This window comes from Helicobacter pylori, from assembly GCF_011140715.1.
GTDB lineage: Bacteria > Campylobacterota > Campylobacteria > Campylobacterales > Helicobacteraceae > Helicobacter > Helicobacter pylori_DA.
This window is the reverse complement of sequence record NZ_SFZZ01000036.1, coordinates 1-54,744: the sequence shown is the minus strand read 5'-3', so window position 1 is coordinate 54,744 and position 54,744 is coordinate 1. Positions and strand designations below refer to the sequence as shown.

General features: G+C 40.2%; 47 protein-coding genes, 7 tRNA genes and 1 pseudogene. 38 read left to right on the top strand and 17 right to left on the bottom strand.

Translation table 11 applies throughout. The features are described from left to right. Window positions 1-587: 587 nt before the first annotated feature. Entirely contained in the window at window positions 588-818 is a 231-nt protein-coding gene (locus EWZ81_RS03685) for an HP1242/YdcH family protein (protein ID WP_000468328.1), read from the bottom strand. A gap of 118 nt (window positions 819-936) precedes the next feature. Here EWZ81_RS03685 and alaS point away from each other — a divergent pair, with 118 nt between their 5' ends. From alaS to EWZ81_RS03665, 4 genes and pseudogenes are all read left to right on the top strand, one after another. Then, window positions 937-3,480, top strand: a complete 2,544-nt coding sequence (gene alaS, locus EWZ81_RS03680) for an alanine--tRNA ligase (RefSeq protein ID WP_165549049.1) — start codon at window positions 937-939, stop codon at window positions 3,478-3,480. 1 nt (window position 3,481) lies between these two features. Then, window positions 3,482-4,054 (top strand): septum formation inhibitor Maf, encoded by a 573-nt coding sequence (gene maf, locus EWZ81_RS03675; protein ID WP_165549048.1) that lies wholly within the window; start codon window positions 3,482-3,484, stop codon window positions 4,052-4,054. A 112-nt stretch (window positions 4,055-4,166) separates the two neighbouring features. After that, window positions 4,167-4,642, top strand: a pseudogene (locus EWZ81_RS03670) (hypothetical protein). A 144-nt stretch (window positions 4,643-4,786) separates the two neighbouring features. Further along, window positions 4,787-5,044, top strand: coding sequence for a hypothetical protein (locus EWZ81_RS03665; RefSeq protein ID WP_001875154.1), 258 nt, complete (start codon window positions 4,787-4,789; stop codon window positions 5,042-5,044). A gap of 78 nt (window positions 5,045-5,122) precedes the next feature. Here the strand turns inward: EWZ81_RS03665 and EWZ81_RS03660 are convergent, their stop codons facing one another. From EWZ81_RS03660 to EWZ81_RS03640, 5 genes are all read right to left on the bottom strand, one after another. Next, window positions 5,123-6,127: a formamidase gene (locus EWZ81_RS03660; RefSeq protein ID WP_000534794.1), complete on the bottom strand. Its 1,005-nt coding sequence runs from the start codon at window positions 6,125-6,127 to the stop codon at window positions 5,123-5,125. Between the two features lie 166 nt (window positions 6,128-6,293). Then, window positions 6,294-7,421 carry a glutamine-hydrolyzing carbamoyl-phosphate synthase small subunit gene (gene carA / locus EWZ81_RS03655; protein ID WP_165549047.1) on the bottom strand — a complete coding sequence of 376 codons (1,128 nt, stop codon included), beginning with the start codon at window positions 7,419-7,421 and terminating at the stop codon, window positions 6,294-6,296. Then, window positions 7,421-7,972 carry a DUF507 family protein gene (locus tag EWZ81_RS03650; RefSeq protein WP_165549046.1) on the bottom strand — a complete coding sequence of 184 codons (552 nt, stop codon included), beginning with the start codon at window positions 7,970-7,972 and terminating at the stop codon, window positions 7,421-7,423. The genes carA and EWZ81_RS03650 overlap by 1 nt, the downstream gene beginning before the upstream one ends. Window positions 7,973-8,050: 78 nt before the next feature. Beyond that, window positions 8,051-9,298 (bottom strand): glycosyltransferase family 39 protein, encoded by a 1,248-nt coding sequence (locus EWZ81_RS03645; protein ID WP_165549045.1) that lies wholly within the window; start codon window positions 9,296-9,298, stop codon window positions 8,051-8,053. Window positions 9,299-9,301: 3 nt separating this feature from the next. Then, on the bottom strand, window positions 9,302-10,198 hold the full coding sequence (locus tag EWZ81_RS03640; RefSeq protein ID WP_165549044.1) for a DMT family transporter: 897 nt from the start codon (window positions 10,196-10,198) through the stop codon (window positions 9,302-9,304). A 345-nt stretch (window positions 10,199-10,543) separates the two neighbouring features. Here EWZ81_RS03640 and EWZ81_RS03635 point away from each other — a divergent pair, with 345 nt between their 5' ends. Then, window positions 10,544-11,005 carry an HP1233 family protein gene (locus tag EWZ81_RS03635; protein WP_165549043.1) on the top strand — a complete coding sequence of 154 codons (462 nt, stop codon included), beginning with the start codon at window positions 10,544-10,546 and terminating at the stop codon, window positions 11,003-11,005. A gap of 87 nt (window positions 11,006-11,092) precedes the next feature. On the opposite strand, the gene folP is transcribed toward EWZ81_RS03635, so the two are convergent. The 6 genes from folP to EWZ81_RS03605 form a co-directional block, all read right to left on the bottom strand. Beyond that, the gene (gene folP, locus EWZ81_RS03630) at window positions 11,093-12,235 is read right to left on the bottom strand and encodes a dihydropteroate synthase (RefSeq protein WP_165549042.1); all 1,143 of its coding nucleotides are present in this window, start codon (window positions 12,233-12,235) and stop codon (window positions 11,093-11,095) included. Beyond that, entirely contained in the window at window positions 12,232-12,888 is a 657-nt protein-coding gene (locus EWZ81_RS03625; RefSeq protein WP_165549041.1) for a DNA polymerase III subunit delta', read from the bottom strand. Before EWZ81_RS03625 ends, folP begins: the two co-directional genes overlap by 4 nt. Beyond that, complete coding sequence (gene hobA, locus EWZ81_RS03620; protein WP_165549040.1) at window positions 12,885-13,427, bottom strand: DNA replication regulator HobA; 543 nt, start codon at window positions 13,425-13,427, stop codon at window positions 12,885-12,887. The genes EWZ81_RS03625 and hobA overlap by 4 nt, the downstream gene beginning before the upstream one ends. Further along, window positions 13,424-14,641, bottom strand: a complete 1,218-nt coding sequence (locus EWZ81_RS03615; protein ID WP_165549039.1) for an aspartate kinase — start codon at window positions 14,639-14,641, stop codon at window positions 13,424-13,426. The genes hobA and EWZ81_RS03615 overlap by 4 nt, the downstream gene beginning before the upstream one ends. A gap of 1 nt (window position 14,642) precedes the next feature. Then, complete coding sequence (locus tag EWZ81_RS03610; protein ID WP_079340445.1) at window positions 14,643-15,110, bottom strand: RNA pyrophosphohydrolase; 468 nt, start codon at window positions 15,108-15,110, stop codon at window positions 14,643-14,645. A 160-nt stretch (window positions 15,111-15,270) separates the two neighbouring features. Further along, complete coding sequence (locus EWZ81_RS03605; RefSeq protein ID WP_033599402.1) at window positions 15,271-15,561, bottom strand: c-type cytochrome; 291 nt, start codon at window positions 15,559-15,561, stop codon at window positions 15,271-15,273. Window positions 15,562-15,654: 93 nt separating this feature from the next. Here EWZ81_RS03605 and hemW point away from each other — a divergent pair, with 93 nt between their 5' ends. Continuing rightward, window positions 15,655-16,692: a radical SAM family heme chaperone HemW gene (hemW, locus tag EWZ81_RS03600; protein WP_165549050.1), complete on the top strand. Its 1,038-nt coding sequence runs from the start codon at window positions 15,655-15,657 to the stop codon at window positions 16,690-16,692. A 50-nt stretch (window positions 16,693-16,742) separates the two neighbouring features. Here the strand turns inward: hemW and crcB are convergent, their stop codons facing one another. Genes crcB through EWZ81_RS03585 form a run of 3 tightly spaced genes read right to left on the bottom strand, consistent with a single transcriptional unit; the run spans window position 16,743 to window position 18,197 of the window. Beyond that, entirely contained in the window at window positions 16,743-17,135 is a 393-nt protein-coding gene (crcB, locus tag EWZ81_RS03595; RefSeq protein ID WP_165549038.1) for a fluoride efflux transporter CrcB, read from the bottom strand. A gap of 46 nt (window positions 17,136-17,181) precedes the next feature. Next, window positions 17,182-17,862: a uroporphyrinogen-III synthase gene (locus tag EWZ81_RS03590; RefSeq protein WP_165549037.1), complete on the bottom strand. Its 681-nt coding sequence runs from the start codon at window positions 17,860-17,862 to the stop codon at window positions 17,182-17,184. Window positions 17,863-17,864: 2 nt separating this feature from the next. After that, window positions 17,865-18,197, bottom strand: coding sequence for a rhodanese-like domain-containing protein (locus EWZ81_RS03585; RefSeq protein WP_165549036.1), 333 nt, complete (start codon window positions 18,195-18,197; stop codon window positions 17,865-17,867). Window positions 18,198-18,268: 71 nt separating this feature from the next. Between EWZ81_RS03585 and EWZ81_RS03580 the strand changes: the two genes are divergently transcribed. The 15 genes from EWZ81_RS03580 to EWZ81_RS03510 all read left to right on the top strand — a co-directional run bounded on the left by EWZ81_RS03580 (window position 18,269) and on the right by EWZ81_RS03510 (window position 33,882). Then, on the top strand, window positions 18,269-21,109 hold the full coding sequence (locus tag EWZ81_RS03580; RefSeq protein WP_165549035.1) for an FAD-linked oxidase C-terminal domain-containing protein: 2,841 nt from the start codon (window positions 18,269-18,271) through the stop codon (window positions 21,107-21,109). A gap of 39 nt (window positions 21,110-21,148) precedes the next feature. Further along, entirely contained in the window at window positions 21,149-21,853 is a 705-nt protein-coding gene (locus tag EWZ81_RS03575; protein ID WP_165549034.1) for a di-trans,poly-cis-decaprenylcistransferase, read from the top strand. After that, the gene (locus tag EWZ81_RS03570) at window positions 21,847-22,533 is read left to right on the top strand and encodes an ABC transporter ATP-binding protein (RefSeq protein WP_165521316.1); all 687 of its coding nucleotides are present in this window, start codon (window positions 21,847-21,849) and stop codon (window positions 22,531-22,533) included. The genes EWZ81_RS03575 and EWZ81_RS03570 overlap by 7 nt, the downstream gene beginning before the upstream one ends. A gap of 313 nt (window positions 22,534-22,846) precedes the next feature. Continuing rightward, window positions 22,847-24,121: a phosphoribosylamine--glycine ligase gene (purD, locus tag EWZ81_RS03565; protein ID WP_165549033.1), complete on the top strand. Its 1,275-nt coding sequence runs from the start codon at window positions 22,847-22,849 to the stop codon at window positions 24,119-24,121. A gap of 48 nt (window positions 24,122-24,169) precedes the next feature. After that, window positions 24,170-24,649 carry an RDD family protein gene (locus EWZ81_RS03560; RefSeq protein WP_108392261.1) on the top strand — a complete coding sequence of 160 codons (480 nt, stop codon included), beginning with the start codon at window positions 24,170-24,172 and terminating at the stop codon, window positions 24,647-24,649. 2 nt (window positions 24,650-24,651) lie between these two features. Continuing rightward, complete coding sequence (gene lptD / locus EWZ81_RS03555) at window positions 24,652-26,913, top strand: LPS-assembly protein LptD (RefSeq protein ID WP_165549032.1); 2,262 nt, start codon at window positions 24,652-24,654, stop codon at window positions 26,911-26,913. A gap of 14 nt (window positions 26,914-26,927) precedes the next feature. Beyond that, entirely contained in the window at window positions 26,928-27,632 is a 705-nt protein-coding gene (locus tag EWZ81_RS03550) for a phosphoribosyltransferase (protein ID WP_001090657.1), read from the top strand. A gap of 2 nt (window positions 27,633-27,634) precedes the next feature. Then, window positions 27,635-29,701: a polyribonucleotide nucleotidyltransferase gene (locus EWZ81_RS03545; RefSeq protein WP_165549031.1), complete on the top strand. Its 2,067-nt coding sequence runs from the start codon at window positions 27,635-27,637 to the stop codon at window positions 29,699-29,701. Between the two features lie 132 nt (window positions 29,702-29,833). Further along, the gene (locus tag EWZ81_RS03540; protein ID WP_000669961.1) at window positions 29,834-30,151 is read left to right on the top strand and encodes a F0F1 ATP synthase subunit C; all 318 of its coding nucleotides are present in this window, start codon (window positions 29,834-29,836) and stop codon (window positions 30,149-30,151) included. A 69-nt stretch (window positions 30,152-30,220) separates the two neighbouring features. After that, window positions 30,221-30,307, top strand: a tRNA-Leu gene (locus EWZ81_RS03535). A gap of 54 nt (window positions 30,308-30,361) precedes the next feature. Continuing rightward, window positions 30,362-30,448: transfer RNA gene (locus tag EWZ81_RS03530), tRNA-Leu, on the top strand. 281 nt (window positions 30,449-30,729) lie between these two features. Next, window positions 30,730-31,245, top strand: coding sequence for a serine O-acetyltransferase (gene cysE / locus EWZ81_RS03525; RefSeq protein ID WP_000886349.1), 516 nt, complete (start codon window positions 30,730-30,732; stop codon window positions 31,243-31,245). Between the two features lie 87 nt (window positions 31,246-31,332). Continuing rightward, on the top strand, window positions 31,333-32,016 hold the full coding sequence (locus EWZ81_RS03520; RefSeq protein ID WP_165549030.1) for an NlaIII/IceA1 family type II restriction endonuclease: 684 nt from the start codon (window positions 31,333-31,335) through the stop codon (window positions 32,014-32,016). An 8-nt stretch (window positions 32,017-32,024) separates the two neighbouring features. Beyond that, window positions 32,025-33,014 carry a DNA adenine methylase gene (locus EWZ81_RS03515; protein ID WP_165549029.1) on the top strand — a complete coding sequence of 330 codons (990 nt, stop codon included), beginning with the start codon at window positions 32,025-32,027 and terminating at the stop codon, window positions 33,012-33,014. A 199-nt stretch (window positions 33,015-33,213) separates the two neighbouring features. Beyond that, complete coding sequence (locus tag EWZ81_RS03510; protein WP_165549028.1) at window positions 33,214-33,882, top strand: HAD family hydrolase; 669 nt, start codon at window positions 33,214-33,216, stop codon at window positions 33,880-33,882. A gap of 8 nt (window positions 33,883-33,890) precedes the next feature. Here the strand turns inward: EWZ81_RS03510 and EWZ81_RS03505 are convergent, their stop codons facing one another. Next, window positions 33,891-35,627, bottom strand: a complete 1,737-nt coding sequence (locus EWZ81_RS03505; RefSeq protein WP_165549027.1) for an ABC transporter ATP-binding protein/permease — start codon at window positions 35,625-35,627, stop codon at window positions 33,891-33,893. 192 nt (window positions 35,628-35,819) lie between these two features. On the opposite strand from EWZ81_RS03505, the gene EWZ81_RS03500 reads away from it, so the two are divergent. From EWZ81_RS03500 to fusA, 17 genes are all read left to right on the top strand, one after another. Continuing rightward, window positions 35,820-35,895: transfer RNA gene (locus EWZ81_RS03500), tRNA-Thr, on the top strand. Between the two features lie 27 nt (window positions 35,896-35,922). After that, window positions 35,923-36,007, top strand: a tRNA-Tyr gene (locus EWZ81_RS03495). A 15-nt stretch (window positions 36,008-36,022) separates the two neighbouring features. Beyond that, a tRNA-Gly gene (locus EWZ81_RS03490) sits at window positions 36,023-36,099 on the top strand. Window positions 36,100-36,129: 30 nt separating this feature from the next. Continuing rightward, window positions 36,130-36,204, top strand: a tRNA-Thr gene (locus tag EWZ81_RS03485). Window positions 36,205-36,330: 126 nt separating this feature from the next. Next, the gene (tuf, locus tag EWZ81_RS03480; RefSeq protein WP_001040578.1) at window positions 36,331-37,530 is read left to right on the top strand and encodes an elongation factor Tu; all 1,200 of its coding nucleotides are present in this window, start codon (window positions 36,331-36,333) and stop codon (window positions 37,528-37,530) included. Window positions 37,531-37,563: 33 nt separating this feature from the next. Further along, on the top strand, window positions 37,564-37,722 hold the full coding sequence (gene rpmG, locus EWZ81_RS03475) for a 50S ribosomal protein L33 (RefSeq protein WP_000865159.1): 159 nt from the start codon (window positions 37,564-37,566) through the stop codon (window positions 37,720-37,722). Window positions 37,723-37,761: 39 nt separating this feature from the next. Continuing rightward, window positions 37,762-37,837: transfer RNA gene (locus EWZ81_RS03470), tRNA-Trp, on the top strand. 141 nt (window positions 37,838-37,978) lie between these two features. Continuing rightward, a complete protein-coding gene (secE, locus tag EWZ81_RS03465) occupies window positions 37,979-38,158 on the top strand; it encodes a preprotein translocase subunit SecE (RefSeq protein ID WP_000362122.1) in 180 nt (59 codons plus the stop codon). Between the two features lie 30 nt (window positions 38,159-38,188). After that, the gene (nusG, locus tag EWZ81_RS03460) at window positions 38,189-38,716 is read left to right on the top strand and encodes a transcription termination/antitermination protein NusG (protein WP_162969268.1); all 528 of its coding nucleotides are present in this window, start codon (window positions 38,189-38,191) and stop codon (window positions 38,714-38,716) included. 17 nt (window positions 38,717-38,733) lie between these two features. Then, window positions 38,734-39,159 (top strand): 50S ribosomal protein L11, encoded by a 426-nt coding sequence (gene rplK / locus EWZ81_RS03455; protein ID WP_001085997.1) that lies wholly within the window; start codon window positions 38,734-38,736, stop codon window positions 39,157-39,159. A 44-nt stretch (window positions 39,160-39,203) separates the two neighbouring features. Further along, on the top strand, window positions 39,204-39,908 hold the full coding sequence (gene rplA / locus EWZ81_RS03450; RefSeq protein ID WP_001085846.1) for a 50S ribosomal protein L1: 705 nt from the start codon (window positions 39,204-39,206) through the stop codon (window positions 39,906-39,908). A 108-nt stretch (window positions 39,909-40,016) separates the two neighbouring features. Further along, the gene (gene rplJ, locus EWZ81_RS03445; protein WP_001171718.1) at window positions 40,017-40,511 is read left to right on the top strand and encodes a 50S ribosomal protein L10; all 495 of its coding nucleotides are present in this window, start codon (window positions 40,017-40,019) and stop codon (window positions 40,509-40,511) included. A 45-nt stretch (window positions 40,512-40,556) separates the two neighbouring features. After that, window positions 40,557-40,934: a 50S ribosomal protein L7/L12 gene (gene rplL, locus EWZ81_RS03440; RefSeq protein WP_001018228.1), complete on the top strand. Its 378-nt coding sequence runs from the start codon at window positions 40,557-40,559 to the stop codon at window positions 40,932-40,934. Between the two features lie 223 nt (window positions 40,935-41,157). Beyond that, window positions 41,158-49,830: a DNA-directed RNA polymerase subunit beta/beta' gene (locus EWZ81_RS03435; protein ID WP_165549026.1), complete on the top strand. Its 8,673-nt coding sequence runs from the start codon at window positions 41,158-41,160 to the stop codon at window positions 49,828-49,830. Between the two features lie 88 nt (window positions 49,831-49,918). Then, on the top strand, window positions 49,919-50,326 hold the full coding sequence (gene rpsL, locus EWZ81_RS03430) for a 30S ribosomal protein S12 (protein ID WP_001142321.1): 408 nt from the start codon (window positions 49,919-49,921) through the stop codon (window positions 50,324-50,326). Window positions 50,327-50,341: 15 nt separating this feature from the next. Then, a complete protein-coding gene (gene rpsG, locus EWZ81_RS03425) occupies window positions 50,342-50,809 on the top strand; it encodes a 30S ribosomal protein S7 (protein ID WP_001254365.1) in 468 nt (155 codons plus the stop codon). A gap of 11 nt (window positions 50,810-50,820) precedes the next feature. Further along, window positions 50,821-52,899: an elongation factor G gene (fusA, locus tag EWZ81_RS03420; protein ID WP_015643837.1), complete on the top strand. Its 2,079-nt coding sequence runs from the start codon at window positions 50,821-50,823 to the stop codon at window positions 52,897-52,899. A 516-nt stretch (window positions 52,900-53,415) separates the two neighbouring features. On the opposite strand, the gene EWZ81_RS03415 is transcribed toward fusA, so the two are convergent. Beyond that, a complete protein-coding gene (locus EWZ81_RS03415) occupies window positions 53,416-54,405 on the bottom strand; it encodes an aldo/keto reductase (protein WP_165549025.1) in 990 nt (329 codons plus the stop codon). Between the last annotated feature and the right edge of the window lie 339 nt (window positions 54,406-54,744).

Here is a 54,744-nt window from a genome sequence, read left to right as displayed (position 1 = left end):
CTTTCTTTTTTAAACCCTTTCTTTTTTAAACCCTTTCTTTTTTAAACCCTTTCTTTTTTAAACTCCCTTTTTGGGGGGGTTTTTTTAAACCCTTTGTTTGAACTTTCTTTTTTTTTTGAAACCTTTGTTTTGAAACCTTTGTTTTGAAACCTTTGTTTTGAAACCTTTGTTTTGGGGGGGGTTTGATGAAAAAATCCTTTTTAGCGTTTTTGATGGTTAGTTAGTGGGAAACTTGGCGTTAATTCAAGCGATAATCTCTTAAAAAAGCGCTTCTTTAGGGGGTTTAGTGGGGTTAAAAGGGGATAGTTATTCTAAAATACCCCTATATTCTCAAGAAAATAAAACAAACTCAATAAAATGATTTTTACAACAAAATGAGAGTTAGAACGATAAAACTAAAGTTTTAAAAACCCATTTTTTAAAAATGTTAAATTTAATAAAGCTTATGGTGGGAATAAAGCTAAAAGCAACCTAACGCTTTAACCTAAAATCAAGGTGTTAAGTCTAACTAATAAATCTAACCAAGCGATAAGCCAAAACGCCTTTTAAAAAGCGTTTTAGCGTGTTTTGATAAAGATGACTAAATCTTAAACATGATCGGATTTTTGCTTTTCTCTATACTCTATGATCATGCTGTGGATTTCATCTTTTAATTTTAATTTTTGTTTTTTCATGTGGCTGACTTCAGCATCGCTAGCGTTTTGTTGCTCGGCGGTTTTGATGTCGTCATCAAGCTGGTTGTGTTTCTCAAAAATCTTATCAAAATGCGGATTATTCGCTTTTAACACGCTGATTTCGTCTCTAAATTCATGGAACATGGTTTTCTCCTTTATTTTGGATGTTTAAAGTATAATAAACTATCTTTTTAAAAAAACAACTTAAAAGAGCTATAAAATAGCTTTAAAGCGCGCGATAAAACGACAAAAAGGAATACCCATGGACATTCGCAACGAATTTTTACAATTTTTTAAAAATAAAGGGCATGAGATTTATCCCAGCATGCCTTTAGTGCCTAATGATGCCACCTTGCTTTTTACCAATGCCGGCATGGTGCAATTTAAAGATATTTTTACTGGGATTGTGCCACGCCCTAGCATCCCTAGAGCGACAAGTTCGCAATTGTGCATGCGTGCAGGCGGCAAGCATAACGATTTAGAAAATGTCGGTTATACCGCAAGACACCACACGCTTTTTGAAATGCTAGGGAATTTCTCTTTTGGGGATTATTTCAAAGAAGAAGCGATCTTGTTTGCGTGGGAATTTGTAACCAAAAATTTAGGGTTTAAGCCTAAAGATTTATACATCAGCGTGCATGAGAAAGACGATGAAGCCGTTAAATTATGGGAAAAGTTTGTGCCTGTTGATAGGATTAAAAAAATGGGCGATAAAGATAATTTCTGGCAAATGGGCGATAGCGGGCCTTGCGGGCCTTGCAGCGAAATCTACATTGATCAAGGCGAAAAACACTTCAAGGGGAGTGAGGATTATTTTGGGGGCGAGGGCGATAGGTTTTTAGAAATTTGGAATCTGGTGTTCATGCAATACGAACGCTCTAGTAATGGCGTTTTATCCCCCTTGCCAAAGCCTAGCATTGATACGGGCATGGGCTTAGAAAGGGTGCAAGCGCTATTAGAACATAAGCTCAATAATTTTGATTCTTCATTATTTGCGCCCTTAATGGCAGAAATCAGCGAGCTTACAAGCTTAGATTATGCGAGCGAATTTAAACCAAGCTTTAGGGTAGTGGCCGATCACGCCAGGGCGGTGGCGTTCTTGCTCGCTCAAGGGGTGCATTTCAATAAAGAAGGCCGTGGCTATGTTTTAAGGCGTATTTTAAGGCGAGCCTTAAGGCATGGGTATTTAATGGGCTTGAAAGAAGCGTTTTTATACAAAGTCGTGGGCGTGGTGTGCGAGCAATTTGCTAACACGCATGCGTATTTGAAAGAATCTAAAGAAATAGTGATGAAAGAGTGCTTTGAAGAAGAAGAGCGCTTTTTAGAGACTTTGGAATCTGGCATGGAATTGTTTAACTTGTCTTTAAAGCATTTGAATGAAAATAAGATTTTTGATGGCAAGATCGCTTTCAAGCTTTATGACACTTTTGGTTTCCCTTTAGATTTAACGAACGACATGCTAAGAAGTCATGGGGCATGCGTGGATATGCAAGGCTTTGAAAATTGCATGCAAGAGCAAGTGAAACGCTCTAAAGCCTCATGGAAAGGCAAGCAAAACAACGCCGATTTTAGCGCTATTTTAAACGCTTATGCGCCCAATGAGTTTGTAGGGTATGAAACGACAGAATGTCCTGCCAAAGTTTTAGGGTTTTTTGATAGCGATTTTAAAGAAGTAACAGAAGTAAGCCCTAACCAAGAAGTCTGGGTCTTATTAGAAAAAACCCCTTTTTACGCAGAAGGTGGGGGGGCTATAGGCGATAAGGGCGCACTTTTAAAAGGTGATGAAGAAGCGGCTCTAGTGCTAGATACAAAAAACTTTTTTGGGCTTAATTTTTCGCTCCTTGAAATCAAAAAAGCGTTAAAAAAAGGCGATCAAGTGATCGCGCAAGTGAGCGATGAACGCTTTGAAATCGCCAAACACCATAGCGCGACGCATTTATTACAGAGCGCTTTAAGAGAAGTTTTAGGCTCGCATGTGAGTCAAGCAGGGAGTTTAGTGGAATCCAAACGATTGCGTTTTGATTTCTCGCATGCTAAAGCACTCAATGATGAAGAGTTAGAAAAAGTAGAAGATCTAGTCAACGCTCAAATTTTCAAGCACCTAAAAAGCCAGGTGGAGCATATGCCCTTAAATCAAGCCAAAGATAAGGGAGCGTTAGCGTTATTTAGCGAGAAATACGCTGAAAATGTGCGGGTGGTGAGCTTTAAGGAAGCGTCCATTGAATTGTGTGGGGGCATTCATGTGGAAAACACCGGGCTTATTGGGGGGTTTAGGATCCTTAAAGAAAGTGGGGTGAGTAGTGGGGTCAGACGCATTGAAGCGGTGTGCGGGAAGGCCTTTTACCAACTGGCTAAAGAAGAAAGTAAAGAGCTTAAAAACGCTAAGATTTTATTGAAAAATAACGATGTGATAGCCGGTATCAACAAGCTTAAAGAAAGCGTGAAAAACAGCCAAAAAGCTCCCGTTCCTATGGATTTACCGGTTGAAAAAATCCATGGCGTGAGTTTGGTGGTGGGCGTAGTGGAAAATGGCGATATTAAAGAAATGATTGACCGATTGAAAAATAAGCATGAAAAATTGCTCGCTATGGTGTTTAAAAAAGAAAATGAGCGCATAAATCTCGCATGCGGGGTGAAAAACGCTCCCATAAAAGCGAACGCATGGGCTAATGAAGTGGCGCAAATTTTAGGGGGCAAAGGGGGCGGGAGAGACGATTTTGCGAGCGCTGGGGGTAAGGATACAGAAAAATTGCAAGCCGCGCTCAATTTAGCGAAAAATACCGCCCTTAAAGCTTTAGAGGGATAGCATGGAGCTTATTTTAGGTTCTCAATCTAGCGCTAGGGCGAATCTTTTAAAAGAGCATGGGATTGAGTTTAAACAAAAAGCGTTGGATTTTGATGAAGAAAGCCTAAAAACCACAGACCCTAGGGAGTTTGTTTATTTGGCGTGCAAGGGGAAATTAGAAAAAGCTAAAGAATTGCTCACAAACCATTGCGCTATCGTGGTTGCTGATAGCGTGGTGAGCGTGGGTTGTCAAATGCAACGAAAAGCTCAAAACAAGCGAGAAGCCCTTGAATTTTTAAAACGCCAAAATGGTAATGAAATAGAGGTTTTAACCTGCTCGGCATTGATTTCTCCTAAATTAGAATGGCTGGATCTATCGGTTTTTAGAGCGCGTTTAAAGGCGTTTGATTGTAGCGAAATAGAAAAATACTTAGAGAGCGGTTTATGGCAAGAAAGCGCGGGCTGTGTGCGTTTAGAGGACTTTCATAGGCCTTATATTAAAAGCTCAAGCAAGAATTTAAGCGTGGGGTTGGGGCTGAATGTGGAAGGCTTGTTAGGGGCGCTACAATTAGGGGCTGAAATTGCATCGTTATAAACGCTATTATTTTATAAACATTAAAAACACTATTCACTGACTGATAAACCCCCTTGACAAACAAAAAAACGATACACTCCAGCATTTGATGTTTAAAGGGTTTCTCGCAACAATGGCGCATTTTATTTTTTCTGTTGTGGTGGTGCTTTTATGGTTGGTTGCGTGGGGCATATATCTCGTGTTTGGGAAGAACTTAAAAAGAGAGATGGAAGAGATAGAAAATTCTGATCCCAATCAAAACAATCCTTTCATTACTGCTGCTATGGGTATTGGAGGAGCGGCTATTAGTATTTTTTTCCCAGGTACTAAACCAATCGTTGATGGCATCAAGCCGTTGGCTGAGAAAGGTTTGCAAGAGGCGTTTAGAAAAGACAAGCTCACAGAAGGGCAAAAATTTCAATTTCTAGCTTAAGATTTTTGTCGTTATTTTGCATCGTTGTTGCAGCAATGATAGGCTTGTGTCTCATTTGGAGTTTCAATGGGTGGTCTTTTTGGAAAGTAACGGGTTATTTTCTCCTTTATGTGTTTCTTTGCTCCGCTTCAACATTTCCAAGTATATTTATTATTGATATATTAGATGACCGATAATTGGTTCATGATAAAAAGCAATGTTTCTAGGTTTATCCCTAAAAGATAAGCGTTAAAAATACTCTATCTAACTGATAAACCCCCTTGACAAACAAAAAAAACGATATACTCTAGCATTTGATGTTTAGGAGTTGTCATGGGGTCTTGGTCTCGTATTCTTTTATCAATCTTGGTGGTGGTTTTGGGATTAGCGCTTACTACCATGCTCATAAATTGGCATGTTTAGCGGGAATGATCTATTATGGCTATGGCATTATTACAGATTTTAGCACTCTATCATCTACAATGTGGTGGTGGTCTTTATCAAAAATAACATGGTTTTGCATAGGTTATATCGCTTTATGGGGGCTTACGCTTATTATAGGTCGTCTTACATGCTCTACAATAGAAGACTATTCGTAAAAATTGATTGAAAAAAATTAAAATAGGGGGGACGCTAGAACCTTTAAACAGATTCTAGCAAAGACATAAAGTTAGGGATTATTTCCCAAAACGCCCACCGGTGGTAGGGTAGCCATAAATAGAGCCATCTTTGATTTTCATGTGATCTTCCCAAGGCAATTTGTATTTACCGGCCGCTAAGTCTTTGATGTAGGTTAAGCCTGCGTCATGTTCTCCGCCCGGTTTAGCCACATACCCTCTATGGCCTAGGTTGTAAATGTTGTTTTCTAAGCCCCAACTTAAGCGAGCGTTGTCTGCCATTTTAGGATAGATTTCCCCAGTTACAATCTCCCAAGGGTTGCGGTGCCCTTGAACGAGAGTCGTGCCATCAAAGTTACAGATTTGCCCTTCGCCAAAGTAGTAAAAGACATTGTCATAGCCGGCTAAATTCACGCTCACGGTATACATCAAATTGTGCCATGCGTTGGAGCGGTTGGTCAAAATCCATTGATCATTGACTTGAGTGCTATAGCCTGAAATGCGGATATACACATTGCACCCTTTATAAGCCGCTTCTCTAGCGAGCTCTGGAATCATGCCGTCATGGCAAATGCACACAGCTAATTTTGATCCACCCGGCCCCTCGCACACAGGCATTCCTAAATCCCCAGGATACCATGGTTCAATGGGATTCCATGGGAATAGCTTGCGGTATTTTAAAATGATTTCACCTTGCGGATTAATGATAATGGCGGTGTTGTAGGGGTTTTTGTTAGAATCAGGATTGCGTTCCATGATTGAAAAAACACCATAAACTTTCGCCTCTTTACACGCTTGAGCGTATAACTCTGTCTCTTTACCCGGGACATCTAATAAAAACTCTTCACTAAGCCACTTAGCGGTATTCAAACCTTGCGTGCTGTATTCAGGGAAAATGATAAGCTCCACTCCCGGATACCCCGCTTTAGTCGCATGCAAGGTTCTAATAATGCTTTCAATGTTGTGATCAATATCCTTACGGCTATTGACAATTGGCACAGGAAACTGAATGGCTGCCACTAAAAACCCTTCAATAGGTTTGCCCATACTACCGATACTTCCCATAATAACTCCTTCTAAAAAGTTTTGTCGCAATAACAATAACAATTATTGCGAGAGAATGCTATTGCAAGAGAACTAATTTAGAGTAAATGCGAGATTTTTTGATAAAAAGATTTAAATCTATTTTTAAAGCGCTTTTCAGCCTCTACAGGTGCTGTTTTAAAACCCCCTAAAAGCCCTTTAACAATCCCACAAATTCTTTAAAAATATAATGGCTCTCTTTGGGGCCGGGGCTGCTTTCTGGGTGGTGCTGGACAGAGATGATGGGAGCGTTTTTATAGCGCACGCCCTCAATGGTGTTGTCAAAAAGATTGCGGTGCGTGATAACAGCGATTTCTTCAATTTCTTCAGGGACGCAATAGTTGTGGTTTTGCGCGGTGATTTCAACGGCGTTTGTTTTTAGGTTTTTAACGGGGTGGTTGCTCCCATGATGGCCAAATTTGAGCTTGTAGGTAGGATAACCTTGTGCGATAGAGAGCAATTGATGCCCTAAGCAAATGCCAAACATGGGGATTTTAGCGTCAATGAGTCGCTTGATTTCTCCAATTTCTTGCTGCAAGCTCAAAGGATCGCCTGGGCCGTTAGAGAGGAAAATCCCGCTAATTTCTTTTTTTTCATAGGCTTTAATCAGATCGCTAGCTTTAGTATGGTGCGGATAAATAAGGGCTTTTAACCCCACATTTTGAAGCTCGTTTAAAATGTTGCCCTTAGCCCCAAAGTCTAGCACGGCGATAATTTTATGAGAGGTTTTTTCATCAAAAGGCTTGTAATCTAGGGTGTTGAAATCAAAAGTAGTGCGTTGGTGCGTGATTATTTTTGGCGTGGAAACGCTAGACACTAAGGGGGAGTGAGAAATTTTAGGAGCGTTTTTTAAAATCTCTTCAAGCTTGTTTTTGTCATGCTCTATCGTGGAAGCTACTATCATCAAGCACCCATAATGGCGTAAGGTTTTGATCAAACTCCTGGTATCAATGCCACAAATCCCTAAAACGCCACGCTTTTTTAAATAAACGCTCAAGCTAGAATCCGCCCTTGAATTAGAAAAAAATTCGTTGTAATGGCGCGCTAAAACCCCTGTGCATGAAAAAAAGGATTCATCATCTTTAGAATTAGCACCCACAACCCCAATTTCAGGCATGCTAAAAACCACAAATTGCCCCTTATAGCTAGGGTCGCTGATGACTTCTTGATAGCCGCTCATGGAAGTGTTAAAAACAAGCTCGCCCACTTGCGTGCCACTAGCCCCAAAACTTTGCGCTTGCAAAAAAAGCCCGTTTTCTAAATAGAGAGAAACCATTATAAAAAGCCCTTGCGCCTTAATTCTTCTTCATAGAGCCTTTCAAACACCAACTCGTATTCATCGCTCCCTACGGGGAGTTTGCGTTTGTAATGCTTGATTTTTTCATGCACTTCATTTTCAATGCTTTCATACGCTTTAGAATAGGTGTCAATGGATTTGTAAATCAAGTTTCTTATCAAATTCTCTGACACGCTAAATATGATCAAATCCTCATCTAAGATTTTGTTCAAAATCTGGTGCGATAAATCGTTGCACCTTTCTTCCCAAAACAAATGAAAGCCCTCTTTTTGAGCGATCTGTCTTTTAATCATCCAAAAAAGCTGCCTTTCATCCATCCGCATGAATTCTATTTCATCGGTGTTTTCTTCTAAAAGCTCTCTGGCTTGCTCATCAATGGCGTTTTCTTTTTTAACGCTTTTTTCTAAAATCCCTTCTATCAATTCACACAATAATTCCCTAGGGGCTTTTAATTCTAATAGTTTTGAATGGATAAAGTCGTTAGCAATCTTATGGCTTATATGGGTGATATGGGTTAGTTTGAGTCTCATGATTTTTCTCGCGTATTTTATTTATTTTTAGAGTGCATTTTATCGTTTTTTAGATAAAACGCTTTTTAAAGAATGGATTTAATGGCGTACCAAACTATAGGATTGTAGAATTTTATCAGCGTAGATGATTGTAATATCAGGGCGTTTTTTAGAAATCTTAGTGTTAATGAGCCTTAACCTCCCCCCTTCTTTAATGCCATAAAATTGGAGCCTTAAAGCGAGCTGTTTATCGTTAGTGCGGATTTGATGAATGCCTCTTAGTTGCAAGGCTGTAGCGACTTCTTTGGCTAAGAAATGCCGGTTTAATAATTTTTCATTAGCGCCAGAAATCTTACTCCCCCATAAAAAGAGCGTTTCAGTGAGCATTAAAAGATACAAACTAAAAACGCGCAAATAATACTGCCCCCTAAATTCCTTTAAACGCACCCTAAGGCTATTTAAAACGCTTTTAATGAACAAGGGTAAGCCGATTAACGCTAAGGGGGCGAAAGTTTTTAAATCTATCTCTTGGCGCATGCTCAAAAGCAAAGGGAAAAGCCAGCCGCTCGCGCTCATAAAGGATAGTAACGATGGCTTTTTATCCAAAAGGGCTTTATAGAGCGTATAAGGGTAGTAGAGGAACAATAAGGGCGAATACAAAAGCATGAGTTCTAAGCAAGTGTCTATAAAATACCCGCTAGGCAAGCCTTTATTAAAATCCCCACTAAAAAGAGCGATATTTACGCCTAAACCTACCAAAGCAAAGATCGCGCTCTTAAAATAGCGTCTTCTTAAAGCGTAGGCAAAAACCCCTAGTAAAAGCGGGATGAACGCGCCGTCTAAAAACGCGCAAGCGCTAAGGATCAAATAAGGGATTTTTTGGGTTTTGATATACAAATAGCTAATCAAAAGCCCAAGGCTTAACACCAGCACGCTTTTAGCTAGTAAAATCGCAAAGAGATTCACCCCAGGCAATAAAGCGTAAGTCAATACCACATAAAGAGCGTCTTTAGGCTTTTTTAAAATCTTTCGCCCTATGATGTAGAATAAAAACATGTTGATGACGTGAGCGATCAAAAAAGGCAATCTCAAAGCCAAATCGTTTTGGCCTAAAATGGCGGTGCTTTTTTGAGCGATTTGAACAAACCACACATCGCTATAAAAAAAGTCCTTCGCTTCATTGTAACTGATAGAAATTTCTTCGCTCATCAACAGCCCCAAAGCCAGGACTAAAAAAACCATGACGATAAAGACTAAATCGCTTAAATCAAAGCTTCTTGTTTTTTTCTCTGGATAAATAAAGTAGCTAAAGTATAACAGAGCGCTTTGTAAGGGACTTAGCTGCATGGCTTAAATTTTTTTTAATTCTTTTAAAAGAGCGGGCAAGGCAATGAGTAATCCTGAACATAAAATCAAAGCCACCCCCAAAGAGCTTTTAAGATCCAAAAATGTATCGCCTAAATACAGCCCAAACAACAGCCCCCAAACAATGCGGGTGTATTCAATCGGGGCAATGATCCCAGCGGGCGCGTTCATGTAAGCATAAGTTAAGAAATACTGCCCTAAAGTCCCGCTAATCCCTATTAAAGAAATCCATAAAATATCCTCTTTTCTAGGGATATGAATGCCTGTGGATAAAAAAGGAATATCAACAAACATGCCCGCTAATCCAAGAAGGCTCATGCCAAAGGCGAACGCTAAAATCACGGCTTGCTTGTCATAATATTCCCTCAAATCCCTTAAAGTGATATACGCTAAAGACACAAAGATCCCGCTCAATATACCCATAAAAATTTCAACCGGCCCCACATTTTCCACACTAGGATCTGAAATCAACACCACCCCCACTAGCCCGATGCATGCAGAAATTAACGCGCTTCTTTTGAGTTTTTCTTTCAAAAGAAAAGGGGAAAGAAGCACCGTATAAATAGGCGCACATTGCGAGAAAGCCGTCGCTGTAGCGAGCGAAATTTTTTCAATATTATAAAAAAACGCTAGCATGGCCAAGCCCCCTACAACGACCCTAAAAGCGAGCTTTTTAAAACCGCCTTGTTTGTAACTCTTCAAGCGGTAGGGTTTGAAAGGATAAACGAGCAAGAGTAAAAGCGTCATGGTAATGGAGCGGTAAAACACGTTTTCCATAGGGGAAAAATAATCCGCTGTGATTTTAACAAACGCGCTCATGATCCCAAAGCATAAATTCGCCAAGAGTATCATTGAAACGCCAAACAAAATGGTATTACGCATGCTTTTTGCTCATAGATTAAAGATTTTTAGGGTAGTTTAACCTAAAATCTCTAATTAAGACTTAAAGTTTTTAAGCTCTAAACGCATAAAAGTTGCATCGATTGATAAAATCATGGTATAACAATGCTCTAGGAGTTTTACCTTTTGTTTATCCATTTTAAGCTCCTTATAGAAATATGAAAACATAAAAACACGAATCCTTTTTGAAAATAAACTCCTAGACCCTTTTTAAAGGGTTTGAACGCCATCATTAGGAAACTTTTTTAAGCTTTTTGAATTTTTTAGTCTCATTAGGGAATGGATTTTGCTTAATATCAGCGTAAAATTCAATTATAGGAAATTCACATGGCTGTTTCTTCTATCAATCAGTTTGATTCTAACCTCTATGGGCTTTTAAACGCTAAAAGCACTCCTAAAGAAGACCTAGCTCCTATTGAAAACACAGAAAAAATAGAGCGAGAAAAAAAGGACGCTCCAACAGAAAACCTCCCCTTTAACCCTGACAAGAGGGAAACTTACGGCTTTTTGGTTTTAGAATTGATGAGCGATAGAGAATATGAGGCTTTTTTAAGAGCTACAGCCGGAATGGATGAGAGTCAAAAACGCTTGGCCGCTCAGTCGCTCTATAGTTTGACGGATTTTTATAACGGGAAATTCTCTAAAGAAGTGGAAAACGCCCCCAAACAACCGATAAATGGCTTGCACAAAAAAGCCCTACAAACCTTTAACGCTACCAACCATAACGCTTTTTTGCAACGCTACCAAAACGCTTATAACAACCCTTCAACGATGGATGTGATTCTTTAAAGATTAATCAAGGATTGATTATCAAAAACGCTTTTGAGCGTTTTGATGATAACCAACGCCCAGTGGGATCAAAATCAAAAATTGGGTTCAATCCGTTTCTTCCAAACTCTTAAACACCTTGATTAAATCTATATGCTCATCAATGTCATGTGCTCTTAAAATACTCGCTCCATTTTGCAGCGCCATTAAATGCAAACTCAAAGTGCCAGCGAGCCGGTTTTGAACTTCACGCCCAGTGATAAGCCCGATCGTGTTTTTACGACTCGCTCCCACCAATAAGGGTTTTTTGAACTTAAGAAAATGGCTTAAATGCTTGATTAAGGCTAAATTATGCTCTTTTAATTTAGCGAATCCAAACCCAATATCTAAAATAACATCTTGAAGCGCGTATTTTTCTAAAACCTCTAGTTTTTCCTTAAAGAAGCGATCCATTTCATCAAATAAATTGTGGTAAAAAACATTTTCTTGCATGTCTTTGGGGGTTTTTTGAGCGTGCATTAAAATGCAAGTGGGCTTGTAATCTCTGGCGACTTCTAGCATTTCAATGCTATTAAAACCGCTCACATCATTAAGGATGGAAAAATAATGCTCCAAAGCCATTTGGGCGGTTTGGGCATGGTAGGTGTCTATGCTGAATTTAGCGCATTGGTAGAGTTTTTGGGATTTGATTTCTAATAAAATTTCTTTTAAGCGATCTTGCTCTGTTTTTGGATCAATGATTTCACTCTCTGGCCTTGAACTGGCCGCGCCTATATCAATGAGCGTGATACCCTTTTCTAGCCATTGATAGATTTCTTCAAGCGCTTTTTTGCTACTAAACCGGCTCTTTTCATAGAAACTATCCGGCGTGAGATTCAAGATTGCCATGATCTGTGGGGCGTTAGGTTTTTTAGCTTTGAGGTGGCTTTTTAATTCTTGCGCTAAATGTTTAAGCCCAAAGGGTTGGGAGTGGCACTTAACAATCAGGCGTTCTAATTGGCTAGCGCTCGCAACCAACACCCCATCATAAAAAGGCTCTTTAGCCAAAATACAATCTCTTGGCGTGGCAAAATCGCCCCCAACGCTTATGGCTTCTTGTTTTAAAATGAGCGTTGCACTTAAGGGCAGATGCTGGATTTCAAAAACAAAGCTAACGCCTTTTTTGTGCATATGGGTTTGAGCGGATTTTTCTGATCCGGTTTTTAAAAGGGCGTTTTTGAGCACATCAGGGTTAAGGCGTTTTACAATCATGGCGTTTTCTTTTTAGATAAAAGGCTTAAAAGCAGTGGTAAAAGATTATAGCTGAGCTTGTAATAAGAGCTGTTAGCCTTGATCGCTAAATCAAAGGCTTGCAATTCTTGCTCATTTAAACAGATTTGGTGTCTGTGGATACTCTCTAACAGGCTTTCAATCCTTTCCCTCTGATTTTCTCTGGAATCAAAATTTTCTTTGTCTAAATTTTTTAAAAACGCATAAATATCTTTCAAATCTAGCTTGGATAAATCCAAATCTAAAGGTTTTAGGGGGATTTTTTGGCGTTTGTCTTCTTTGATTAAGCGGGATTTAATGGTGGCTAACACATGGTTTGGGCTTTTAGCGAACATGATAAAACAAACATTATTTGGGGGTTCTTCTAAGATTTTTAAAAGCGCGTTTTGGGCTTCTGTGCCATAACTGGGCGCAGCGATTAAAAAAGCGTTCAGTTCGCTGTGTTTGAGATTGGCTTTGGATAGGACTTCTTTGGCATGCTCTATTTTAAAATCCTTGTTGAAAGTTTTGATCACCTTTTTGTCTTTTTCAATAATCTCGGTGTAGAATTTAATGTGGTGTTCAAAAAGGCTTGCGGTCTCTTCTAGGCTCTCTTCAAGATTGTCCGTATAAATAAGGCGGTTGAGGTTTTTCACAGAGTAACCTTATTGTATAGCACGCTAAAAAGCGCGTTTTCAAAGAGTTTGAAGAGTTGCAATAATTTATAATCCAATAAGATGTCATGCTCTTTTAAAAGCAAGCAATCTTCTTTAAGCTCTTCAAAAAGCCATAAAAAACTAGGGATTTTACTCAGCAGTATCGTTTTCAAGCCTTCATTTTCAACCCTCCCAACATGCCAAAACATGGGGTTTTGATAAGTCATCTCTATGGTGGCTAGAGAGAGATTCGCATCGTTTTTGGGGTAGAAAGAAGAAGCGTTAAAATCAATGACGGACAATAAGGGGCGCTCTTTTAAATCTTTAGGGTTTAAGTTAGAAAGAATGTAATTTAAAAACCAGTGTCTAGAAGAATCCGCGCTCACTAACAGCGATCCGCCATTAAGCACATGCGAGATGGTTTGCGCGATGAGTTTGGCATAACTTGATCGTTCTAATTCCAACCACCCGCTTTGCTGGGCGATAAATTCCCCCTGATCACGCACAAATTCCTTGATCCAGTCGTAGAAATTTTTCATTGATCTAATTGATACACCGCATGCAAAGTTCTAACGGCTAATTCAGCGTATTTAATGTCAATCAAAACCGAAATTTTAATCTCGCTTGTGGAAATCATCATGATGTTGATATTGTCTTTGGCTAGGGCTTTAAAAGCGATACTCGCCACCCCAGAATGCGACTTCATGCCCACGCCCACTATGGAAACTTTAGCGATATTTTCATCATAATCAATGGAATCCGTTTGCGCTAAAAAAGGCTTTAAGGCCTGCTTGGTTTCTTCTATTTGGGTTTTAACAATCGTAAAATCCAAATCGGTTTTGCCGTCTCTGCCGATCGTTTGGACTATCATATCCACATTAATGCGATACTCCGCTAAAGCGCCAAAGATTTCAGCGGCAATGCCTGGCCGATCTTCCACGCCCTCCATGCTCACACGAGCCTGATTCTTATCCAATGCAATCCCACTCACTATAGGGGTTTCCATGCGTTCTCCTTTAAAGTCTTTTTCAGCCACAATGAGCGTGCCTTCGCTATGGTTAAACGAATTGCGAGTCACTAACTTCACGCTGAGTTTTTTGGCCAATTCCACCGAGCGGTTTAATAAAACCTTAGCCCCCATAGAAGCCAGTTCAAGCATTTCATCATAGCTGATTTGCGCGATTTTTTGAGCCTTTTCTTCAATGCGCGGATCGGTGGTATAAACGCCATCCACATCCGTATAAATTTCGCACAGATCCGCTTTTAAAGCCCCGGCCAAAGCGACCGCACTCAAATCGCTCCCTCCGCGCCCTAAAGTCGTTGTTTCGCCTTGAATGTCAGCGCCTTGAAACCCAGCGATCACTACGATGTAGTTTTTTTCTAAAAGCTCTGTGATGCGTTTAGTGTCAATAGATTGGATCACGGCGTTTTGAAAGTGCGAGCTGGTTAAAATGCCCGCTTCTTTCCCGCTCAAGGAAATGGCTCTATGCCCGTATCTTTCTAACGCCATGCTCAAAGCCGCGCTTGAAATCCATTCCCCAGCGCTGACAATCCTATCCATTTCCCGCTTGTTAGGGTTATGGCTAAAATTCTTGCCAAATTCTAAAAGCCTATCGGTTTCGCCACTCATCGCAGAAACCACCACCACGACTTGATGCCCTAATTTAACGCTTTCTAAAACCCTTTGAGCGACATTGTGGATCCTTTCTATGCTGCCCATGCTCGTGCCGCCGTATTTTTGAACGATTAACACCCTATAAATACCCCTCTTTTCTAAAATAAGCGATGACTTGGCGGTACACTTGACGCTTAAAGGGAACGATTTTTTTAAGCAAATCCTTAAGATGGATGAATTGATAAGCTCTAAATTCTGGCGTGTGCTTGTTCAAATCAATGTTGTTCGCATGCTTTAGGCGCACTAAAAAATAGCGCTGCTTTTGCCCGTCAAACGCATAGAATTTATGCTCCATATTGCTTGGGAAATCATAGGCGATCCATCTGGGGTATTGCGCTAAAATCTCTATTTCATTCGTGCCAATTTCTTCTAATAATTCTCTATAAAGTGCTTCTAAAGGGGTTTCGCCCTCATCAATGCCCCCTTGGGGGAATTGCCACGCCCCTTCAATATCTATGCGCTCAGCGATAAAAACTTCGCATGTATTAGGGTAGTCTGGCGACATGATAATGGCCGCAACGTTAGGACGATATTTTTTATGTAGCATAGGTCTTTATTCTAGCTCTTTCTTAATGTGATTAAGATCGTATTATAGTGTATGCTGGCTTTAAGTAGGGTTAAGAGCACCATTAAAATCAAAAATTAAAAAAAGGGTTTGAAACTCATTTTAATAGCGTCCGAATAACGCTATTAAAAAATGAGAGAGTTTATTTGAGAGTGGGGATGTATTTGGCTAAAGCTTTGATGTCTTCATCGCTTAATTTTTTAGCCTGCGCGGTCATGACAGGATTCTTATTAGCACCGCTTTTAAAATCCATAAGATCTTTTTCAATTTCTGCTGCACTCATCATGTTGACGATTTTGCTTTTGCCTAAAGCTTTCTTTTCAAACTTGACCCCATGGCAAGCGGCACAACCTTTTGCAAGAGCTTTAACATCGGTTGCCATTAAAGCGTTTGCGAACGCCAAAACGCCTAAAGCCACAATAACCTTTTTCATCGTCTGTCTCCTTACTTATCAAAATGATCTTAAAATGATACAATTACAAGTTTAAGCTTTGCTTAAAATGAAGTGAAAATGAGAGAAATAAATATGATTTTATACATTCATATCCCCTTTTGTGAAAATAAATGCGGTTATTGCGCTTTCAATTCCTATGAAAATAAGCATGGGCTAAAAGAAGAATACACTCAAGCGTTATGCCTGGATTTAAAGCATGCCTTAAGTCAAACTGATGAACCAATTGAAAGTATTTTTATTGGCGGCGGCACACCCAACACTTTAAGCGTGAAGGCTTTTGAAAGGATTTTTGAAAGCATTCATCAACATGCACGCTTGAGCATGGAATGTGAGATCACCACTGAAGCTAACCCCGAATTGATTTCTAAAGCTTGGTGTCAAGGCTTAAAAGATTTAGGGATCAACCGCTTGAGTTTAGGGGTGCAAAGTTTTAGGGAGGATAAATTGTTGTTTTTAGAGCGCCAACATTCCAAAAATATCGCCCCCGTGATAGAAATTATTTTTAAAAGCGGGATTGAAAATGTCAGCATTGATTTGATTTATAACACCCCATTAGATAATGAAAACTCTTTAAAAGAAGAACTAAAACTCGCTAAAGAACTCCCTATCAACCATTTGAGCGCTTACGCTTTGAGCGTTGAAAAAAACACGAATTTGGAAAAAAACGCCAAAAAACCCTCATGCGCTCATTTTGACAATGTGGTGAGAGAGATTTTAGAGGGCTTTTCTTTCAAGCAATACGAAGTGTCTAATTACGCTAGAAATTACCAAGTCAAACACAACTTAGCTTACTGGGGGGCTAAAGATTATTTAGGGTGTGGGGCTGGGGCTGTGGGCTGCGTGGCGAATGAGCGCTTTTATGCGAAAAAACTCATAGAAAACTACATCAAAGACCCCCTACAACGCCAAGTTGAGACGCTTAATAAACAAGACAAGCGCTTAGAAAAATTGTTTTTAGGCTTGAGGTGTGAGCTGGGGGTTGAGCTTAGTTTGTTAGATGAAAATAAAGTAAAGTTTTTGATTGAAGAAAATAAGGCTTTCATTAAAGATAACCGATTGATAGCGAGCGATTTTTTCATGGCCGATGAAATAGCTTTGTGGCTGTTGTGATTGTAGGCTCTGCTTTAATCAAGCGTTAATAAAACGCTAGAAAGCGTTTTTTAATGAATGCCTACAAAATTTTTAGCCAAAAACCAACCGATAGCCACCCCAATAAGCCCTAAAATATTAGTGCCTAAGACATAAGAAATGGCTTCAAGGTATTGGGATTTTTGCAAGAGTTTTAAAGTGTCTAATCCATAAGAAGAAAAGGTTGTAAAACCCCCTAAAACCCCGGTTACAAAGAAAATCCCAAAATCATCACCAAAAACTTTTTTGGCGGCCAAATGCCCCATAAAGCCGATGACAAAACACCCTATGAGATTCACGCTAAAAGTCCCTAAAGGGAAACTTTCAAACATTAAAAATTTACTGGGCATTATTTTGCCCACAAAATACCTCAACGAACTCCCTATAGCCCCCCCTAAAGCGGCCCATAAAAAGACAAGATTCATGTATCATCCTTTAAAAATCAATGGAGAGCATTATAATAAGATATTTTTAATATTCCTTAACCCTCAAATTTAAAGCCAGTTCTAAACACGCTTCTAAGGAAGGCTTTTTAGCAATATAGCTTTGAATGCCTTTCTCTTGTAAATAATGAGCGGTCGTGTTGCCAATGCTTATAGCGGTGTAATTTTCTAAAAATTCAAAATAGTGTAAAAAGGCTTTTGCATGGCTTATAGCGGTAAAAATAAGAACGCTCTTTTCTTTGGGTTTTAGGGCGTTTTGTTCGCTTAAGGTCAAATGTTTGAGCTTGTTTTCATAAACAACGGCTTGCTTGAAATCAATGCCATGCTCTAAAAGAATGGTGTCCAAAGAAGAGGCAATCTCTTTTGCCCTGAGATACAAAACGCTTTTTTTTTCCAATAAAGGAAGGATTTCTTGAACAAACTCTTTGCCATGGGCTTTTTCCCCTATAAAGGCGGTTTTAAAATGGTGATCTTGTAAGGTTTTGGCGGTGGGTTCGCTCAAAGCGTAAGCAGGAATGTTTTGTAAAATTTTGAGTTTGGGGCTGTCTTTTAGGGTTTCTAGCAAGGAAAACACCGCATTTTTAGAAGTGAAAATCAGGGCGTTAAAAGGGGTTAAATCCAATTCTAAAGGATAGTAGCGCAATTCGTTTAAAATGAGAGTCTTATAAGGGGCGATTCTTTGAGAATGCACCCATACAATCTCCCTCATGCCTAGTTTTTTTTATCGCAAGTGTCATCATAGACCATTCTAAAGCCGTATTTTTCAAAATCATAGACATTGCCCTCTAAATAATAGGGCGTATAGCCTAATTCATGCATGCTTTTAGCCGCATCTAAAGCCCTGCGACCAGCCCTGCAGTGGAGCAATACTTTTTGATCTTTGTGTTGGGCTAAAAAATCAGCGAGCTTTTCTTGGTCATTGACGCTAATGAGCGTGGCGTTAGGCAAATGCAGTTCTTCATATTCGTCCAATTCGCGCACATCCACCACGATAAAATCATTGAAATTGACTTCTTCTAAACTGATTGCATAATATTCAAGCATGTTTATCCTTAATTATTAAAGTAAGGTTATGTTACAATGATTTGATAAATAGGAATGTTTAAGGAGTGCGTGTGGAAGAAAATTATCATGCTTTTTTTGCCGAAGCGAGCGGGTTTTTAAACGAGCGGATCTTTAAGGATTATTTACGCCGTTTGGCTTATGGCATTGATGCGTCATGTTATCGTTATATCCCTAAAATAGTCGCTTGGGTGAAAGATGAAGAAGAAGTCCAAAAGCTTTGTGCTTTAGCCAAAAAGCATGGCGTTTCATTGACTTTTAGAGCGGCTGGTAGCTCCTTATCAGGGCAGGCGATCTGTGATGGGGTGCTAGTGGTGGTGGCGCATTTTTTCAAAGACGCTCACATTTTAGACAACGCTCAAAGCATTCAGCTCTCATGCGGAGTCATAGGAAGCCATGCGAACGCTTTATTGAAACCTTACCATAAAAAAATAGGCCCGGATCCCGCTACGATAAACACCGCCATGATAGGGGGGATTGTCGCTAATAACGCTAGCGGGATGTGTTGCGGGGTGGAGCAAAATAGCTACAAAACCTTAAAATCCTTAAGAGTCATTTTAGCTGATGGCACGCTTTTAGACACGGCTAATCAAGAGAGCGTTGAGAGTCTCAAAAACGCGCGCAAGGATTTGATTGAAGGGGTTTTGAATTTAAGAAAAGAGATTTTAAAAGACAAAGAATTGCATGCCTTGATTAAGAAAAAATACGAGATCAAAAACACCACCGGCTATAGCTTAAACGCTCTCATTGATTTTGAAGATCCGATTGAAATCATCAGCCATTTATTCATAGGCTCTGAGGGGACTTTAGGCTTTATTTCAAGCGTGGGATTAGAATGCGTGAAAGACTACGCTTATAAAACTTGCGCGTTATTGTTTTATGAAAATTTAGAGCAATGCGCTAAAGCCGCTCAAATCTTAGCCGCTTTAAAAGCCAAACAACCTGAAATGATTTCTTCAGCAGAGCTTATGGATTATGCGTCTTTAAAGAGCGTGAAAGGTTTAGAGGGCATGCCTAGCGTGGTTTTAGAAGTCAAAGAGCCTAACGCATGCTTACTCATTCAAAGCGAAAGCGATGATCCTTTGATTTTAGAAAACAACATGCAAACGATTTTAAACGCTTTGAACGCGGTACCGGTCGTTTTAGATTCTCAAATCAGTAGTGATCCTGATATTTATCAATCGTGGTGGAAGATCAGAAAAGGCATTTTCCCTATCGCAGCGTCAAAAAGAAAAAGCCAAAGCTCTGTGATCATTGAAGACGTGTGCTTCAGCAAAGAGGATTTTGTAGAGGGGGCAAAAGCGATTGAAGGGCTTTTAAAAAAACATGGCTTTAAGGATAATGGCATTATTTTTGGGCATGCGTTAAGCGGGAATTTGCATTTTGTCGTTACGCCGATTTTAGAAAATGAAACCGAAAGAAAGGCGTTTGAAAATTTAGTTTCTGAGATGTTTTTAATGGTGAGTGAAAGCTCTGGCTCTATTAAAGCCGAACATGGCACAGGCAGAATGGTAGCCCCTTTTGTGGAAATGGAGTGGGGAGAAAAAGCCTATAAGATCCACAAACAAATCAAAGAATTGTTTGATCCTAATGGCCTTTTAAACCCTGATGTGATCATCACAAACGATAAAGAAATCCACACTAAAAATTTAAAGAGCATTTACCCTATTGAAGAGCATTTGGACATGTGCATGGAATGTGGGTTTTGTGAAAGGATTTGCCCCAGTAAAGATTTGTCTTTAACGCCACGACAACGCATCGTTATCCACAGAGAGATAGAGCGTTTAAAAGAAAGGGTAAGTCATGGTCATGATGAAGATCAGGTTTTATTAGATGAGCTTTTAAAAGAGTCTGAATACTTAGCCCACGCCACTTGCGCAGTGTGCCATATGTGCTCTATGCTATGCCCTTTAGAAATTGATACCGGAAAGATCGCTTTAAATTATTATCAAAAAAACCCTAAAGGCGAAAAGATCGCTTCAAAGATCCTTAATCACATGCAAATAACCACAAGCGCGGCTCGTTTTTCTTTAAAAAGCGCTTTCGTGGTTCAAAAACTCATAGGCCCTCACAACTTGGTGAGCCTAACCAAAGGGATTAAAAAATTCATCAAGCCCTTCCCTAAAGCCTTTCATTACATGCCCAAAAACAACGCCTACCCTTTAGAAAATAAAACGCATAAGAGCGAAGAAAAAGTCATTTATTTCAGCACCTGTATCAACCGCTCGTTCGCTCCATCAACCAAAATGGCGGATAAAAGATGCATTCAAGAAGTGTTTGAATCCTTATGCCAAAAAGCCAAAGTTTCGGTAATGTATCCTAATGGATTGAATGCGCTTTGCTGCGGGAAAGCCTTTATCAATTACACCGATTTAACCAAGCAAAACAACGAAAAAAACCATGCGATTTTTTTACAATTAAGCGATGAGGGAAAAATCCCCATTATTTTAGACCACAGCGCATGCTCGATGCATTTTTTCAAGCAAATGAAAGCTTATAAGGATTTGAAAGTTTATGATTTGAGCGTCTATATTGAAGAAGTTCTAAGCCCAAAATTAAAATTCAACCCCATTAACGAAGACATAGGGTTATACACGATGTGTGCTTTAAAGTTAGAGAATAAAGAAGAGTTGCTGTTCAATTTGGCTAAAAAATGCACTTTGGGCGAGATTGTTATCCATAAAGAGACGGGTTGTTGCGGTTTTGCGGGGAATAAGGGCTTTTTCACCCCTGAACTAAACGAGAGTGCTTTAAACGGCTTTCAAGAATTTTATCAATCCTATGATCTTAAAAGGGGCTTTTCCACTTCTAGCACTTGTGAAATTGGTTTGAGTGAAAAAACCCAATTTGCTTGGCAGCATATCGCTTATTTAGTGGATGCTTGCACGCTTTAATGGTGTATAATTAAGGACTTTCTTTAAAGGGTAAAGGCATTGGATAACGCTCTCAAACATCTTGCCATTATTATGGATGGTAATGGCAGGTGGGCTAAATTAAAGAATAAGGCTAGGGCTTATGGGCATAAAAAAGGCGTAAAAACCCTAAAAGACATTACGATCTGGTGCGCTAATCATAAGTTAGAATGCTTGACTTTATACGCTTTTTCTACGGAAAATTGGAAACGCCCTAAAAGTGAAGTGGATTTTTTGATGAAAATGCTTAAAAAATACCTTAAAGATGAGCGATCCACTTATTTAAATAATAACATACGCTTCAGGGCGATAGGGGATTTAGAGGGCTTTTCTAAAGAACTACGAGATACGATTTTACGGCTTGAAAACGATACCAGGCATTTTAAGGATTTTACGCAAGTTTTAGCCCTTAATTACGGATCTAAAAACGAGCTTTCAAGGGCGTTTAAAAGCTTATTAGAAAGCCCACCTAGCCATATAAATAATATAGAAAGCTTAGAAAATGAAATTTCCAATCGTTTAGACACGCATGATTTGCCGGAAGTGGATTTGTTGTTACGGACAGGGGGGGAAATGCGCTTGTCTAATTTTTTATTGTGGCAGTCCAGCTATGCGGAATTGTTTTTCACGCCGATTTTATGGCCTGATTTCACCCCTAAAGATTTAGAAAATATCATTAGCGATTTTTACAAAAGAGTGCGCAAATTCGGGGAATTAAAATGCTAGTAGAAATAGAGAATTTGACTAAAACTTATGGGAGTTTAAAAGCGTTAGACAATATCAATTTAAAACTACCCAAACAGCAATTTATAGGGCTTTTAGGGCCTAATGGGGCGGGTAAAACCACTCTGTTAAAGATTTTAGCCGGATTGAATTTGAACTATCAAGGGGAAGTGAAAATTTTAGATCAAAAGATCGGCATAGAGACTAAAAAAAGCGTGGCGTTTTTAAGCGATGGCGATTTTTTAGATCCTAAATTAACGCCTTTAAAAGCGATCGCTTTTTACAAGGATTTTTTTAGCGATTTTGATGAATCAAAAGCCCTAAATTTACTCAAACGCTTCAGCGTGCCTTTAAAAAGAGAGTTCAAAGCCCTTTCAAAAGGCATGAGGGAAAAATTGCAACTGATTTTAACCCTATCACGAAACGCTTCTTTGTATCTTTTTGATGAGCCGGTGGCTGGGATTGACCCTATTGCAAGAGAAGAGATTTTTGAGTTAATCGCTAAGGAGTTTAGCCAAAACGCAAGCTTGCTAGTCTCTACGCATTTGGTGGTGGATGTGGAAAAGTATTTAGACAGCGCGATTTTTTTAAAAGAAGCTAAAGTAGTGGCTTTTGGGGATGTGGGAGAATTGAAAAAAGGGTATAGCAGTTTGGAAGCGGCGTATAAAGAAAGGTTGAAATAAATCAGTCAGTTTCTCTTAAAGCGCCTAAACGCCAATTAAAACTATCACGGATCGCTTGAATATTTTTGCATGGAATTTCTTTAAAATTTAAGTATAATTGTAAGCATCGCCTGGGTGATTTGCGTTTCTTATTTGATGGCAAGTTCGTTGAAAAAATAAGTTAGGCTAAGGTAGTGGTTTTTGTGTGATGGCATTTTTTAAATCTGCCCCTAAGAAGATCCTCCTAGCCTTATTAGTGTAGGTTTGTTGAACTTATGCGCATGTAAAAGTAGCGGTCATCTGGGTTGAAAAACAACCACATTTTAGGGAAGACATGAAAGATAACAATAACTATAATGTTTTAATTGTGGGGAATAAGGGGCGAGAGTATGCTTTGGCTCAAAGGCTTCAGCAAGATGAGCGAGTGAATGCTTTGTATTTTTGTTTGGGTAATGGTGGCACTCAAGATTTAGGCGAAAATCTGGAATGCGAACATTACGAGCATATCGTGGAATTGGCCCTGAAAAAACAGATCCATTTAGCTATCATTTCAGAAGAAGAGCCTTTGATTTTAGGGCTTACAGAGATGCTAGAAAAAGCGGGTATTTTAGTGTTTGGGGCTTCTAAAGAAGCGGCGAAATTAGAGGCTTCCAAAAGCTACATGAAAGCTTTTGTTAAAGAGTGCGGTATCAAAAGCGCATCCTACTTTGAAACAAACGACTTAAAAGAAGCCCTCAATTACATTCAAAACGCTTCTTTCCCCTTAGTGATTAAGGCGTTGAATAAAAACACAAGCATTGTTCATCATCAAGAAGAAGCACTAAAAATCCTTGAAGACGCTTTCAAGCAAAGCAATGAGCCTGTGATCATAGAGCCTTTTTTAGAGGGGTTTGAGCTTTCAGTTACAGCGCTCATAGCCAATGATGATTTTATCTTGTTGCCCTTTTGCCAAAACTACAAACGCTTATTAGAGGGGGATAATGGGGTCAATACGGGGGGTATGGGGGCCATCGCTCCTGCAAACTTTTTCTCTAATGAATTAGAAGAGAAAATAAAAAATCATATCTTTAAACCCACTTTAGAGAAACTTCAGGCTGACAACACGCCTTTTAAAGGGGTTTTACTCGCTGAAATTGTAATCATAGAAGAAAAAGGCGTTTTAGAGCCGTATTTATTGGATTTTAGCGTGCGTTTTAAAGACATTGAATGCCAGACGATTTTACCCCTTTTAGAAAGCTCGCTTTTAGATTTGTGTTTGGCCACAGCCAAAGGGGAATTGCATTCTCTTGAATTGGTGTTTTCTAAAGAATTTGTGATGAGTGTGGCGCTTGTTTCTAGGAATTACCCCACTAGCTCTTCGCCCAAACAAACCCTTTATATTGATCCGGTTGATGAAAAAAAGGGTCATTTGATTTTAGGGGAGGTGGAGCAGGATAATGGCGTGTTTGAAAGCAGTGGGGGGAGGGTGATCTTTGCCATTGGTAGGGGAAAATCCTTATTAGAAGCCAGAAACCATGCTTATGAAATCGCTCAAAAGGTGCATTTTGAAGGCATGTTTTATCGCAAGGATATTGGTTTTAAGGTGTTAGATTTGAAAGAATATTCTTAAAGGTTAAAGTTTAAGACAAACCAAAGAGTTTGTCTTGTTTGTTTTTGAATGCGCTCTCCAAATTTAGAAAAAGAAGAAACCGAAATCATAGAAACACTCCTTATGCGTGAAAAAATGCGTTTATGCCCCTTGTATTGGCACATCTTAGCGTTTTTAACCGATGGTTTGTTGGTGGCGTTTTTATTGAGCGATCTTTTAGGGGCATGCACTTTTTTACATTCTTTATACTGGCTAGCTAACCCCATTTATTACAGCGTGTTTGTCATAGTGAGTTTTATCATCTTGTATGGCGTTTATGAAATCTTTTTTGTGTGTTTGTGTAAGATGAGTTTGGCTAAACTGGTTTTTAGGATTAAAATTATTGATATTTATTTAGCAGATTGCCCCAGTAGGGCTATTTTATTGAAGCGTTTAGGGTTAAAGATCGTGGTTTTTCTATGCCCCTTTTTATGGTTTGTAGTATTTAAAAACCCCTATCATAGGGCATGGCATGAAGAAAAAAGCAAAAGTCTTTTGGTGTTGTTTTAATCATGATTTATTGGTTGTATTTGGCGGTCTTTTTTTTGTTGAGTGCATTAGACGCTAAAGAAATCGCTATGCAACGATTTGACAAACAAAACCATAAGATTTTTGAAATCCTTGCGGATAAAGTGAGCGCTAAAGACAATGTGATAACCGCATCAGGGAATGCGATCTTATTGAATTATGATGTGTATATTCTAGCGGACAAGGTGCGTTATGACACTAAAACCAAAGAAGCGTTATTAGAGGGGAATATCAAGGTTTATAGGGGCGAGGGTTTGCTCGTTAAAACCGATTACGTGAAATTGAGTTTGAATGAAAAATATGAAATCATTTTCCCCTTTTATGTCCAAGACAGCGTGAGCGGGATTTGGGTGAGCGCGGATATTGCCAGCGGGAAGGATCAAAAATACAAGATTAAAAACATGAGCGCTTCAGGGTGCAGCATTGATAACCCCATTTGGCATGTCAATGCGACTTCAGGCTCATTTAATATGCAAAAATCGCATTTGTCTATGTGGAATCCTAAGATCTATGTCGGTGATATTCCTGTATTGTATTTGCCCTATATTTTCATGTCCACGAGCAATAAAAGAACTACCGGGTTTTTATACCCTGAGTTTGGTACTTCCAATTTAGACGGCTTTATTTATTTGCAACCCTTTTATTTAGCCCCCAAAAACTCATGGGATATGACCTTTACCCCACAAATCCGCTATAAAAGGGGTTTTGGCTTGAATTTTGAAGCGCGCTACATCAACTCTAAAGACGACAGGTTTTTATTCAACGCGCGCTATTTTAGGAATTACACCCAATACGTCAAACGCTATGATTTGAGGAATCAAAATATCTATGGTTTTGAATTTTTAAGCTCCAGTAGGGACACTTTACAAAAATACTTCCATCTTAAGTCTAATATTGACAACGGGCATTACATTGACTTTTTATACATGAACGATTTGGACTATGTGCGTTTTGAAAAGGTCAATAAGCGTATCACAGACGCCACGCACATGTCTAGGGCGAATTACTATTTGCAAACAGAAAATCATTATTACGGCTTGAATATCAAGTATTTTTTAAACCTGAATAAAATCAACAATAACCGCACTTTCCAATCTGTCCCTAATTTGCAATACCATAAATATTTAAATTCTTTGTATTTTAGGAATTTATTGTATTCGGTGGATTATCAGTTTAGAAACACCGCAAGAGAGATCGGCTATGGCTATGTGCAAAACGCTTTGAATGTGCCGGTGGGCTTGCAATTTTCTTTGTTTAAAAAGTATTTATCTTTAGGGCTTTGGAACGATCTCCAACTATCTAATGTGGCTTTAATGCAATCTAAAAATTCTTTCGTGCCTACGATCCCTAATGAATCAAGGGAATTTGGGAATTTTGTGTCTTCGAATTTTTCCATGTATGTCAATACGGATTTAGCCAGAGAATACAACAAGCTTTTCCACACGATCCAACTAGAAGCGATTTTCAACATCCCTTATTACACCTTTAAAAACGGCTTATTTTCTCAAAACATGTATGCTTTAAGCGCGCAAGCCTTAAACAGCTACACTTCGCCTTTATTGAGAGATTATGATTATCAAGGGCGTTTGTATGATTCTGTGTGGAATCCTAACAGCATTTTACCTAGCAATGCGAGCAATAAGACGGTGGATTTAACCCTAACGCAATACCTTTATGGCTTAAGAGGGCAAGAATTGTTGTATTTTAAAATATCGCAACTCATCAATCTTGACGATAAAGTTTCGCCCTTTAGAATGCCATTAGAGAGTAAGATCGGGTTTTCGCCCTTAACGGGATTGAATATTTTTGGGAATGTCTTTTATTCGTTTTATCAAAACCGCCTAGAAGAAATCTCCGTGAACGCCAATTACCAACGCAAGTTTTTAAGCTTTAACCTCTCTTACTTTTTAAAAAACAATTTTAGCAGTGGGATTAATAGCATTGTAGAAAATCCTGCGGATTATTTAAAGGCGGGTTTTAGCAACGACTTTGGCTATTTTTCCATGAGCGCGGATGTGGGTTATGATATTAGAAATAATGTGGTTTTAAATTGGAATGTGGGGATTTATAAAAAAATCCGTTGTTTTGGGATTGGCTTTCAATTCGTCAATCAAAGACGCCCTATCCTCACCGGCGATCCCAACCAACCTATAAGAGTGTTTGAAAATAACTATGTTAAGCTAGAATTAGACTTTTCACCGATCACTAAAACCAATGTAACTTACCGCTCTTTACAGCGTAAGTAAGAAAAGGAATGCATTTGAATACGGACTTTAGCCATATCACCGATATTGAGGGCATGCGTTTTATCAATGAAGAAGACGCTTTAAACAAATTGATTAATGAAATCCACACGCGCCACATTGATTTAAAAGATTCCATCATGCTCGCTTTGAGTTTTAACGCTCTGTATTTAGCTCACGCTTTAGCGCAAAAATTTGGAGCGACTTATGATATACTTTTTTTAGAACCTATCTTAGCCCCTTTAAACTCAAAATGCGAGATCGCTTTAGTGAGTGAAAGCATGGATATTGTGATGAATGAAAGTTTAATCAATTCCTTTGACATCGCTTTAGACTATGTTTATGGGGAAGCCAAGCGGGCTTATGAAGAAGATATTCTGTCTCGCATCTATCAGTATCGCAAAGGCAATGCGATCAAAAGCTTAAAAGATAAAAATATTTTTATCGTAGATAGGGGGATTGAAACCGGGTTTAGAGCAGGGTTAGGCGTGCAAACTTGCTTGAAAAAAGAATGCCAAGACATTTATATTTTAACCCCCATTCTCGCGCAAAATGTCGCTCAAGGCTTAGAAAGCTTGTGCGATGGGGTGATTAGCGTGTACCGCCCTGAATGTTTTGTCTCTGTGGAGCATCATTATAAAGAACTCAAGCGATTAAGCAATGAAGAAATTGAAAAATACTTGGGCGCTAACAACGCGCCTAATTTAAAAAAGGAACATTAAATATGGATTTTATCACCATCAACTCTGGTAACAGAACCGAAGAGTTCGCTCTCAAACAAGTGGCCAAACAAGCCACCAGCTCTCTAATGTATCGCTTAGGAAAAACCCTTATTTTAGCGAGCGTGTGTATAGAAAGAGAGCCTGTGAGTGAAGATTTTCTGCCTTTAGTGGTGCAGTTTTTAGAAAAATCTTATGCAGCCGGTAAAATCCCGGGCGGTTTTGTTAAAAGAGAAGGCAGGGCGCAAGATTTTGAAATCTTAACCTCTAGGCTCATAGACAGGACTTTACGCCCTTTATTCCCTAAAGACTACCGCTACCCTACACAGATCACTTTAATGGTTTTAAGCCATGATATTGAAAACGATTTGCAAGTCTCTGCTTTAAACGCCGCTTCAGCCGCTCTCTTTTTAGCCCATATCGCTCCTATTAAAAGCGTGAGCGCTTGCAGGATCGCTAGGGTGGATAACGAATTTATCATTAACCCTAACACAAGCCTTTTGAATCAATCCAGTTTGGATTTGTTCGTGTCCGGCACAAAAGAGAGTTTGAACATGATAGAAATGCGCTCTTTGGGGCAAAAATTAAACGCTTTAGAAGAGCCTTTAATGCTAAAAGCTTTAGAATTGGCTCAAAAAAGTTTGAAAGAAACTTGCACGCTTTATGAAGAGGTTTTCACGCCCCACCAAAACGAGCTGCTTTTTAAAGAAAGCCAAGGAATAATTTTTAATGAAAGGCTGTTAGATTTATTAACAAATCAGTATTTTGATGAAATCATCAAAGGCATTGAAAGTTCTGCTTTGAGCGAGCGAGAAAATGTTTTCAAAGAAGTGGCTAGAAAAATCAGCGAAGCCCACTCAGAATTCAGTTTAGAAGAAATTGAATGGTCTTTAGAGAAGGTGAAAAAAACCGAGATCAGACGCATGATTATTCAAGATAAAATCCGCCCAGATAAGCGCGCGTTAGAAGAAGTGCGGCCCATTTTGATAGAGAGTAACTTGCTCCCTATGGCGCATAGCTCCATTTTATTCACTAGGGGGCAAACGCAGAGCTTAGTGGTAGGGGTTTTAGGCACGGATAATGACGCTCAAACCCATGAGAGTTTGGAGCATAAAGCCCCTATTAAAGAGCGCTTCATGTTCCATTACAATTTCCCTCCTTTTTGCGTGGGCGAAGCGAGTTCTATTGGCGCGACTTCAAGGCGCGAATTAGGGCATGGGAATTTGGCTAAAAGAGCCTTAGAAACGAGCATTAAAAATAAAGAGCAGGTGATACGATTGGTTTCTGAGATTTTAGAAAGCAATGGTTCAAGCTCAATGGCGAGTGTGTGCGCAGGGTCTTTAGCCCTTTATGCAAGCGGTGTGGAAATTTATGATTTAGTCGCTGGGGTGGCTATGGGCATGGTGAGCGAAGGGCAAGATCACGCCATTTTAAGCGATATTAGCGGTTTAGAAGACGCCGAAGGCGATATGGATTTTAAGATTGCCGGGAATGTAGAAGGCATTACGGCTATGCAAATGGATACCAAAATGAGCGGTATCCAATTAGAGGTTTTATACCAAGCCTTACTCCAAGCCAAAAGAGCGCGAGAGCATATCTTAAAAATCATGCATGAAGCGAAAGAAAAGATTGTGATCAATTTTTCCCATTTGCCCACGACTGAAATTTTTAATGTCACGCCCGATAAAATTGTAGAAATTATCGGTCAAGGGGGGCGTGTGATTAAAGAGATAGTAGAAAGGTTTGAGGTTAAGATTGATTTGAACAAACCGAGCGGTGAAGTGAAAATCATGGGGAATAAAGAGCGCGTTTTAAAAACTAAAGAATTTATTTTAAACTATTTGCATTCTTTAGATCAAGAATTGGAGCGATACGCTATTGATGAGGTGCTAGAAGCTCAAGTGAAACGAATCGTGGATTTTGGGGCGTTTTTAAGCTTGCCTAAGGGAGGCGAAGGCTTGTTAAGAAAGCAAAACATGGACAGGTGTCAAGTGATCTTAAAAGAAGGCGATAGCATCAGGTGTAGGGTGATTAGTTTCAATAAGGGTAAAATCGCTTTGGATTTGGCTTAAAATTTTTAAAAAGCGTTTTTAAAAGAGATTTTAAGCAAATTTAGATTAAAATGAGTCCTTGCTTGTATTTTTGAAAGTAGAGGAACGATTCGAAATGAAAATCAAGCCTAATTTTTGAAACGGAGTGCGAAAATGAAATTTTTAGCGTTATTTTTTCTGGCTTTAGCGGGCGTTGCTTTCGCTCATGATGGTGGCATGGGTGGGATGGATATGATTAAATCTTATTCTATCTTAGGAGCGATGATCGGTCTAGGGATTGCCGCTTTTGGTGGGGCGATCGGCATGGGGAATGCGGCCGCAGCGACCATTACAGGCACAGCGAGAAACCCAGGAGTGGGCGGTAAATTGCTCACAACCATGTTCGTGGCCATGGCGATGATTGAAGCGCAAGTGATTTATACTCTAGTGTTTGCTATTATCGCTATTTATAGTAACCCATTCTTAAGTTAAGGGTTTTTGATGAGCTAAATTATTGCTTAAAAAGCATGATTTAGCTATAATATTTGTTTTAGATTTTTAGCACTGGTGGTGGAATTGGTAGACACGCCATCTTGAGGGGGTGGTGGGAGCAATCTCGTGCGAGTTCGAGTCTCGCCCAGTGCACCATTAAGTTTCTTTAAGGAATAAGTGGGTATAATCTCACTCTTTACTCTATGATACGCCGAAGTGGTGGAATTGGTAGACACGCTAGACTCAAAATCTGGTGGGAGCAATCCCGTGTCGGTTCGAGTCCGACCTTCGGCACCACTACTAGTAATTTTTTTCAATCTGCTTTTTATTTTTTCGTTTAAAATAGTTTTATTCCAAATAAATGCCAAATCAATGATGGATTAGCGGGTTTTTTTAAGCCTTTTTAAAGGATTGTTTAAGCGAATTTGAAGGGATTAAAAGAGAGAGCGTTTTTACTCCCTTAAAAGGAGTGTGAGTTTAGGTATAATGGCAAGAAAAATTTGCATCAAGTTTTATTGGAATGGATGAGAAAAATCTGCTCATGTTGATCCAAATATATTTTAACCGGAGACTCTGTCATGCTAGATCTGTCTTATAGCCTGGAGCGTGTCTTGCAAGAAGACCCGGCAGCCAGGAATAAGTGGGAGGTTCTTTTGCTTTATCCGGGCATTCATGCGTTGCTTTGTTACCGCCTAGCGCATGCGTTGCACAAGCGGAGGTTTTACTTCATTGCGCGCGCGCTTTCTCAGTTGGCGCGTTTTATCACTGGGATAGAAATCCACCCGGGCGCTAAGATTGGGAGAGGGCTTTTTATTGATCATGGCATGGGTGTGGTGATTGGCGAGACCACAGAGATTGGAGATGATGTTACCATTTATCATGGCGTAACTCTGGGGGGTACGGGCAAGTTTAAGGGCAAGCGCCACCCTACTTTAGGCAACCGAGTGGTAGTTGGGGCAGGGGCTAAGGTCTTGGGTGCGATTTGCGTGGGCGATGATGTGAGGATTGGGGCTAATGCGGTGGTGCTTTCAGATTTACCCACGGGTTCTACGGCTGTAGGCGCTAAAGCTAAAACCATCACAAAGGATCGTTAATTTTAAATAAGCGGTTGAGCTAATTTGAGCGATGCGGGTTATTTTGAGGTAAATTGATTAGAATTTTTTATAGAGAGGTTTTTTAAAATGAGTAAAAGTAAAAAAGAGTTATTTTTGGAACTCGCACAACCTGATGAAAATGGGGTGAGTCGTTGGGTAAGCGTTAGAGAATTTGTAGGAAAATACCAAGGATTACAGCTAGGTAATGGGGGAGTTGGTAGGAATAACTCATCTTTAGCTAAAGAATTTAATTTGGAGTTTGATAAGGGGCAAACTCTAGGGAATTTTATTGATAGAATACGCTTGAATGGCTATAATACCGAATGTGTTTTTAACCAAAGTATCTGTCAAGACATTAAAAACCACTATAAGCAACAATGTTGTGCGATGTGCGGTGCGCGCGGCAACTCTGAAAACACTCAAATAGAGATGGATCATAAAGACGACCGCAAAAATGATTCAAGAGTTTCTGATTCAAACGCACAGACTTTTGATGATTTTCAGGCTTTATGCAAAGCTTGTAATGATAAGAAACGCCAGATTTGTAAAGAATGCAAAGAGACTGGCTATAGATTTGATGCAAGAAAAATTCCTGGCAATCATTATCCTTTTTATGAAGGGGAGGCTGAATATGACGGCTGTGTGGGTTGCTATCAATATGACCCCATACAATACAGGAAAACTTGTAATGATAGGATATACAATGAAAGGTATCAAAAAGGCTATGGTGATGGGTATCAAATTGGATACCATCAAAAAACTACTTTATAGCGGTTGCAATGAACTACATCGGCTCTAAATACAAGCTCATTCCCTTTATTAAGGAAAATATCCATGCGGTTGCGGGCAATGATCTCTCTGGCGCGATTTTTTGTGATCTGTTCGCTGGGACGGGCATTGTGGGGCGTGTGTTTAAAAAAGCTGTTAATAAGGTTATTTCTAATGATTTGGAGTATTATAGCTTTGTTTTGAATCAAAATTATATCGGCAACATTCAAGAAATCCCTAATCAAGAAGAGCTTATTAATGGGCTCAATAGCGTTGCTTTAAAAAAGGGCTTTATCTATTCGTATTATTCTTTAGGGGGGAGTTCAAGGCAGTATTTTAGCGAAACAAACGCTCAAAAAATTGATGCGATGCGTTTAAAAATTGAAGAGCTTAAGCTTTCTCAAAACATTGATAATTGCGCGTATTATTTTTTGCTCGCATCGCTATTAGAGAGTGCGGACAAGGTGGCTAACACCGCTTCAGTTTATGGGGCTTTTTTAAAACGCCTTAAAAAAAGCGCTCAAAAAGAACTTATCTTAAAAGGTGCTCATTTTGATGTGAGTTTAAACGCTAATGAAGTGTACCAGCAAGACGCTAGCGAGTTGATCGGAAAGATTTCAGGGGATATCTTGTATTTAGACCCTCCTTACAATGCGAGGCAATACGGGGCGAATTACCATTTATTGAACACGATTGCTGCTTATACGCCCTTTGCTCCAAAAGGCAAAACCGGCTTGCCCAGTTACCAGAAATCCTCTTTTTGCTCTCGTTCTCAAATCTTAAACGCTTTTGAAAACTTGATCAAAAAAGCGCAATTCAAATATATTTTTTTAAGCTATAACAATGAAGGGCTTATGAGTGAGACAGAGATTAAAAATATCTTAAAAAAATACGGCACTTACTCCCTAATTACCAAAACTTACATGCGTTTTAAAGCGGATAACAAACGCACCCATAAAGCCGTGCACACCAAAGAGTGTTTGCATATTCTTATCAAATAAGAGTCAAAACAACCCAACCTTTAAAAACGAGCTTTAAGTTAAAAGTCTAAAGAGCGTTAGAGTTTTAAATGAGGCTTTAGCGGGCGGTATTTGATTAAAACCAATCCAAGATACTCCAATAATGATAAAAATAATCGCTTAAATACCGCTTAAATAAGGTAAAATGAAACCAAAATAAGCCTATAAAAAAGGGGAAATCATGGCACTTGAAGTGGTTTTATGGGATTTTGATGGCGTGATTTTTGACAGCATGCATTTAAAATATGAAGGGTTTAAGGCGTTGTTTCAAAAGCATGGCAACGATAGTAAAGAGAGTTTGAAACAATTTGAAGTTTATCATTATCAAAGTGGGGGGATTTCAAGGAATGAAAAAATCCAATATTTTTATAATGAGATTTTAAAAACTCCTATCGCTCAAGAAGAAGTGGATGCATTAGCCCTAGAGTTTGGCGCTATCATAGAACAAAAGCTTTTTGATAGGGGGCATTTGAATAGCGAAGTGATGGCGTTTATTGATAAGCATTATCAAAATTACATTTTCCATATCGCTTCAGCGGTCTTGCATAGCGAATTGCAAGTGTTGTGCGAGTTTTTAGGGATTACTAAGTATTTTAAGAGCGTTGAAGGGAGTCCTCCCAATAAACCTAAAATCATTGCTAATATCATTCAAAAATATGCCTATAACCCAAGCCGCATGCTAATGATAGGCGATAGCGTCAATGACTATGAAAGCGCTAAGGCTAATGAAGTGGCGTTTTTGGGTTACAACAGCAAGGTTTTGAAAAATTTAGTGGGGCAAGATGGCTATCAAGGGAAGTATTTGGAGGGCTTTAAGGGGTTTGATTTGCAAAACTTTATAAAAGAGTGAAGCCAACTTTAGACAAGATTGTCTTTGTGTTGGCTCATATCAATGATGACTTCACAGCGTTCGATCGTGCTTAAGCGGTGGGCGATAACGATTAGGGTTTTATTTTTAGCGATTTGATAGATTTCATCCATGATTTTACTCTCGGTTTCATTGTCTAGGGCTGAAGTGGCTTCATCTAAAACCAAAATTTCAGGGTTATCGTATAAGGCTCTTGCAATGCCTATGCGCTGTTTTTGACCGCCGCTAAGCTTAGCGCCCCCTTCGCCCACTTGGGTTTTAAGGCCCTCATGCTCGCATAAAAAATCATAAATATGAGCCATTTTACACACCTTAATCAAGCGTTTTTCATCTATAGCGCTCCCAAAAGCGATATTATCCCCCACAGTGCCATCAAAAAGGTAAATATTTTGGGGGATATAGCCTATTTTTTTACGCCATGAGCGCCTGTTTTCGTTGGTTAAAAGGGTGTTATCAATAAAAATTTCCCCGCTTTTAGGGTAAGTAAGCCCCATAATAATATCCGCCAGCGTGGATTTTCCGCACCCGCTATGGCCTATGAGAGCGATTTTCTGGCCTTTTTGAATGGTGAGATTAAAATTCTTTAAAACCGGGTGTTTTGACTTATAAGCGAATGAGATGTTTTGGAGAGTGATTTTTTTATTAAAGTCTAAAGGGACTAAATCCTCTTCAACGATGGTTTTAGTAAGGCTTTTAAAAACAATGTTAGTCGCAAGCTGGTTGTAAGCGATTTCATTGTATTGATTCAAAACGCCAGTAACAGAAGGGAGCGTGCGATAAAGCGCTAAAGCATACATAGAAATGGTAGGAAGCACCATTTTAGCTTCGCCGTATTTGAATAAAATGTAAGCGACCGCTAAAATCAACAAACTAAAACCCACCGTTTCTAATGAATACCTGGGGACTACTTGTAAAGTGGCGTAAATGATCTCGGTGTCATGGGCTTTACGGCTATTTTCTCCAAAAAGCTTGTGGGCTTCTTCGTGGTTGTCTTTGAGTTTAGTGATTTTGAAATTGCTGAAAAATTTGGAAAAAACTTTAAGCGTTTGCGCCCTAGATTTTGCCGCTATCTCGCCCTTTTTTTGGATAAGAACGGTGATTTTTTTAGTGATGATAAAAATTTGTATAGAGATGATTAGAGTGAATACAAGCGTTAACTTCCAGTTAGTGATTAATAGCGTGGAATAGAAAAAAACGATCACGGTTAATTCGGTGAGTAGATTCAAAAAAGCGTTAAAGCTCATAAACATGCCATCCGCTTTATTATTGATAATATCTCTTAAAGAATCCAAGTTGTGGTTAAGGTGGGAGAGGTAGTTGCTTTTAATGTGCTGTAAAAAAAGTTGTTGCTTGATTTGATAAGCTTTTTTATTGGAAAAACGCCCTTTCAAATAAGTGAAAGACACCCCATAAAACATCCTGAACAAATAAATCCCTACTAAGCAAAAACTAAAGAAATACATAAGACGAACGGGAGATGAAAAATGGAAAAAATCATAAACCATTTTCCAATCTTTATCGTCTAAAGCCCTATTAGGATCGGAAGCGAGAGTGATAAAAGGCATTAGGAGAGTTAGAGACATCACTTCCACAAAGGAAGAAAAAACAGCCATCAACACAAGCAAGAAAAAAACCATTTTTTCCTTGAAAGTGATGAGCATGTAGATTTGCTTTAAAGAGCGCAAAAAGTATTTTAAAGTAGAAATTTTATGTTTTTTTTTCGCCATAATTTAAGTGTCCATAAATTCTTTTATATATTAATGAGCTTTGAGCTGTGTTAAGCCAAATTGAGCTAGATTATAGCTAAAATTTTAACCATGCTCTGTGCCATACGAATAATTCAGCTTTCTGTCATCATTTCTTGACAAGTTAAGCGTAAAACTGCTATAATCCCAAGTCTTTAATTTGTTTAATTTGTTGCTGGCTTAGCTCAGTTGGTAGAGCAGCTGCCTTGTAAGCAGCAGGTCGGGGGTTCAAGTCCCTTAGCCAGCTCCAGTTGAAATGTTATTTTGCAAAGTTTTTGGTGAGATACTCAAGTGGCCAACGAGGGCAGACTGTAAATCTGCTGACTATGTCTTCCGTGGTTCGAATCCACGTCTCACCACCATTTTGTTTTATAGATGCGGGAATAGCTCAGTTGGCTAGAGCATCAGCCTTCCAAGCTGAGGGTCGCGGGTTCGAGTCCCGTTTCCCGCTCCATTTTTAGGATAACATTTTAGTTTTTGAGACGCCTATATAGCTCAGAGGCAGAGCACTTCCTTGGTAAGGAAGAGGTCGGCGGTTCAATTCCGCTTATAGGCTCCAGTTTATAATCTCTTGAATGGCGATAAGACAGAAATGTCTTAAATTTTGTGGTAGCATTTAGGAATACTTAGGATTTTGTTTAGTATAATTCTAAAATCCATTTCAAAAAATTAAGGAGAAATACAAATGGCAAAAGAAAAGTTTAATAGAACTAAGCCGCATGTTAATATTGGAACCATTGGGCATGTAGACCATGGTAAAACGACTTTGAGTGCAGCGATTTCAGCGGTGCTTTCTTTGAAAGGTCTTGCAGAAATGAAAGACTATGATAATATTGATAACGCCCCTGAAGAAAAAGAAAGAGGGATCACTATCGCTACTTCTCACATTGAATATGAGACTGAAAACAGACACTATGCGCATGTGGATTGCCCAGGACACGCTGACTATGTAAAAAACATGATCACCGGTGCGGCGCAAATGGACGGAGCGATTTTGGTTGTTTCTGCAGCTGATGGTCCTATGCCTCAAACCAGGGAGCATATCTTATTGTCTCGTCAAGTAGGCGTGCCTCACATCGTTGTTTTCTTAAACAAACAAGACATGGTAGATGACCAAGAATTGTTAGAGTTGGTAGAAATGGAAGTGCGCGAATTGTTGAGCGCGTATGAATTTCCTGGCGATGACACTCCTATCGTAGCGGGTTCAGCTTTAAGAGCTTTAGAAGAAGCAAAAGCTGGCAATGTGGGTGAATGGGGCGAAAAAGTGCTTAAGCTCATGGCTGAAGTGGATGCTTATATCCCTACTCCAGAAAGAGACACTGAAAAAACTTTCTTGATGCCGGTTGAAGATGTGTTCTCTATTGCGGGTAGAGGAACTGTGGTTACAGGCAGGATTGAAAGAGGTGTGGTGAAAGTGGGCGATGAAGTGGAAATCGTTGGTATCAGAGCTACACAAAAAACGACTGTAACCGGTGTGGAAATGTTTAGAAAAGAGTTAGAAAAAGGTGAAGCCGGCGATAATGTGGGCGTGCTTTTGAGAGGAACTAAAAAAGAAGAAGTAGAGCGCGGTATGGTTCTATGCAAACCAGGTTCTATCACTCCGCACAAGAAATTTGAGGGAGAAATTTATGTCCTTTCTAAAGAAGAAGGCGGGAGACACACTCCATTCTTCACCAACTACCGCCCGCAATTCTATGTGCGCACGACTGATGTGACTGGCTCTATCACCCTTCCTGAAGGCGTAGAAATGGTTATGCCTGGCGATAATGTGAAAATCACTGTAGAATTGATTAGCCCTGTTGCGTTAGAGTTGGGAACTAAATTTGCGATTCGTGAAGGCGGTAGGACCGTTGGTGCTGGTGTTGTGAGCAATATTATTGAATAATATTAGCAAAAAGAGTTACCATAAAGGGTCATTATGAAAGTTAAAATAGGGTTGAAGTGTTCTGATTGTGAAGACATCAATTACAGCACAACCAAGAACGCTAAAACTAACACTGAAAAACTGGAGCTTAAGAAGTTCTGCCCAAGAGAAAACAAACACACTCTTCATAAAGAAATCAAATTGAAGAGCTAGTTCTTTCTTTTGTGTTGTGATTGAAAAGGAGGGGAGGTTAGGTCAGTAGCTCCAATGGTAGAGCGTCGGTCTCCAAAACCGGTTGTTGGGGGTTCGAGTCCCTCCTGGCCTGCCATCTACTAATTTATTCTATCAAATTTTTGTTTCAATTGGATTGTTTTTAATTTTTTAATTTTAGTTTAAGCTATTTTGGATAAAATTGAAAATTCTTTTAATGTATAAATGTATGAAGTTTAAGTGAGGGCGAAAAGAAACTATGGATAAATGGCTCATGCAATATAAATTAGCTAGAGAAGAGCTTTCTAAAGTGATATTTCCTATTAAGGAGCAGATACGCAACGCGCTTGTTTCTGTTTTGGTGGTGGTGAGTGCTATCACGCTGTTTTTAGCTTTGTTGGATTTTTTTCTGGGGGCTTTTGTCTCTAGTGTTCTATAGGTTGGTGGCTTTAAATTAAGGAGAATAATGATGGATTGGTATGCTATACAAACTTATTCAGGGAGCGAGCAGTCCGTTAAGAAAGCGATTGAGAATCTAGCGAATGACCATAGTATAAGAGATAGGATACAAGAGATCATTGTGCCTACTGAAGATATTATAGAGGTTTCTAAAAAAAGCAAGACGAAAGTAACGGAACGAAGCCTTTATCCTGGATATGTTTTTATTAAGGTGGATTTAGATACGGTTTTGTGGCATAAGATACAATCTTTGCCAAGAGTGAGCCGTTTTATTGGAGAAAATAAAAAGCCAACCCCATTGAGTGAAGCGGATATTGGGCATATTTTAGAAAAAATGAATAACCGAGCAGCCCCCAAGCCTAAAATCTTTTTTGAGCAAGGCGAAGTGGTGCGCGTGGTGGAAGGCCCTTTTGCGAACTTTACCGCTACGGTGGAAGAGTATGATGTGGAACACCGCAAGCTCAAGCTCAATGTTTCTATTTTTGGTAGGAACACTCCAATAGAGATTTTGCATTCGCAAGTGGAAAAAATTATATAACTTTTTAAGGAGAAAACATGGCTAAAAAAGTAGTCGGAGAAATCAAACTTCAAATCCCTGCCGGTAAGGCAAACCCTTCACCTCCCGTAGGGCCAGCGTTGGGTCAAAGAGGGGTTAATATCATGGAATTTTGTAAGGCTTTTAACGAGAGAACTAAAGACATGGGGAGTTTTAATATCCCGGTCATTATCACGGTTTATCAAGATAAGAGTTTCACCTTTATCACTAAAAAGCCTCCGGTAACCGATTTGATCAAAAAAGCTTCTGGGGTTGAAAAAGGTTCTGACAACCCGCTTAAAAATAAGATCGCAAAGCTCACCCACAAGCAAGTGGAAGAGATTGCGCAATTGAAAATGGAAGATTTAAACACAAGCACCATGGAAGCGGCCAAAAAAATCGTTATGGGCAGCGCTAGGAGCATGGGCGTAGAAGTTGTGGATTGATTGGGTTTTGTTGGAATTGAAAGAAATTTTTAAGGATTAGAATCGTGGCAAAAAAAGTATTTAAAAGATTGGAAAAACTTTTTTCTAAAATTCAAAACGATAAAGCGTATGGCGTAGAGCAAGGCGTAGAGGTGGTTAAATCCCTCGCTTCAGCCAAATTTGATGAAACCGTGGAAGTAGCGTTAAGACTAGGGGTTGATCCAAGGCATGCGGATCAAATGGTGCGCGGTGCGGTGGTGCTTCCTCATGGAACAGGGAAAAAAGTGAGAGTGGCTGTTTTTGCAAAAGACATTAAACAAGATGAAGCCAAGAACGCTGGGGCTGATGTCGTTGGCGGAGACGATTTGGCTGAAGAAATCAAAAATGGTCGCATTGATTTTGACATGGTGATTGCAACGCCTGATATGATGGCGGTTGTCGGTAAAGTGGGTAGGATTTTAGGCCCTAAAGGTTTGATGCCAAACCCCAAAACCGGAACCGTTACGATGGATATTGCTAAAGCGGTTACTAACGCTAAAAGCGGTCAAGTGAATTTTAGGGTGGATAAAAAGGGTAATGTTCATGCCCCTATTGGCAAGGCGAGTTTTCCTGAAGAAAAAATCAAAGAAAACATGCTTGAGTTGGTTAAAACGATCAACCGCCTAAAACCCAGTAGTGCGAAAGGCAAGTATATTAGAAACGCCGCTCTTTCGCTCACCATGTCGCCTTCAGTGAATTTGGACGCGCAGGAATTGATGGACATTAAATAGCGTTAGGAGTTTTTAATCTTAGGCTGAAGATCGTAAGAGCTAAAAAGCTTAAAATTTCTTTTTTAAAAAGATAATCTTGCAGAGGTCTAGTCTAGAAAGGAGGAAAAGATGCAAAAACAACATCAAAGGCAGCATAAAGTAGAGCTAGTCGCTAACTTAAAATCGCAATTTGCAGATGCCAAAGCCCTTTTAATTTGCGATTATAAGGGTCTTAGCGTGAAAAAGTTGGAAGCTTTAAGGAATAAGGCTCGCAATCAAGGCATTAAAGTGCAAGTGATTAAGAACACTCTCGCTCATATTGCCATGAAAGAGGCTGGCTATTCTGATTTGGATTTGAAAGAAACCAATGTGTTTTTGTGGGGCGGTGATCAAATCGCTCTCTCTAAACTCGTGTTTGATTTCCAAAAAGAGCATAAAGATCACTTTGTGTTGAAAGCGGGCTTGTTTGATAAAGAAAGTGTTAGCGTAGCTCATGTGGAAGCGGTTTCAAAACTCCCAAGCAAAGAAGAGCTTATGGGAATGTTGCTTTCTGTTTGGACGGCTCCGGCGCGTTATTTTGTGACCGGTTTAGACAATTTGCGTAAAGCGAAAGAAGAAAACTAAGAGCCTATGATGGCTTTAATTTAAAAAAATTTGAAGGATTGGATTATGGCAATTTCAAAAGAAGAAGTGTTAGAGTATATTGGTTCATTGAGCGTTTTAGAGCTTTCTGAATTGGTTAAAATGTTTGAGGAAAAATTTGGCGTGAGCGCGACTCCAACGGTCGTAGCGGGTGCGGCTGTAGCTGGCGGTGCAGCGGCTGAGAGCGAAGAAAAAACCGAATTTAATGTGATTTTGGCTGATAGTGGTGCTGAAAAAATCAAGGTGATTAAAGTGGTTCGTGAAATCACCGGACTTGGCCTGAAAGAAGCCAAAGACGCTACCGAAAAAACCCCTCATGTGCTTAAAGAAGGCGTGAATAAAGAAGAAGCTGAAACCATCAAGAAGAAACTTGAAGAAGTAGGTGCTAAGGTTGAAGTCAAGTAAGACTTAAAAACAGAAAGGCCTTTGCGCCTTTCTCTGCTCTAGCGTGGCAGATGATTTTGCTCCATGATTTTGTTTGTGAGCGTGTGGCCTAAAGTGGTTAGTATTGCAGGTGGGTTTTTGGTATTTTTATCATGGGTGGTTCTGAAGTTTAAAGATCCTTTTGCAATGCTTACTTGAATTAATGCATTAAATAACTCAAAATTTTTGATCAAAGGCTTGAAATATGTCAAAAAAAATTCCCCTAAAAAACCGCTTGAGAGCTGATTTTACAAAAACCCCGACAGATTTAGAAGTTCCTAATTTATTATTATTGCAACGAGACAGCTATGATTCTTTCTTGTATTCTAAAGAGGGTAAAGAGAGTGGGATTGAAAAGGTTTTTAAATCCATTTTCCCTATCCAAGATGAGCATAACCGCATCACTTTAGAATACGCGGGTTGCGAATTTGGCAAGTCTAAATACACTGTTAGAGAAGCGATGGAGAGAGGCATTACCTACTCTATCCCCCTCAAAATTAAAGTACGCTTAATCTTGTGGGAAAAAGATACCAAAAGTGGCGAAAAGAACGGCATTAAGGATATTAAAGAACAAAGCATTTTCATTCGTGAGATCCCTTTGATGACAGAACGCACTTCATTTATCATTAATGGGGTGGAGCGCGTGGTCGTCAATCAACTCCACAGAAGCCCCGGTGTGATTTTCAAAGAAGAAGAGTCCAGCACTTCTTTAAACAAGCTCATTTACACAGGGCAAATCATTCCTGATAGGGGTTCGTGGTTGTATTTTGAATACGATTCTAAAGATGTTTTGTACGCTCGTATCAACAAACGCCGTAAAGTGCCTGTTACCATTTTATTCAGGGCGATGGATTATCAAAAACAAGACATTATCAAAATGTTCTACCCGCTTGTGAAAGTGCGTTATGAAAACGATAAATATTTGATCCCGTTTGCTTCATTAGACGCCAATCAAAGAATGGAATTTGACTTGAAAGATCCGCAAGGCAAGATCATTCTTTTAGCGGGTAAAAAGCTCACTTCAAGGAAAATTAAAGAGCTTAAAGACAACCATTTAGAATGGGTGGAATACCCTATGGATATTTTACTCAATCGTCATTTAGCTGAGCCTGTTATGGTAGGGAAAGAAGTTTTATTGGACATGCTCACTCAGCTAGATAAAAACAGATTGGAAAAAATCCACGATTTAGGCGTGCAAGAATTTGTGATCATTAACGATCTAGCGTTAGGGCATGACGCTTCCATTATCCATTCTTTCTCAGCCGATCATGAGTCTTTGAAATTGCTCAAGCAAACTGAAAAGATTGATGATGAAAACGCTCTAGCGGCGATTCGTATCCATAAGGTTATGAAACCAGGCGATCCTGTTACGACTGAAGTGGCTAAGCAATTTGTCAAGAAACTTTTCTTTGACCCTGAACGCTATGATTTGACCATGGTAGGGCGCATGAAAATGAATCACAAGTTAGGCTTGCATGTGCCTGATTACATCACGACTTTAACGCATGAAGATATTATCACCACCGTTAAATACCTCATGAAGATCAAAAACAATCAGGGCAAGATTGATGACAGGGATCACTTAGGCAATCGTAGGATCAGAGCCGTTGGGGAATTACTAGCCAATGAATTGCATTCAGGCTTAGTGAAAATGCAAAAGACCATTAAAGACAAACTCACCACCATGAGCGGGGCTTTTGATTCGCTCATGCCCCATGACTTGGTTAATTCTAAAATGATCACCAGCACCATCATGGAATTTTTCATGGGCGGTCAGCTCTCGCAATTTATGGATCAAACTAACCCCTTGAGTGAAGTTACACACAAGCGCCGCCTTTCAGCACTCGGTGAAGGGGGATTGGTGAAAGACAGGGTAGGGTTTGAAGCTAGGGATGTGCACCCCACGCATTATGGTCGAATTTGCCCCATTGAAACCCCAGAAGGTCAAAATATCGGTTTAATCAACACCCTTTCCACTTTCACAAGAGTGAATGATTTAGGCTTTATTGAAGCCCCTTATAAAAAGGTTGTGGATGGCAAGGTGTTAGGCGAGACGATTTATTTGACCGCTATTCAAGAAGACAACCACATCATCGCTCCCGCAAGCACCCCCATTGATGAAGAGGGTAATATTTTGGGCGATTTGATTGAAACGCGCGTGGAAGGCGAGATCGTTTTAAACGAAAAAAGCAAAGTAACCTTAATGGATTTAAGCTCTAGCATGCTAGTAGGGGTCGCCGCATCGCTCATTCCTTTCTTAGAGCATGATGACGCTAACCGTGCTCTAATGGGGACTAACATGCAGCGCCAAGCGGTGCCCTTATTAAGAAGCGACGCTCCCATTGTAGGCACAGGGATTGAAAAAATTATCGCTAGGGATTCTTGGGGAGCGATCAAAGCCAATCGCGCAGGCGTTGTAGAAAAAATTGATTCTAAAAATATTTATATTTTAGGCGAAGGCAAAGAAGAGGCCTATATTGATGCGTATTCTTTGCAAAAAAACTTGCGCACCAACCAAAACACCAGTTTCAATCAAGTCCCTATCGTTAAAGTGGGCGATAAAGTGAAAGCCGGGCAAATCATCGCTGATGGCCCTAGCATGGATAGAGGCGAGTTAGCGTTAGGGAAAAATGTGCGCGTGGCGTTCATGCCTTGGAATGGCTATAACTTTGAAGACGCTATCGTGGTGAGTGAGCGCATCACTAAAGACGATATTTTCACTTCCACCCACATTTATGAAAAAGAAGTGGATGCCAGAGAGCTTAAGCATGGCGTGGAAGAATTTACCGCTGATATTCCTGATGTGAAAGAAGAAGCGCTCGCTCATCTTGATGAAAGCGGGATCGTTAAAGTCGGCACTTATGTGAGTGCTGGCATGATTTTAGTGGGCAAGACTTCTCCTAAAGGCGAGATTAAAAGCACGCCTGAAGAAAGGCTCTTAAGGGCTATTTTTGGGGATAAAGCCGGGCATGTGGTCAATAAGAGTTTGTATTGCCCCCCCAGTTTGGAAGGCACGGTGATTGATGTGAAGGTCTTCACTAAAAAAGGCTATGAGAAAGACGCGCGGGTTTTGAGCGCGTATGAAGAAGAAAAAGCCAAGCTTGATATGGAGCATTTTGATCGCTTGACCATGCTCAATAGAGAAGAATTGTTGCGCGTTAGCTCGCTCCTTTCTCAAGCGATTTTAGAAGAGCCTTTCAGCCATAATGGTAAGGATTATAAAGAAGGCGATCAAATCCCTAAAGAAGAAATCGCTTCAATCAACCGCTTCACTTTGGCTAGTTTAGTCAAAAAGTATTCTAAAGAAGTGCAAAACCACTATGAAATCACTAAAAACAATTTCTTAGAGCAAAAGAAAGTTTTGGGTGAAGAGCATGAAGAAAAGCTCTCTATTTTAGAAAAAGATGATATTTTGCCTAATGGCGTGATCAAAAAAGTCAAGCTCTATATCGCTACAAAACGAAAGCTTAAAGTGGGCGATAAAATGGCAGGAAGGCATGGGAATAAAGGGATTGTGTCTAATATCGTGCCGGTTGCGGATATGCCTTATACCGCTGATGGCGAGCCTGTAGATATTGTCTTAAACCCTTTAGGCGTGCCAAGCCGCATGAATATCGGGCAGATTTTAGAAATGCATTTAGGCTTAGTGGGGAAAGAGTTTGGGAAACAAATCGCTCGCATGTTAGAGGATAAAACCAAAGATTTTGCCAAAGAATTGCGCGCTAAAATGCTAGAAATCGCTAACGCTATCAATGAAAAAGACCCCTTGACAATCCATGTCCTTGAAAATTGCTCTGATGAAGAGCTTTTGGAATACGCAAAAGATTGGAGCAAGGGCGTTAAGATGGCTATCCCTGTGTTTGAAGGCATCTCGCAAGAAAAATTTTATAAGCTGTTTGAATTAGCCAAGATCGCTATGGATGGCAAAATGGATCTGTATGACGGGCGCACAGGCGAAAAAATGAGAGAGCGCGTGAATGTGGGCTATATGTATATGATCAAACTCCACCACTTAGTGGATGAAAAAGTCCATGCTAGAAGCACAGGCCCTTATAGCCTAGTAACGCACCAACCTGTGGGGGGTAAAGCGCTCTTTGGGGGTCAAAGGTTTGGGGAAATGGAAGTATGGGCACTAGAAGCTTATGGTGCAGCGCACACTCTAAAAGAAATGCTTACCATTAAATCCGATGATATTAGAGGCAGAGAGAACGCTTATAGGGCTATCGCTAAAGGTGAGCAAGTGGGCGAGAGTGAAATCCCTGAGACTTTCTATGTCTTGACTAAAGAATTGCAATCGCTCGCTTTGGATATCAATATTTTTGGGGACGATGTGGATGAAGACGGAGCGCCTAAACCCATTGTCATTAAAGAAGATGACAGGCCTAAAGACTTTAGCTCTTTCCAGCTCACTCTAGCCAGCCCTGAAAAAATCCATTCTTGGAGTTATGGGGAAGTTAAAAAGCCAGAAACGATCAATTATCGCACTCTAAAACCTGAACGGGACGGCTTGTTTTGCATGAAAATCTTTGGCCCTACTAAAGATTATGAATGCTTGTGCGGTAAATACAAAAAGCCTCGCTTCAAAGACATTGGCACATGCGAAAAATGCGGCGTGGCGATTACGCACTCCAAAGTCAGGCGTTTTAGAATGGGGCATATTGAATTAGCCACTCCTGTAGCACACATCTGGTATGTCAATTCCTTACCTAGCCGTATCGGCACGCTTTTAGGCGTTAAGATGAAAGACTTAGAGCGTGTGTTGTATTATGAAGCTTATATCGTTAAAGAGCCAGGCGAAGCCACTTATGACAATGAAGGCACTAAGCTTGTGATGAAATACGATATTTTGAATGAAGAGCAGTATCAAAATATCTCACGAAGATACGAAGACAGGGGCTTTGTAGCGCAAATGGGCGGCGAAGCGATCAAGGATTTGCTAGAAGAAATTGATTTGATCACCTTATTGCAGAGTTTGAAAGAAGAAGTGAAAGACACTAATTCTGATGCGAAAAAGAAAAAACTCATTAAGCGTTTGAAAGTGGTAGAAAGCTTTTTAAATTCTGGTAACAGGCCTGAATGGATGATGCTCACGGTGTTACCGGTATTGCCACCGGATTTAAGGCCTTTAGTCGCGCTAGATGGCGGGAAGTTTGCGGTCAGCGATGTGAATGAATTGTATCGTCGTGTCATCAATCGTAACCAACGCTTGAAACGCCTAATGGAGCTTGGGGCGCCAGAAATCATTGTGCGTAATGAAAAAAGGATGTTGCAAGAAGCCGTGGATGTGCTTTTTGATAACGGCCGCAGCACCAATGCGGTTAAAGGGGCTAACAAGCGCCCTTTAAAATCGCTCAGTGAAATCATTAAAGGCAAGCAAGGGCGTTTCAGGCAAAACCTTTTAGGCAAGCGCGTGGATTTTTCAGGCAGAAGCGTGATTGTGGTTGGGCCAAACCTCAAAATGGATGAGTGCGGATTGCCTAAAAACATGGCGTTAGAACTCTTCAAACCGCATTTATTATCCAAGCTTGAAGAGAGAGGCTATGCCACCACGCTCAAACAAGCTAAACGCATGATTGAGCAAAAAAGCAATGAAGTGTGGGAGTGCTTGCAAGAAATCACAGAGGGGTATCCGGTGCTACTCAACCGCGCTCCTACCTTGCACAAACAATCCATTCAAGCGTTCCATCCAAAGCTGATTGACGGCAAAGCGATCCAGTTGCACCCGTTAGTGTGTTCAGCGTTCAACGCCGATTTTGACGGGGATCAAATGGCAGTGCATGTGCCTTTAAGCCAGGAAGCGATCGCTGAATGCAAGGTGCTTATGCTAAGCTCTATGAATATCCTTTTACCCGCTAGCGGTAAAGCCGTAGCCATTCCTAGCCAGGATATGGTTTTAGGGCTTTATTATCTTTCTTTAGAAAAGAGCGGGGTCAAGGGCGAGCATAAGCTTTTTTCTAGCGTGAATGAAATCATCACCGCTATTGACACGAAAGAATTAGACATCCACGCAAAGATTAGGGTTTTAGATCAAGGGAATATTATCGCTACGAGCGCGGGGCGCATGATCATCAAGTCCATTTTGCCTGATTTTATCCCTACGGATTTGTGGAACAGACCCATGAAGAAAAAAGATATTGGCGTGCTTGTGGATTATGTGCATAAAGTCGGCGGTATTGGCATTACCGCAACCTTTTTGGATAATTTAAAAACGCTTGGCTTTAGGTATGCGACTAAGGCTGGTATTTCTATCTCTATGGAGGATATTATCACGCCAAAAGACAAGCAAAAAATGGTGGAAAAAGCCAAAGTAGAGGTTAAAAAAATCCAACAACAATACGATCAAGGGTTGCTTACTGACCAAGAGCGTTACAATAAAATCATTGACACTTGGACTGAAGTCAATGACAAAATGAGTAAAGAAATGATGACCGCTATCGCAAAAGATAAAGAGGGCTTTAACTCTATTTATATGATGGCTGATAGCGGCGCAAGGGGTAGCGCGGCGCAAATCCGTCAGCTTTCAGCGATGAGAGGTCTTATGACAAAGCCGGACGGCAGCATCATTGAAACGCCCATTATTTCTAACTTTAAAGAGGGGTTGAATGTCTTAGAATACTTTAACTCCACGCATGGCGCTAGAAAGGGCTTAGCGGATACGGCGCTAAAAACCGCCAATGCGGGGTATTTGACAAGAAAGCTCATTGATGTTTCGCAAAATGTCAAGGTGGTGTCTGATGATTGCGGCACGCATGAAGGGATTGAAATCACGGATATTGCGGTGGGGAGTGAGCTGATTGAACCTTTAGAAGAGCGTATTTTTGGGCGCGTTTTATTAGAAGATGTGATCGATCCCATTACCAATGAAATCTTGCTTTATGCGGACACTTTGATTGATGAAGAGGGCGCTAAAAAGGTGGTTGAAGCTGGGATTAAATCCATTACGATCCGCACCCCAGTAACTTGTAAAGCGCCAAAGGGCGTGTGCGCGAAATGCTATGGCTTGAATTTAGGCGAAGGCAAGATGAGCTATCCGGGTGAGGCGGTAGGCGTGGTAGCCGCGCAATCTATCGGGGAGCCTGGAACGCAGCTCACTTTAAGGACTTTCCATGTGGGCGGGACAGCGAGCAGGAGTCAGGATGAGCGTGAAATCGTGGCGAGCAAAGAAGGTTTTGTGCGTTTTTACAACCTTAGGACTTACACGAATAAAGAGGGTAAAAACATTATCGCTAACCGCCGTAACGCTTCTATTTTAGTGGTAGAGCCTAAGATTAAAGCGCCTTTTGATGGGGAATTACGCATTGAAACGGTCTATGAAGAAGTCGTTGTGAGCGTGAAAAATGGCGATCAAGAAGCTAAATTTGTTTTAAGAAGAAGCGATATTGTCAAGCCAAGCGAATTAGCCGGCGTTGGCGGTAAGATTGAGGGGAAAGTGTATTTGCCTTATGCTAGCGGGCATAAGGTGCATAAGGGAGGAAGTATCGCTGATATTATCCAAGAGGGCTGGAATGTGCCTAATCGCATCCCTTATGCGAGCGAATTGCTAGTCAAGGATAATGACCCTATCGCACAAGATGTGTATGCAAAAGAAAAAGGCGTGATCAAATATTATGTTTTAGAGGCTAACCATTTAGAGCGCACCCATGGGATCAAAAAGGGCGATATTGTGAGTGAAAAAGGCTTGTTTGCGGTGGTAGCTGATGATAATGGTAGGGAAGCCGCTCGCCATTATATCGCTAGGGGTTCTGAGATCTTAATTGATGATAATAGTGAAGTAGGTGCTAATAGCGTGATCTCTAAACCCACGACTAACACTTTCAAAACGATTGCCACATGGGATCCTTACAACACCCCTATCATTGCGGACTTTAAAGGTAGGGTGAGTTTTGTGGATATTATCGCAGGGGTTACGGTCGCTGAAAAAGAAGACGAAAATACCGGTACCACAAGCTTAGTGGTGAATGATTACATTCCAAGCGGATACAAACCAAGCTTGTTTTTAGAGGGGGCTAATGGCGAAGAGGTGCGTTATTTCTTAGAGCCAAAAACTTCTATCGCTATTAGCGATGGCTCTAGCGTGGAGCAGGCTGAAGTGTTAGCGAAAATCCCTAAAGCGACCGTTAAATCCAGGGATATTACCGGGGGTCTCCCAAGGGTTTCGGAACTCTTTGAAGCGAGAAAACCCAAGCCTAAAGATGTGGCGATCCTTTCTGAAGTTGATGGGATTGTGAGTTTTGGCAAACCCATTCGCAATAAAGAACACATCATCGTAACCTCTAAAGATGGCCGTTCCATGGATTATTTTGTGGATAAGGGCAAGCAAATTTTAGTGCATGCTGATGAATTTGTGCATGCGGGAGAAGCGATGACGGATGGTGTGGTTTCAAGCCATGATATTTTAAGGATCAGCGGCGAAAAAGAGCTTTATAAATACATTGTGAGCGAAGTCCAGCAAGTGTATCGCAGGCAGGGGGTAAGCATTGCGGACAAGCACATTGAAATCATTGTTTCTCAAATGCTAAGGCAAGTGCGTATTTTAGACAGCGGGGATAGCAAGTTTATTGAAGGGGATTTGGTCAGTAAAAAACTCTTCAAAGAAGAAAACGCTCGTGTGATCGCTTTAAAAGGCGAGCCAGCGATTGCTGAACCGGTGCTTTTAGGGATCACCAGAGCGGCTATTGGGAGCGATAGCATCATCTCAGCGGCCTCTTTCCAAGAAACGACTAAAGTTTTAACAGAAGCCAGTATCGCTATGAAAAAAGACTTTTTAGAAGACTTGAAAGAGAATGTGGTGTTGGGGAGGATGATCCCTGTGGGAACGGGCATGTATAAGAATAAAAAAATCGTGCTAAGAACGCTTGAGGATAACTCTAAATTTTGATATAAAAAATCGGTTAAGATTTTTAAAAGAAAAATTAGGGTAAAATGGGGGAACTTTTAGTTTTAAATTTTTAGAATAAGGAAGAATAGTGCCTACTATCAATCAGTTGATTAGAAAAGAAAGGAAAAAGGTGGTTAAAAAAACCAAGTCACCTGCATTAGTGGAATGCCCTCAAAGGAGAGGGGTTTGTACTAGGGTTTATACGACTACCCCTAAAAAGCCTAACTCGGCTTTAAGAAAGGTCGCCAAAGTTCGTTTGACCAGTAAATTTGAAGTGATCAGTTACATCCCTGGTGAAGGGCATAACTTGCAAGAGCACTCCATTGTGTTAGTGCGTGGGGGTAGGGTTAAGGATTTACCCGGTGTGAAATACCACATTGTTCGTGGCGCTTTAGACACTGCAGGGGTCAATAAAAGAACGGTTTCACGCTCTAAATATGGGACTAAAAAAGCTAAAGCAACCGACAAGAAAGCAACCGACAACAAGAAAAAATAAGAGGAAAACAAAAACATGAGAAGAAGAAAAGCACCCGTTAGGGAGGTTTTGGGCGATCCTGTTTATGGGAACAAAGTGGTTACTAAGTTTATCAATAAGATGATGTATGACGGCAAGAAAAGCGTAGCGGAAAAAATCATCTACAAAGCTTTTAATAAGATTGAAGAAAAAAGCGGTGAAAAAGGGATTGAAGTGTTTGAAAAAGCCCTAGAAAGAGTGCGCCCTTTAGTGGAAGTGCGCAGCAGAAGAGTGGGTGGGGCTACCTATCAAGTGCCCGTAGAAGTGAGAGCGAGCCGCCAGCAGTCGCTATCTATCCGTTGGATTTTAGAAGCGACTAGAAAACGCAATGAAAGAATGATGGTGGATAGATTGGCTAACGAGCTTATGGATGCGGCTAGCGATAAGGGTGCGGCTTTTAAGAAAAAAGAAGATGTGCATAAAATGGCAGAAGCGAATAAAGCGTTCGCGCACTATCGCTGGTAATTGGAGTTAGAATGGCTAGAAAAACCCCATTAAATAGGATTAGGAATATCGGTATCGCCGCTCACATTGATGCCGGGAAAACCACCACTTCTGAAAGGATTTTATTCTATACAGGCGTGAGTCATAAGATTGGCGAAGTGCATGACGGCGCGGCGACAATGGATTGGATGGAGCAAGAAAAAGAAAGAGGGATCACGATCACTTCTGCGGCAACGACTTGCTTTTGGAAGGATCACCAAATCAATTTGATTGACACTCCAGGGCATGTGGATTTCACTATTGAAGTGGAACGATCCATGCGCGTGCTAGATGGTGCGGTTTCGGTGTTTTGCTCGGTTGGGGGCGTGCAGCCTCAAAGCGAGACCGTGTGGCGTCAAGCGAATAAATACGGCGTGCCTAGGATTGTTTTTGTCAATAAAATGGATAGGATTGGGGCGAATTTCTATAATGTAGAAAACCAGATCAAGCAACGCTTGAAAGCTAATCCTGTGCCTATTAATATCCCTATTGGGGCTGAAGACACTTTCATTGGCGTGATTGATTTAGTCCAAATGAAAGCGATTGTTTGGAATAATGAAACCATGGGAGCCAAATACGATGTGGAAGAAATCCCTAGCGATTTGTTAGAAAAGGCTAAACAATACCGAGAAAAGCTTGTAGAAGCCGTAGCCGAGCAAGATGAAGCCTTGATGGAAAAGTATTTAGGCGGTGAAGAATTGAGTATTGAAGAAATCAAAAAAGGCATTAAAACGGGTTGTTTGAACATGAGCCTTGTCCCTATGCTTTGTGGTTCTTCTTTTAAAAATAAAGGCGTGCAGACTTTATTAGACGCAGTCATTGATTACTTGCCAGCGCCTACGGAGGTTGTGGATATTAAGGGGATTGATCCAAAAACTGAAGAAGAGGTTTTTGTGAAATCCAGCGATGATGGCGAGTTTGCCGGTTTGGCGTTTAAAATCATGACGGATCCTTTTGTGGGCCAACTCACTTTTGTGCGCGTGTATCGTGGCAAGCTAGAGTCCGGTAGCTATGTGTATAACTCCACCAAAGACAAAAAAGAGCGCGTGGGAAGACTCCTTAAAATGCACTCCAACAAGAGAGAAGACATTAAAGAAGTTTATGCGGGCGAGATTTGCGCGTTTGTGGGTTTAAAAGACACGCTGACTGGGGACACGCTTTGCGATGAAAAGAACGCCGTCGTTTTAGAAAGGATGGAATTTCCTGAGCCAGTCATTCACATCGCTGTGGAGCCTAAAACGAAAGCAGACCAAGAAAAAATGGGCGTAGCGTTAGGCAAGCTTGCTGAAGAAGATCCAAGCTTTAGGGTGATGACTCAAGAAGAAACCGGGCAAACCCTCATTGGTGGCATGGGTGAGTTGCACCTAGAAATCATCGTGGATAGGTTGAAGAGAGAATTTAAGGTGGAAGCTGAAATCGGTCAGCCGCAAGTCGCCTTTAGAGAGACTATCCGCTCAAGCGTGAGTAAAGAGCATAAATACGCTAAGCAAAGCGGTGGTCGTGGGCAATACGGGCATGTGTTTATCAAGCTTGAGCCTAAAGAGCCTGGCAGTGGGTATGAATTTGTGAATGAAATTTCTGGGGGCGTGATCCCTAAAGAATATATCCCTGCGGTGGATAAGGGTATCCAAGAAGCGATGCAAAATGGCGTTTTGGCAGGTTATCCAGTGGTGGATTTTAAAGTTACCCTTTATGATGGGAGTTACCATGATGTGGATTCTTCAGAAATGGCGTTTAAAATCGCTGGCTCTATGGCGTTTAAAGAAGCGAGTCGCGCGGCTAACCCGGTTTTACTAGAGCCTATGATGAAAGTGGAAGTGGAAGTCCCTGAAGAATACATGGGTGATGTGATTGGCGATTTGAATAGAAGAAGAGGGCAAATCAATTCTATGGATGACCGATTAGGCTTGAAAATCGTGAATGCTTTTGTGCCGTTGGTGGAAATGTTTGGTTATTCTACGGATTTACGATCAGCCACTCAAGGGCGTGGGACTTACTCCATGGAGTTTGATCATTATGGCGAAGTGCCTAGCAATATCGCTAAGGAAATTGTAGAAAAGCGTAAGGGCTGATTTGATTATAACGCTCTCTTATTTTAGGGGGTGTTATAGGCACTATTTAAACTTTTTCTCTTTTGGGTTTAAAAAGACTTCTTGAGTGTTTTTATCTCTTTTAATGACCTTTTTTAGTTTGCTATAAAATTATTTTTTGACTCTATTCTTGTCAAATAGGAGTAATTAAAACTTTTTAATTTTTTTAAAAATGGGGTTTTGGTTGCTTCGTTTAATCGTTTTAGATTTTATTTCATGGTGGAATTCGTTTTCTTAAGGGGTTAGGGGGTGTTTTGTAGCAATGCTCTTTAAAAATCCCCTAATTCATAGACCGCCTTACAAGAAATTCCGCTTGACTAACGACAAGCTCTTTTGTATTCAATCTTAAAAAACGCTTTTTGGTATTTTTCAAATTTTTATAATCAATTTTTTATTAAAACAAAGCCTTGTTAAAACGCCTTAAAAAGTTTGTTAGGGGGATAAAAACACACTGACCTCTTTTAAAAGAGCCAATGCAATTATAAATACCCAATACTTTTATCGATTCACCATTTCATTGATTCTTTCAGGGTAGCGGGCCCCTTCTATTTTGATTGCAGTCAATTCTTTTTGGAAAATCTCCAATTCTTTTTGACTCCAAGAAACCTGCAAAGCCCCTATATTTTCTATGAGCCTGGATTCTTTGGTGGTGCCAAAGAGAGGGACAATGATTTTTTGCGTGTGTAAAATCCATGAGAGAGCCAGTTGGGCTGGTGTAACGCCTTTAGCGTGTGCATGATCTTGGATTAATTCCACCAAGACGTAATTTTTGGCTAGATTTTCTTGATTAAACCTAGGAGAAACGCTTCTAAAATCCTCACTAGCGAAGGTGGCATTTTTTTCAAATTTCGCGCCTAAAAACCCCTTACCCAAAGGCGAAAAAGCGACAAAGCCAATTTTTTCTTTTTCTAAAAAACCTAAAATCTCTTTTTCAGGTTCGCGCCACCACAAGGAATATTCGCTCTGCAACGCACTTAAAGGGTAAATTTGATGGGCTTTTTGGATGCTAGATAACTCTGCCTCACTCATCCCCCAAGCTTTAATTTTTCCTTCTTTAATAAGAGCTTGCATAACTTCTGCCACTTCTTCTATGGGCGTGTTAGTATCCATGCGGTGTTGGTAGTATAAATCAATGCATTCTACTTTTAAGCGTTTCAAACTCCCTTCAATGGCACTCTTAATGCGGCTAGGACTAGAGTCTAAAAACATGGTTGCGTATTTGTCATTAGGATCTGCGTAGTAAATCCCAAACTTGCTCGCTACCACAACCTTGTCTTTAAAAGGCTTGATCGCTTCGCCTAAAAGCTTTTCATTATCTTCCCCATAAGCCTCTGCAGTGTCAAAAAAGTTAATACCCAATTCCAAAGCCTTATGGATAAGTTTAACCATCTGCTTTTTATCATGGACTTCCCCATACCCATAAGTCATGCCCATGCACCCTAGAGCTAATGCACCCACTTTTAAAGGGCCTAAATGACGCTGTTGCATACAAACTCCTTGATTTCATATTGTTTTTTAGCATAACCGTATCTTAATTTTTGTCAAACTTTCTAAAACCAAAGATAATTTATCAAGTTTTTTGTATTGTAGTTTTTTTTAAGGTAGCAAAACCACCAAACCAATCAAAAATTTGATTGGTTTCTATTCGTTTACTTTTGAGAAATATAATTCTCTCGCTTTTAAGATCATCACAAGGAGTTTCGTATGAAAAAGCAAATCTTGGCAAGTGTTTTATTATCAGTTTTGGCAGTGAGTTCTGCATACGCTCACAAAGATAAAAAAGACGCCAAAAAACCTGAGTTAAGCTCTCAATTAGTGGCTCACAAA

Coding starts and splice junctions, on each gene's coding strand:
- EWZ81_RS03685 (WP_000468328.1), bottom strand. CDS start 818: ATGTTCCATGAATTTAGAGACGAAATCAGCGTGTTAAAAGCGAATAAT.
- alaS (WP_165549049.1), top strand. CDS start 937: ATGGACATTCGCAACGAATTTTTACAATTTTTTAAAAATAAAGGGCAT.
- maf (WP_165549048.1), top strand. CDS start 3,482: ATGGAGCTTATTTTAGGTTCTCAATCTAGCGCTAGGGCGAATCTTTTA.
- EWZ81_RS03660 (WP_000534794.1), bottom strand. CDS start 6,127: ATGGGAAGTATCGGTAGTATGGGCAAACCTATTGAAGGGTTTTTAGTG.
- carA (WP_165549047.1), bottom strand. CDS start 7,421: ATGGTTTCTCTCTATTTAGAAAACGGGCTTTTTTTGCAAGCGCAAAGT.
- EWZ81_RS03650 (WP_165549046.1), bottom strand. CDS start 7,972: ATGAGACTCAAACTAACCCATATCACCCATATAAGCCATAAGATTGCT.
- EWZ81_RS03645 (WP_165549045.1), bottom strand. CDS start 9,298: ATGCAGCTAAGTCCCTTACAAAGCGCTCTGTTATACTTTAGCTACTTT.
- EWZ81_RS03640 (WP_165549044.1), bottom strand. CDS start 10,198: ATGCGTAATACCATTTTGTTTGGCGTTTCAATGATACTCTTGGCGAAT.
- EWZ81_RS03635 (WP_165549043.1), top strand. CDS start 10,544: ATGGCTGTTTCTTCTATCAATCAGTTTGATTCTAACCTCTATGGGCTT.
- folP (WP_165549042.1), bottom strand. CDS start 12,235: ATGATTGTAAAACGCCTTAACCCTGATGTGCTCAAAAACGCCCTTTTA.
- hobA (WP_165549040.1), bottom strand. CDS start 13,427: ATGAAAAATTTCTACGACTGGATCAAGGAATTTGTGCGTGATCAGGGG.
- EWZ81_RS03610 (WP_079340445.1), bottom strand. CDS start 15,110: ATGCTACATAAAAAATATCGTCCTAACGTTGCGGCCATTATCATGTCG.
- EWZ81_RS03605 (WP_033599402.1), bottom strand. CDS start 15,561: ATGAAAAAGGTTATTGTGGCTTTAGGCGTTTTGGCGTTCGCAAACGCT.
- hemW (WP_165549050.1), top strand. CDS start 15,655: ATGATTTTATACATTCATATCCCCTTTTGTGAAAATAAATGCGGTTAT.
- crcB (WP_165549038.1), bottom strand. CDS start 17,135: ATGAATCTTGTCTTTTTATGGGCCGCTTTAGGGGGGGCTATAGGGAGT.
- EWZ81_RS03590 (WP_165549037.1), bottom strand. CDS start 17,862: ATGAGGGAGATTGTATGGGTGCATTCTCAAAGAATCGCCCCTTATAAG.
- EWZ81_RS03585 (WP_165549036.1), bottom strand. CDS start 18,197: ATGCTTGAATATTATGCAATCAGTTTAGAAGAAGTCAATTTCAATGAT.
- EWZ81_RS03570 (WP_165521316.1), top strand. CDS start 21,847: ATGCTAGTAGAAATAGAGAATTTGACTAAAACTTATGGGAGTTTAAAA.
- purD (WP_165549033.1), top strand. CDS start 22,847: ATGAAAGATAACAATAACTATAATGTTTTAATTGTGGGGAATAAGGGG.
- EWZ81_RS03560 (WP_108392261.1), top strand. CDS start 24,170: ATGCGCTCTCCAAATTTAGAAAAAGAAGAAACCGAAATCATAGAAACA.
- lptD (WP_165549032.1), top strand. CDS start 24,652: ATGATTTATTGGTTGTATTTGGCGGTCTTTTTTTTGTTGAGTGCATTA.
- EWZ81_RS03545 (WP_165549031.1), top strand. CDS start 27,635: ATGGATTTTATCACCATCAACTCTGGTAACAGAACCGAAGAGTTCGCT.
- EWZ81_RS03540 (WP_000669961.1), top strand. CDS start 29,834: ATGAAATTTTTAGCGTTATTTTTTCTGGCTTTAGCGGGCGTTGCTTTC.
- cysE (WP_000886349.1), top strand. CDS start 30,730: ATGCTAGATCTGTCTTATAGCCTGGAGCGTGTCTTGCAAGAAGACCCG.
- EWZ81_RS03520 (WP_165549030.1), top strand. CDS start 31,333: ATGAGTAAAAGTAAAAAAGAGTTATTTTTGGAACTCGCACAACCTGAT.
- EWZ81_RS03515 (WP_165549029.1), top strand. CDS start 32,025: ATGAACTACATCGGCTCTAAATACAAGCTCATTCCCTTTATTAAGGAA.
- EWZ81_RS03510 (WP_165549028.1), top strand. CDS start 33,214: ATGGCACTTGAAGTGGTTTTATGGGATTTTGATGGCGTGATTTTTGAC.
- EWZ81_RS03505 (WP_165549027.1), bottom strand. CDS start 35,627: ATGGCGAAAAAAAAACATAAAATTTCTACTTTAAAATACTTTTTGCGC.
- tuf (WP_001040578.1), top strand. CDS start 36,331: ATGGCAAAAGAAAAGTTTAATAGAACTAAGCCGCATGTTAATATTGGA.
- rpmG (WP_000865159.1), top strand. CDS start 37,564: ATGAAAGTTAAAATAGGGTTGAAGTGTTCTGATTGTGAAGACATCAAT.
- secE (WP_000362122.1), top strand. CDS start 37,979: ATGGATAAATGGCTCATGCAATATAAATTAGCTAGAGAAGAGCTTTCT.
- nusG (WP_162969268.1), top strand. CDS start 38,189: ATGGATTGGTATGCTATACAAACTTATTCAGGGAGCGAGCAGTCCGTT.
- rplK (WP_001085997.1), top strand. CDS start 38,734: ATGGCTAAAAAAGTAGTCGGAGAAATCAAACTTCAAATCCCTGCCGGT.
- rplJ (WP_001171718.1), top strand. CDS start 40,017: ATGCAAAAACAACATCAAAGGCAGCATAAAGTAGAGCTAGTCGCTAAC.
- rplL (WP_001018228.1), top strand. CDS start 40,557: ATGGCAATTTCAAAAGAAGAAGTGTTAGAGTATATTGGTTCATTGAGC.
- EWZ81_RS03435 (WP_165549026.1), top strand. CDS start 41,158: ATGTCAAAAAAAATTCCCCTAAAAAACCGCTTGAGAGCTGATTTTACA.
- rpsG (WP_001254365.1), top strand. CDS start 50,342: ATGAGAAGAAGAAAAGCACCCGTTAGGGAGGTTTTGGGCGATCCTGTT.
- fusA (WP_015643837.1), top strand. CDS start 50,821: ATGGCTAGAAAAACCCCATTAAATAGGATTAGGAATATCGGTATCGCC.
- EWZ81_RS03415 (WP_165549025.1), bottom strand. CDS start 54,405: ATGCAACAGCGTCATTTAGGCCCTTTAAAAGTGGGTGCATTAGCTCTA.